The following is a 56,414-nucleotide window of genomic DNA, read 5'->3' on the forward strand; positions in this document are numbered from 1 at the left end:
CTGGACAAATTCGATATTATACGGACGGGAATCGCCATTGAAGTAAAGGCGGATAATTTCGGCTTTATAACCCAGGCATAAGATAAACCGGCTGAGCCCCTGACGGTGAAATTTTTCCATAATGACCTCGATAATGGGCTTATCCCGTAAGGGAATCATTGGTTTGGGTAGAATCCTGGTAAAAGGGTCCAACCTGGTACCCTGCCCGCCGGCCATAATGACCACTTTTTCCGGGTGGACCTCCTTCCTGGGCAGAAACAGTTCCTGCCACATTATCAGGTCGACGACACGCCCCAGGTTATCCACAAGCGGAACATGGCGAATGCCGTGGTCAATCATTAACTGGCGGGCGTCTTCCGGTGAAGAGCCTGCTGGAAGGACTCTCGGCCGGGGGTTCATTATTCGTTCAACCGGCTCGCGCAGATTGACGCCCTCCAGGAGTGCCCGGCGCACATCACCATCGGTGACCGTGCCCACCAGGCGACCATCCCCGTCCGTTACTAGCAATATTTGCTGGGCGGCACGGTCCATTTTTTCCAGCGCCTGGACGACAGGCAGTTCGGGCGGTACCTGAACCTTCTCCAAAATGTCGCTGCGTTCCACGGGTTGCGCCCCCCAAAAACTCAGATCATTTCCCAGGTAATCACCGTGTCTGCCGGGATATCCACCCTGGCCCGCCGGCCGACAACCACGTCCCACATCTTCGGGGGAATGCCCGTCCCCGGCCTTTTGACGGTCAGTTTGTCCGGGGTGATTATCTCCCCCGCGGCTATATCGACTGCGGCGACCAGGCTGCGCCTGGCCGCGCGCATAACATCCTGCTCGCCGGGGCTTGGGCGCTTGCGTCCGTCTCCTAAGGCCCTCTCCACGTTGCGGATCGAGCGCACCATAGCCGCCAGCTCGTCCGGTTCCAGAGACGCCTTATGATCCGGTCCCTCCATGTTCCGGCTGAGCGTAAAGTGTTTTTCGATCACCCTGGCCCCGAGGGCTACCGCGGCCACCGCCACCTCGGTGCCCGGGGTATGGTCGGAATAACCAACGGGCAATCCAAAAGCCTGACGCAGCGTAACCATAGCCCGCAGGTTGACCTCTTCATAGGAAGCCGGATAGGCCGAAGTGCAGTGCAGGAGTGTAATTTCACGTACACCTGCATCCTGTACCACTTCAACTGCCTCCTCAACTTCGCCCAGCATGGCCATTCCCGTGGAGATTATAAGCGGTTTCCCCCGTGCGGCCACATACCTCAAAAAACGATCGTTAACCAGCTCGCCCGAAGGAATTTTGAATAACGGAACGCCCAGCTCGTCCAGGAAATCCACACTGTAATAATCGTATGGCGTGGATAAAAACATTATCCCCGCCCGGTCGCAGTATGCCTTAAGGGTGCGAAAATCCTCCTTCGAAAGTGCAAGGCGCCGGATCATATCAAGCTGTGTCTCCTGGCCCCCGGGCATGTTGGCCTTCTGGTAGGATGCCTTTTCGGCACTGCCGGTCACTACCTCTTCCGGGACAAAAGTTTGAAACTTTACCGCGTCCGCGCCGGCAACCACTGCCGCGTCAACAAGCCTTTTGGCTGTTTCAAGGTCCCCGTTGTGGTTGACGCCCGCTTCGGCAATGATGAAGACGCCGTTTTTAAGAGCCATAGCAGGCCACCTCTTTCGGGCTTGGAAAGTCAAGTTTTTTCTCAAGCAGCCGCCTGTCCAGGGGTACGGACTCCAGTACGGATACCACCCTTCCGCTCACATTACCATCGCCGTGGGGATCGTAAGGATTTTTTACCTGCCGCACTTGCCGGCGAAATTGTTCGTCATATAGAGCCCTGCGCAGCGCGGCCAGGATATCCTCCTTGCGGCAGGGCACGTCAATTACACTTTCTGCCCTTATCCGCCCCTTTTGCCTGTCACCGATGTTAATGGTTGGGACTTTAAATGAAGGTGCCTCAATGATGCCGCTGGAGGAATTGCCCACCACCGCTGCCGCATGTTTCATTACCCCCAGGTAACCTCGCGACCCCAGGCTTTTGTAAAGCTTGACGTTGGGAAACTCTGCCGCATAAGCCTCCCAGGCTGAGATAATTTTTTGAAAGCCCACTTCTGTCCCCGGGTAAGTGATAATCTGCTGGAAATCCCTAAATTCTCTTAATGCCGAGATAAGGGCATTTACCTGTTCCGTAAGATTATGGTCGACAGTTAAGGTTTCGGGGTGGTAAGTAACCAATAATGTGGGCCCGGCGACATCAATTCCAAACCGCTCCACGATCTCTTCGGGAGTCATCAATTCCCCCAGGAGGATATTCTCCACGCCCGGCGCGCCGACCACATGGATGCGCCAGGCTTCTTCTCCCATCTGTCTTATGCGGCGCGCATATTCGAAGGTACTGGTAAAGTGAAGGTGGGCCATCTTTGTAAGTGCATGCCGCACTTGTTCATCGATTACCCCTTCTGTTGATTCGCCTCCGGCGATGTGGGCAATAGGAATTCGTGCGATCACTGCTGCTGTAGCCGCTGCTAGAAGTTCGTGCCGGTCTCCCAAAACCAGTAATATATCGGGAGCCAGGTAATCAATTGCGGAAGCAATTTCGGCACAAGCACTGGCAACATACTTTGCAATTGCAACCGGCAGGTCCGATTCGGGAAAGCATCTTCGGAGCACAACAGTGCGAAAACCCTCTGGAATTATTTCTTTGATTGTCTCCCCTTTACAAGGACTCACGTGGTCCCCTGCAACTACCAATACAAGATCTAGTGATGAAGAAACCTCAATCCGACGCAGAATCGGTTTAAGCAGGCCAAATTCAGCCCTTGTTGTTGTAAAAGCCATTACTCTTCTCATCGCTTTATCTCAATCACTTCAAACTCATTGCCGGATTACCTGCCACCACGGTCCAGGACTCCACATCGTGCAGCACCACCGCCCCGGCGCCTACCAGGGCACCTTCCCCTACGGTTACGCCCTGGATCACCACGGCACCGGCACCAATATGGGCCAGGCGGTCCACTCTAACCCCGCCACAGAGCACCGCCCCTGGCGCTACGTGCACGTGATCCCCAAGGACGCAGTCGTGCTCGACCACAGCGGCAGAATTGACGATGGTGTTGATACCGATCTTTGCCCCCGCATTAACCACCGCGCCCGGCGCGATTATACAGCCTTCACCGATCACCACATCGGGTGCCACGACTGCCGCCGGGTGTTTAAGCGGCGGGAACTCAAACCCCATGGCGCGGATCCGTTCATACAATTCACACCGCGGCCGGTTATCCCCCGTCCCTCCCAGGCCGAGCGCTGCCAGCCTGACCCCCTGCCTGAACAGGGCGGGTAGAACGCCGTCATCACCCAGGTACTTATAACGGCAAGAAATAGTAGCCGCACCCGCGGCGGGAGCCGTGTACCCTACTACGAAGAAAATGCCGAGCGCCTCGACGATACTGGCAACCACCGCCGCATGTCCGCCCGCCCCGATAATAACTATTGGTTGCTCTTCCACAAGGTTTCACCTTTCCAACAGGACCTGGCATACATACCGAACGTCTTCTTCCGTAAGAAAACTAGCACTCGGCAGATTCAGCCCCCGCCTGTGCAAGGATTCGGCCACGGGACATGTTTTAAGGCCATATCCCGCATACGCCGGCTGCCGGGAAAGAGGTAAAAACAAGGGCCGTACCTGGATGCCTGCCCCTTGCAATCTCCTGGCCAGGGCATACCGATCCTGGCCAAAGTCATTCGGGTTAACCAATATCGAAAACAGCCACCAGCTACTCCGCCCCTCGTGTAACTCCTGCTGCCACCCCAGTCCGGGGACTTTATTTAAAAGCTCCCGGTACAACGACGCATTCCTGCGCTTCGTAGCCAGGAATTGTTCCAGGCGCTCCATTTGTGCCAGGCCCAAAGCCGCCTGGGTGTTGGTTAGTCGAAAATTATATCCGATTTCAAGGTGCTCATACTCCATGACACCGAAGGCCCGCCCCTGGTTGACCAGCAGGCGCGCGCGTGCAGCCAGGTCGGGATCATTTGTTACCAGCATGCCGCCCCCGCCGGTGGTGATCACCTTGTTCCCGTTGAAGCTGAATATACCGATATCTCCAAACGTCCCCACATGTTGCCCGTTATAGGTAGCACCAAGCGCTTCGGCGGCGTCCTCAATCACGTATAAGCCGTGCCTGCGGGCTATGTCCATCAACCGCGACATGTCCGCGGGGTTGCCGTAGAGATGAACGGGTATAACGGCGCGTGTGCGGTCCGTGACCGCCCTTTCAACCTCGTCGGGATCGATATTCCAGGTCAGGGGATCCACGTCCACCACCACGGGAGTCGCGCCTACGTATACCACCGGATTTGCAGTGGCGATAAAGGTAAGTGCCGGTACAATAACTTCGTCTCCCGGGCCGATTCCCAGGAGCCTTAAGGCCAGGTGAATGGCCGCCGTGCCGTTGACCGTGGCCACGGCATACCGGGCACCTACATACCCGGCGAAACGTCCCTCAAATTCGCTGACCAGAGGTCCTATGGACGAAACGTAGCCGCTTTCCAGGGCGCGCAGCACGTACTCTTTTTCCAGTTCACCGATGTTTGGAGCATCCAAGGGGATGCGAATACTAGTCAACCGAGAATTCCCCCTGCCTGTCATACATTGTAAAGGTCCGGTTTGTATAAGTAAAGATTTTCCCTGAACCACTGGATAGTTTCCCGTAACCCCTCTTCAAGGGTGCACCGGGGAGTCCAGCCGGCAAGTTCGTAAGCCCGGCGGTTGTCGCACAGCAGGCGGTTAACCTCACTGGGGGCGGGCCTTAGCCGGGCATCTTCCTGTTCGATGCTTATTTTCCTTCCCATAATATTTTCTATCTGCTCAACCAGATCCTTTATAGATGTTTCTCTCCCGCTACCGATATTCACCACCTGCCCTACCGTTCTTTCGGATAAGCCGACGGCGAGTATTCCCGAAACTGTATCGCGCACATAATTGAAGTCACGGGTAGGGCTGAGGTTGCCCAAGCGGATGGTCCGGTTGCCGGCCAGAACCTGAGTGATTATGGTGGGAATAACGGCACGGGCCGATTGGCGGGGGCCAAAGGTGTTAAAAGGCCGCACGACTACTACCGGCAGGCCAAAGGAGCGGTAAAAACTCAAAGCCAGCTGGTCGGCGGCAATCTTGGTGGCTGCGTAAGGGGATTGGGCCTGCAGGGGGTGTTCTTCGTCAATGGGAACGTAACGAGCCGTACCGTACACCTCGGAAGTGGAGGTATGCACCACCCGTTGAACTCCTTCTTCCCGGGCAGCCTGGAGGATATTATAGGTGCCCTCGACATTTGTTTTGATGTAGGCCAGCGGAGAAATGTACGAATAAGGAATACCGATAAGGGCTGCCAGGTGGAAAATGACCTCAACACCGCGGACGGAATTTCTGACGCTGTCGTAATCGCGAACGTCCCCGGTATAAATTTCGATGTTCTTAAGACACCGCACCGTCTGCAGCCAGCCCCAGTCGTTGCGGGCATTGTAGCGGACAAATGCTCTTACATTATATCCTTGCCTTACTAGTTCTTCCACTAGATGAGAGCCTATGAAACCTGCTGATCCGGTGACTAAAACTGTACTTGTCATTTTTCATGCTCCTAAAGTGTTAGATTAAAAAGTTAAGATCTATAAAAAGCAATATTGTTTATCGCCTACTCCATAACTGGTTACAACCTGATCCAGGGAAACGTCAAAGTTGGGAACTTTGATAATTCCCTGAGCCTCCCAGGCTTCAAACTGCAGGCGGTTATCTCCCCCACCGCCAACGCCCATTGCAGCAAGTACAATCCCCTGCCTCAACACGTCGGATAGAACGTCGTCGTTACCAAGGTATTGGTAATAACAACAAATAATATTTTCACCTGGCGAAGGAGCCTTGTACCCTACGATGACAAAATCAATTATTTCGATAGTACTTGAAAGCATTAAAGCATGATCATACTTCCCTATATTGCGCTACCAAATCCGACAGATATCACCAGCTTAGGTGGGCTTACACCGGAATGCTTCTTCGATTTTTTCTTTGGTAAGATTTCGCTTTATTGCCACAATTACCGGATCGGCATATACGTTGCAGTAAGGCTTTTTTCGGATGTATAGTTCAACAAAGACAACGACGTCCTCTGTGAAAGTTGATTCATTCAGCCGTCTGTAGAGGTACAATTGGACTTGCGAATCATGATTTCCCCACAAAATTTTATTAACCAAAATAGTTGAATCTCCGGTCAGCCTTTGAATAAATTCTGTTAACTCGTTTTTTGCCTAGAATATTCGCCAATTCGCACCAAATTTCCCTCCTGCAAGCGTACGAGGAACACTTTACTACCGGTTGACGCATACGTGGAAGCGGTTGTCGGTGGGACCTACAAGCGTACTAGGAACACTTTACCCTCCGTAGAGGTAATCCGAAGCGTGTTCCAAGGTATCCGCCAGGATCGGCTTTAATTCGTGTTCCAGGATGTCAGCCAGGAGTATGCCGTTTCTCTCTTCCGTTGCCTTTAACAGGCGGGGCAGAAGAAAAGTTATGCTGTCACAGCACAAGCGGAGCACAGGGTTGGAACTTTTGGCGGAAACTATTCTTTCGAGCAAGTCGATTATGGTTGCCATTAAGCCCATGGCCTTTTTTTCCTCGCCAAGGATCAGATATTGCCATGCCGTGGTGCAAGCGTCCAATAAGTCACGTATATGCTGCTTCAGCTCACGCACATTTTTCAAGTGACATTCACCTTTGCTCACATTCAGCCTCTCTTTCCGTAAACCAGGCGGATTTCCTCGTCCCCGTATTCTAAAGCGTTCAGGACAATCAAACATAGTTCGTAAACTTTGGCGTAATACCTTTTCTTTGCCTCCAGAAGAGTGTCCAGATCCTTTTCTTCCCCTTGCACCCCGGAACCGAGGTTGCTGAAGAGAAAACTGTACATACCCGTTTCGGGACACAATACCTGGGCGTAAAAATCGAACCCTGCCAGCTTTTCTTCAGGCTTTTTTATCCGTTCGAGCAGTTTGCGTGCGTCTTTCCCGTCCGCGTCATCCAAAACGCGAATGATGTCACCGCAAAGCTCCTTGATCTGCCCCACCTGTTCCTGGATGTCCTTTTCAATGGCGGCCACCTTTTCCGGAGTAACAACTTCATCCTTGTATTTGCGGTGGATTTCTCTTATCCTTTGTTCAAGCTCACATTTTCCGGTGAGGAAGCGCTCCTTCACTTCTGCCAGCGTTGCGTCCGCTGCCCCCCTTATTGGCAGGCCCAGCCGGCTACAGTTGTAAAACGTAATTTCAGGGTAGCTTTCAATGATCCGCTCGACCGCCGCCCGCATGGCCAGCATGGCCCGCGTGGTATACACGTCCTGCCCGACCTTATTCTTCGTTTTGATGCCGCCACGGGCCTGCAGGGCCTCTTCATCTACCTCGCCAAAGTATATGGCCCCCCGGGCGTACTTCTTTTTGTCGGGATAACAGAAGTCCTGCCCGGTCATGACAATGGGGTTGCAGCCCAGTTTGGCCAGTATGTCGAGCAGCGATATGGAAACCGAAGCACCGGCGGCAATCTTGACAAATGGCTGCCCCAGGCGGCGGTAAATATATTCGTCAAAACTGTGCAGGGCAAAGAAAAACTTTGACTCCCCAAACAAAGGCAGCACTTTGTAGTTGACCATGAGGCTGTAAAAAAGGGCTATCTCCCTGTTATGTTTGTTCCTCTCGAATATTTTCGCCTCGGCGTAACTCCCGTCAATGGCCCCCACCGCGTGGCCCTTAATGCCGTGATGCTCCAGTATCGAAAAGGCGCTCCCCACGGGGACGATCAGGGCCCGGCCGCCCATTTCCCGCAAAACGTCAATATCATATTCCAGAGAAGGGCCGGCCCCCACCAGCACAGCGGGCGTCCCGGCAAGCTCCCCCGCGAACTTTTCCACCGGCACGCTACCCGCCACCTGCTTTAAGTTCAAGATATAGTTCTGAAACCACTGCCTGTCATGGGCGAGGGTGGTGACTACGGAAACAAGGACAAAGTTGATCTTCTCTTTGATAGCCTGCTTGAGCTTTTGAATCTGTTCTCTAAAAGGATAAACATATCCGGCCAGCGGGCAGAAGGAAAAGTTTATACTCTGCTCCTGTTTTATTACTTCCGATAGGAGCTTTTCAATTTCCTCCTGGCGGTCGTCCTGGATGAAATAGACGCTGCATTTTTCCACCTGCGAGAGGTCGAAGAAATGGAGAAGGTAATAAAAAACCTCTTCGTCCGGCTCCACGATCACCATGGCCGGTAATTGCTCATCCTGCAAAAGGGCATCCAGTTCGTACCCCAAACCCATGCCGAAAAGAACGATAAACTTTTTCCCGGCGATGGCGCGCCGCGTCTCTTTCACCCAGAAAGAGCACTGTTCAGCAACGTCATAATTGCTGTAAAGGGGATACTGCACGCCGCCGACGGCTTTGATCAGATTGTACTCCCCCCGGTTGTTGCGGACAAGAAAGGTGTTCCGCGGCTCGACTTTCTTCATCTTCCGGTAAAGAGCCTGGTTGTACCTCTTCAGCCAGGCGAGGTTCTTCCTGAAAAGACCTGCGCCCACCTTCGCACACCCCGCTTTTTAAAAAAGCCAGCCCCTTGGAGGAGCTGGCTTTCTGGGACTCCTTTAAAGGCGTACACTAAACGCTACCGCAGGAGCTGCAGTACCATCTGCGGCTGCTGGTTGGCCTGGGCCAGCATGGCCGTCGCCGCCTGCTGGAGGATGGAGAGCTTGGTGTACTCCATCATCTCCTTGGCCATATCCACATCCCGGATGCGGGACTCGGAAGCAGTGAGGTTTTCGGCTGCCGTGCCCAGGTTATTGATGGTGTGCTCGAGCCTGTTCTGGATGGCGCCCAGCTTGGAGCGCTCGGTGGAAACTTTTTCGATAGCGTTATTAATTGTAGAAACAACCGCGTTGGCCCCGTACTTGTCGGTAACTTTAACCGCGTTCCCGCTGCTGTCCTTTATCCCCAGCGCCTCGGCCCGCATGTCGTTGATGCCGATAAGCATGTTCTGGCCTGAATTGGCACCGATCTGGGTGATGATGGCCTTCGAGGTGTCGGTGCTGGCGGCTACATGTTTATTAAGAATGATCGTAAAGCTGTCGCCGGATTTGAACTTGGCGAAATCGTCGATCTTGAACGTAACAGCAGCCCCAGAGGCTATTTCACCAGCGGCAAAGGTAAACGTTTTGTTAGTAGTTGACACAGTAATATTGGCTGAAGCAATTTTCTCACCAAGAGAATTTCTGAACTCATAAGCCGCTTCACCATTCGTTGCCTCGCTGATGCGGGTAATGGTGATGGCTCCGTTCACGATACCCTTATTCGCAATGTTGGTGGCCCCGGAGGCGGTTACACTTAGAGACGCCGCGCTGTTGGCCTGGATGGAATAGGTCCCCTTCTTTTCCGCAACAACACCCACGACTTGGCCATTCAATAGCTTCTTGGTGTTAAATTCGGTGGTGTTGGCAATGCGGTCGATTTCGTTGGCGAGCTGATTGATCTCGTCCTGGATAGCCTGGCGGTCGGCATCTGTGTTGGTGTCGTTTGCGGCCTGTACGGCCAGCTCGCGCATGCGCTGCAGGATGGAGTGCGTCTCGTTCAGTGCTCCTTCAGCCGTCTGGATCAGGGAAATGGTGTCCTGGGCGTTCCTCGACGCCTGGTTCAGGCCCCGGATCTGGCCACGCATTTTCTCGCTTATGGCCAGGCCCGCGGCGTCATCTCCGGCGCGCACGATGCGCAGGCCCGAGGAGAGCTTCTCCAGCGACTTGTTGGCCAAAACGTTATTGGCCGAAAGTTGCCTGTACGTATTCAGCGCCGCAATGTTGTGGTTGATGATCATCCTTCTCATTCCTCCCTGAATTTTTACTCGCCGCCTTCCCTGGCGGCGGCTTTTGGGGCAGGGTACTTTTTGGCCGGCCGAAAAGTTCTGCCTCCTGCTTATTACTTCGTCAGTTCGGGGATGAGGTTTAGGGGGACCACTAAAGAAAAGAGGCCGTTTACGATCTTTTAACCTGGCCTTTGATTTCCTTCAATATTTTCGCTGAAGTCGTCGCCGCCCGGTTTTCCTCCTGGACGGTTCGGTAGATTTCCTCGCGGTAGACGGCCACCTCCGGCGGCGCCTCGATGCCCAGGCGCACGAAGTCGCCGGTGACCTCCACCACCACGACACGGATGTCCCGGCCGATGACCAGGGACTGGCCTTTTTTCCTGGTGAGTACCAGCATTTACTTCTCCTCCCCGGCGGGGTCTGCCCCTTCACCCGTCCCCCCGGAATCGCCCGGCGGGGATTCGGGCCCAGTTCCGGAAAGGCACCGGGGCAGGGGGTCTTGCTGGGACCCGGAGCGGTTGGGGGAGGCCGGCTGGGGCTGGGAACGGGAATGAGCCGGCGGGCAAGGTTCGCCGGCTGGCCTGGTTTCGGGCCCGGCCGGGTCCTGGTTTTCCGACCGGTGCCCGCTCAGCGGGTGCCTGATGGAGTATCGCTCGTCCACCAGCACCAACTGACGGGCCGTGCCAGTGGCCGCGTTCACCACCACCGGGGCCAGGAGGTTGACGGTGGCATGAGCCAGGCCACGGCTTGCGTTGACAATGCAAAATACGGCCACCTGATCCGGGGAGTTCACGCCCAGGGCCCTTGCCTCTTCGTCGGGCAGGTCAAACTCGTAGTCAGGGAAAAAGAAAAAGGGGTTCACCAGGATGAAGCCGGTGTTTTCATCCTGCAGGGACTGCAAAAAGAAAAAGGGCGAATCTTCCGCCGCGGCCACCAGTTCGAATTCGGTCAAATCCGCGGGCAGGCCCGGCAGCCCGGCGGGAAAAATGATGGTTTTGCCCCGATCATAAGACAATGCAATTCCTCCATTCACACAAAAACCTGCCTGTACGGCAGGGGTCAGGGTAACTCACTTACCTGCCACCCGGGCACAAAAGGGTTCACAAAAGTAACACCCTCTATTGTGGTGCCGGATGAGAAGTCTTCACTGAGCACCAGAGATAACTGGTTCAGCCTGGCCGCAGCCCAGATCTGGGCGTCCCAGTATGAAAACTTGTGTTCACGGACGCCGCGAACCGCCTCCAGTACAATCATTCCGGTAAGGTCAAAAACGATCCACGAGCGTAGGTAATGCTCGACGCTCTTCTGGACAGCGTCAAAATCGAGGGGTTCGGCAATCTTCCGGGTAACCGCCACGACAAACTCCGCCAGAACCTGAACTGTCAGTGCTCCGGTGCGGGAGAAAGCAAGCCGGTCAAGGATTTCGATGGATACTTGCTGCTTACGGGGATTTGCCGAATCGTAGGCGTAAACCAGGATGTTGGTATCCACAAGCACTTTAGCGCTCATAAAGCTCCTCCCGCCGCCATTGCCGGCCCTTTTCCTGGTCCCCTTTTTTTACCCGGCTTAAAATGAACTCTTTTTCTCGCTCCCAGGCCGAGATATCTTTCCGGATTAACGGACCAGTGGCGAGGTGGGCTTCGATGGCGCGCCGGATTAATTCCGCTTCTGTTACGCCCAGTTCGCAGGCCCTTTTTTTCAGCAAGGCGTTGTGGTGGGGCTTGATATATACCTGCTTCCGGATCAATTCGAAACACCTCAAAAAACTTATTATGTACATCATTATATACATTGCCCCTAAAAGATCAAGCCTTTCGGAGCCGAAATTTTATTTTGGAAGCCGGCGACGTCTCAAGTCTTATTAAGTTTTTGCCCCGGGTTCCGATAATATTGTGTAGAAACTTTATGTTAGAAGGTGATCGGAATGACTTCCATCCTATCCGCCACTTCCAGCCTGCGCATCGGCGGGCTGGCGTCGGGCATCGACACCGATTCCATCATCAAGGAACTGATGAAGGCGCAGAGGATACCCCTGGACCGGTTGAACCAGGACAAGCAGATCCTCCAGTGGCAGCAGGAGGACTACCGGGCAATCTACGACAGCCTGCGCGCCTTCCGGGACAAGGTTTTCAACATGAAGCTGCAGGCCACCTACATGGCCAAAACGGCCACCTCTTCCAACGAGGCCGCGGTGAGCGCAACGGCCGGCAGCAGCGCCGTGCCGGGGATGTATACCGTGACGGTGACGCAGCTAGCCCAGGGGGTGTCCAAGGGTAGCCAGGACACCCTGCCGGACGAGGCAAATGCCGACGGGTCCACCATGAGTTTAAAACAGCAGTTCGGGCTGGGCTACGATACCCTCGCTTTTACCCTGGAAGGAGCAAACGGTATTAAGAAATTTTCTTTTGATACCAACACGGCCAACATTTACACCGTCGTCTCGGAAATAAACGCCGCCAATTTAGGCATCACCGCCAGCTACGACGCCACTTTAAACCGCTTTTTCCTCACCACTACCTCCACAGGAGCGGCGGCAAAGATAATAGTAACTAATGATTCAAACAATTTCCTCTCAAATAACGCCGGGGATGGAAACAATACCCTAAAGCTTTTGCTTAAAGGAGACGGAACCGCCTACACCGGTCAGGACGCCGTGTTTAACTTCGGCGACGCTACGGGCTTAAAGAGCGCTACCAATACGGTTACCATAAACGGCATTACCCTCACCCTGAAACAGGGCGGGGGGGCTTCCACCACCATCACCGTCTCCAACGACACCGATGCCGTCTTCAACGCCATCAAGGACTTCGTCGACGCCTACAACGAAATCATAGACAAGATCAACGGCAAGCTCACGGAGCCCCGCTACCGGGACTACCTGCCGCTCACCGACGAGCAGCGGGAACAGCTTTCCGACGAGCAGGAAAAGCAGTGGGAGGAGAAGGCCAGGAGCGGTCTCCTGCGCGGCGACAGCCTCCTGGAGAGCGTGGTTTCCAGGATGCGCGCCACCATGTCCGCCGTGGTACCGGGGCTGACCGGTGGCCAGGGGTACAAAACGCTGGCCCAGATAGGCATCACCACCCTTTCCTACGAGGAAAGGGGGAAGCTCTACATTGACGAAGCCAAGCTGAAAGACGCCCTGCAGAAAGACCCGGACGGGGTGATGAATTTATTTACAAAGAGTGCGGAGAACTATGCGGAAAAAGGCATCGCCATGCGGCTTTACGACGACATTAACAGCGCCATGGCCCTGATTTCCGCCCGGGCCGGTACCAGCAGCTCCTACAGCACCGCGGACAACAGCGCCATCGGCAGGCAGATAGCCGCCATGAACGAACGCATCAGCACCCTGGAGGAGCGCCTGCAGCAAATGGAGGACCGCTACTGGCGGCAGTTCACCGCCATGGAGCAGGCCATCCAGCAGATGAACGCCCAGAGTGCCTGGCTGGCCCAGCAGCTCGGCATGGGCCAGGCCCGTTAAGGGCCGTTTCCCGCAGGACCGCAGGGGACAGGTATTCAAGCAAACCGTGATGACAGGAATGCGGTGCTGTAGAATCGGACTCGTGTTTTAGTGAGTGCTGGGCCGCATCCAACCGGGTTCGCTGAATACTTACGCAGGAAAAGCCGGGAAAAACGGGTAAAAACGCACCGCGGGTGCCGCCGGCAAAGAGCTTCCCCGGTGCGGTTATCAGGTGAAAACACCGGTGCGAAAGCCGGAACGGTTGAAATCCGGCAAAAGGAAACGCATATCCCGAAGAGGTGAGTTTTAATGATGCAGGCAGCCCCCAATCCCTACCGGCAGTACGTGGAGAACGCCGTGCTCACCGCCGACCCGGGGCGGCTGACGCTCATGCTTTACACCGGCGCGGTCAAATTCATCCGCCAGGCCAGGGACTGCCTGGCCGCCCGGGACATCCCCGGCGCGCACCGGGCATGCTTACGCGCCCAGGACATCATCGTCTACCTCCTGGAAACCGTCAACCGGGAGATGGAAATCGGCAAAAACCTTTCCGCCCTCTACGATTACATATACCGGCGCCTGGTGGAGGCAAACGTGAAAAAGGACGCGGCCGTCTTGGACGAAGTGGCCGGGCTGCTGGAAGACCTGGCCGGCACCTGGGAACGGGCCTTTAAACTGAAAGGGGAGCAGGCGGTGGGAGGCTGATTGTGTATAAACCTCTGAGTGTAATTGTTCAGTAAAACCGCTACCATCGGCACCATAGCGGGGTCACTGAACATTTACCACTGAGTTATCCCCAGTTTTGAGAGCATGATTTAACTCGAAAGTAAGCGACTTGAGCCAGGCGGACGACCAAAAGGATGATTCCACAATGCCCCCACAAAATCAAGACGAAAAAAAATTCAGGCTCCTGCAGGAAATGCGGGGTGAAGTGCTGGCCTTAAAGGCGGTGCTCGAGCGCCTGTGCACACTTCAGGATGGGCCGGCGACGGAGGAATCACTGGGTGCTGTTTCCCGGCACCTTGCCGCCATTGAAGAGATAAGGGCAGGAATTGATGAGCTGGACAGGGCGGGGGGCTCAGGCGCGGGCGGGCCGGAAATCTCCGCCCTGCTCCTTCAAATAGACGAGTTCCACCGGCAGAACCTCCGGCTTGCCGCAAAGGTTAAAGAACGCCTGGCCGCTGCCCTGGCCAACCTCCGCAGGGCCGGGCAGGCCAGGGCCTACATGAAGAAAAACGGCGCCGCCGGAAGTTATTTTGTAGACCGGCGGGGGTAAAAAAGGAAAAAAGGGTGTGATATACTATAGCCACAGAAACCACATGGGGGATGTGTTATTATGCCTTCTGCCACAAAAGCAAGCCGGAGGTATACCTACGCCGATTATTTAAAGTGGCCCGGGGATGAACGTTGGGAACTCATTGACGGGCAGCCTTACGACATGACCCCTTCCCCGTCAACTGTTCACCAAAAAGTCGTGGGGCGCTTTTACGCCCGTTTGGAGAGGCTTCTGTCCGGCACACCTTGCGAGCCGTTTGTCGCGCCTACCGACGTCGTGCTTTCGGAATACGACGTGGTGCAGCCTGATGTACTGGTGGTATGCGAACAGGCCAGGGTTACAGAGGCCAATATCCAGGGGCCGCCCGAGGTAATCGTCGAGGTGCTCTCCACCCACAGCGCCCTCAGGGATAAACGGGAAAAAAAGGCACTGTACGAGCGTTTTGGCGTCAAGGAATACCTCATTGTTGATCCCCTGGACGGGTATGTTGAGCGCTATTACCTGGGGGAAGACGGTACCTATGGGAAGCCTGAAATTTTCGGCCCCCAGGACACTTTACCCCTTAAAGCCATCCAGGGCATCGAAATTCCCCTCCGGGAAATATTTCAGGCAGCGAAACCGGTGGAAAAAAAAGACAATGAGTAATTTTTTAAAGGTACCGGTCCAGAAGAAGGCCGATAGTTTTGTAGGGTTCCCGGGCCGCCTCCAGCACGACATGCCCGGGTACTTCCCCTTTTACCTCCCCCGTTTGACGGTCGGCCACCTCCACCCTTATCCGGTCCTCCTCTTCCCGTACCAGAAACTCCAGGGGCTGGTTGTAGGCCTCTGCCGCCTGGTTCAGCCGGCCCACTGCGGCTACCAGTTCCTCCCGGCTGAAGCCCCCTTCTTCCGGTGTAGGCGCACCCTGGGGAAAGACATCCTCCCGCTTTACCGCCGCCGGGGGCTCAATCCGCCGCAGCGGCGCCACCTCTTGAGACGCCAAAGACTGCAAACCACCGGCACCTACTTTCATCATCAGCACCCCATTCCCAACATTTGGACTATCTAAGTTATCACCACTTTCCAGCTACCCTGTTCTGGCTCCCGCAGTCCCCTATTATATTTCACGGCCTACACCAGCCTGGCAATCTCCCCCGCCACTTCCCCCAGGGGTACCACCTTCTGGGCTGCCCCCATCTCGATGGCCGCTTTGGGCATGCCGAAGACCACGCACGTGGATTCGTCCTGGACGATGGTGGGGCCGCCTTTTTCCCTGATGGCGGCCATGCCCCTGGCACCGTCCCGGCCCATGCCCGTGAGGAGCACCCCCATGACCCGGGCTCCAAAAACCTCCGCCGCCGAGAGCATCACCCCGTCCACCGAGGGGCGGAACCCCCCGGGAGGCACGGGCCCGCTGCCGGCGTCCAGGTGGACGGTGACGTGGCCGGGCTGCCCGCGAAAGGTGAGGTCGAAACCGGCCGGGGCCACCAGCACCCGGCCCGGGACGACGGGATCACCCTCTTCTGCGTGTTTTACCGGCAGGCGGCTGCGCCGGTTCAGGTGTTCGGCCAGGGAACCGGAAAAGCCCACCGGCAGGTGCTGCACCAGCACCACGGCGGCGGGAAAATCTTCCGGCAGGGCGGGAATAATCACCTGCAGCGCGGCCGGGCCGCCGGTGGAAGAGCCTATTACGACCAGGTCGATACGGGCGGAGCGTTTTGGCACCAGCACCAGCCGGGGCACAGCACCACCTGCCGTGGTATCCCGGTCCGCCTTCGCGCTGCCGGCGTCAGCGGCCCTGCCGGCCGTGCCGGCGGGAGCCCCGGACGGTGAACGGCCTGCGGGATGCAAGGAAAGGATTTTATCCCGGGCAGGCGGCGTGCTGGAGCGGGGTGTACCGGCATACCGTTCCGGAACGGAGCCCGTGCCTGCCGGGATAACCGGAGGCACCTCTTTCCTGCCGGAAACGCCGGCCGGTTTGCCCGGCTGGCCGGGAGGCGTCCGGGCATCCTCCGGCCTTTTTCCCCGGGGGGACGGCAGTGAAGGCCCGGCCTTTCCGGCGGGAAACGGGTGAAATGCCATGCCCACCCCGGGGCGTAGCAGCTTGCTTGCGGCCACTGTGGCGGCGGCGCGCAGTTTTTCCACCAGCTCGTCGACCATGGCGTCCAGCCGGCCCGGGCCGGAGGGTTTGGCCACAAAATCCACCGCTCCCAGGGACAGTGCCCGCATGGTGGCCCGGGCGCCGGCGGTGGTGTGGGAACTGAGCATGACCACCGGGACGGGGCATTCCTTCATCACCCTTCGCAGCACCCCCAGGCCGTCCAGTACCGGCATATCCAGGTCCAGGGAAACCACGTCGGGTTTCAGGGCGCAGATCTTGGCCACCGCCTCTTCACCGTCCGCCGCGGTATCAATTACATTATACCCCCGGCTTTCCAGCAGGCGGGTAATTAAACGGCGCATTAAGGCCGAGTCGTCCACTACCAGCACGCGAATCGCCGCCACCTTGAAAACCCCTTTTCGTTCAATTAATGGTTATAAAATAATTCTACCCCGCCCTGTTCACCTCATAGATAATTTCTTCCACGCCGGCGTCCTTGACAATACCCCGGGCGTCCACAATCAGGGCCACCTTGCCGTCGCCCAGGATGGTGGCTCCCGAAAGGCCGGGAACCTGTCCCAGGTAACCGCCCAGGGATTTGATCACGATTTCCTGCTCGCCAATGAGCCGGTCCACCACTACGCCCACCTTTTTATCCCCGGAGCCCAGGATAACCACCGAAAGCTTGCCTTCCTCCTTGCTTTTCTCCCGGAAGAGGTGGGCCAGCCGTACCAGGGGCAGCACCTGGCCGCGCACCACAATGACTTCGGCGTGGCGCACGCGCCGGATTTCCCCGGGTTTCAGCGTCAGGGTTTCCAGCACATTGGTCAATGGGAAGGCGTAAACGTGATCCCCCAGGGTCACCATCAGCGCCCGGATGATGGCCAGGGTCAGGGGCAGCTTGATGGTGAAGGTGGTGCCCCTGCCAGGGACGGTGGTAAATTCCACCGAACCGTTGATCTGTTCGATCTGGTTGCGCACGATATCCATGCCCACTCCCCGGCCGGAGACGTCGCTTACGGTGCCGGCGGTGGAAAAGCCGGGGGTGAAGATCAGGTCCAGAATTTCCCTCTCGGAAGCCCGGGCGGCCTGTTCCGGGGTCATCAATCCCTTCTCTATTGCCTTCTGCCGCATTTTATCCGGGTCCATTCCCCGCCCGTCGTCAGATAAAGTAATCACGATGTGGCTCTCCACATAGGCCGCCTTCAAGAGCAGCCGGCCGGTGCGGGGTTTGCCCAGGCGTACCCTTTCTTCAGGGGGTTCAATACCGTGGTCCACGGCGTTGCGCAAAAGGTGGATCAGGGGGTCGCCGATGACCTCGATTACGTTGCGGTCAAGTTCCGTTTCCCGGCCCTCGATGATAAAGTCGATTTCCTTGCCCATCTTATGGGCCAGGTCCCGTACCATCCGGGGCAGGCGGTTGAACACATGGGCCACGGGCAGCATGCGCGCCTTCATGATTTCTTCCTGCAGGTCGCTGGTCACCTGTCCCAGGTGGTTGGAGATTTCCACTATATTTTCCACCAGGTCGTCGGATCCGTAGCGGCTTTCGAAAACCTCCACGAACCGGTCCAGGCGGGTGCGGTCGATTACCAGTTCCCCCACCAGGTTCATCAGGGTGTCCAGCTTCTGCACGTCCACCCGCACGGTTTTTACATTGCCCTTACCCGGTGGTGCTGGTTCCTTTTTGTCCGCCTGCCTGGCGGCATCCGGGGCCGGGGTTTTTTCTCCCGACCGCAGCTTGACCGGGCGGACCTCCACGCTGCTCACCTCGGCGATGGAAAAAACCAGGTCGTGTACCTGCCCGGCATCCTCCTTGGTCAGCAGCACCACGGTGAACCCGTGCTCGTAGTTACCTTCCTGCAGATCCTCCGCCGGGGGGACGCTTTTGATAATTTCGCCTATTTGCTGCAAAGTCTCAAAGATTAAAAATGCCCTTACCCCTTTCATCTGGCAGCCCCGGTCGATGCCGATGTCCACCTGGTAGGCCTGGAAGCCCCGCACTTCCGCTTCCCGCACCACCTCTTCCTCCGCATCTTCCAGTTCCAGGGTGAGGCGGTAGGTCTGGTACCCGTTAGAAGTACCGGTGGTGGAAAGTCCGGCGGCCTGGCCTGCCGGCAGCAACCGGCCGGACCCGGTGTCCCGGGCCGGGGTGGGCAGATCCACGGGCTCCCGCGAATCACTCATCCCCTCCGGGGCCGGCACAGTCACGCCACCTGCCGGGGCACCACCCGGTCCTCCCGCCCCGCAGGCCGGCTGGCAGGCGCGCAGTTTCTCAATTACCGCTGAAACGTCCACGTCACCGGCTGAGCCGGTGATTTCGTCTTTTAAAAGTTTCAGGGTGTCCAGGGCTTCAAAAAGGACATCCACCAGGGTCCCGGAAACCTCCATTTCCCCCTGGCGCAGGCGGTCGAAGAGATTTTCGATTTCGTGGGTCAGGGTGGACATTTTCTCGTAACCCATGACGGCCGAGGAGCCCTTGATGGTGTGGGCGGCCCGGAAGATTTCCTGGATTACCTCGGGGCTGCCCCCTTCCCGTTCAAGGATTAAAACGTTGTCGTTGATGACCTGGAGCTTTTCTTCCAGTTCTTCTAAAAAGACGGCCACTTCTTCTTCCGTAAACATTCACTCACCATCCTTTGCTTGAACCTGCTCTCGCAAGCCCGAACCTATGAGGCAGCCCTTTCTTCCGCCTGTTCTGCAAGCTCCTGTAAAGCCTCTTTTTCTTCCCGGCGGAAAATCCGGGTGGTATCCAGGAGAATAATCAGCCGATCATCAACCAGGGCAATGCCCTGTAAATAGGCGGCGGAAACCCCTGCCACCATGGCCGGTGGGGGCTGGATGCTCTCCCGGGGCAGGCGTAATACTTCCGAAACCCCGTCCACCATCATCCCGGCGGTGGTTCCTCCAACCTCCACGATCACTATGCGGGTGTTTCCCGTTACATTAATGGGGGCCAACCCCAAACGGCGGGCCAGGTCGATTACGGGTATTACCCGCCCCCGCAGGTTGATCACGCCTTCCACAAAGTCCGGAGCACCGGGGATGGCCGTAATGTCCGAAGCCCGGATAATTTCCAGAACGTGGCCGATATCCACACCGTAGGTTTGCTCTTTTAAATGAAAAACCACCAACTGCAATTCGCCCTGCTGCTCGCCAGCCATGGGAACCTCTCCTTTTACTGCGGTTTGATAGATCAAAGGTGCCGGGCGCGTTTTCAAACCGGCACCAGGTATGGCGGCATACCGGAACAAAGATTACTCTTCGTATCTTTCCTCCCGCTCCTGCCGGGCTTCCGGCTTGAGGAAGGCAGTCAGCCGCTCGCGAATAAGAATGGGGTTGTACCCGGCCTGGAGGGAAACGATACCTTCCAGCATCAACTGGCGCAGGAGCATTTCCTTCTTGCTCAGGTTTTGCAGCTTGGCTGCCAGGGGCAGCCAGAAAACGTTGGCGCTGGCCACGCCGTAAAGGGTGGCGATGAAAGCCATGCCGATGGCTGGCCCCAGGGTTTCCGGTGACTCTATGGAACTGAGCACGTGCACCAGGCCCATGACCGTACCGATGATGCCCATGGTGGGGGCGTAGCCACCCGCCGCCTCAAAGATCCCCGCCCCCACCTGGTGGCGCTCTTGAATAGCGTAAAGCTCCGCCTCCAGGATATTGCGTACCAGGTCAGGGTCGGTGCCGTCCACAACAAGCTGGATGCCCTTGCGCATGAAGGGGTCGTCTATTTCGCCCAGGCGGTTTTCCAGGTAGAGCAGCCCTTCCCGCCGGGCTTCGTCGGCCAGGCTGACAATGAGCTCGATGGTGTCGGTGGGTTCGGGAATGGTGCGAAAAAGCCCCACCCGGAGGAGCCGGGGAACCTGTTTTAAGTCGCTTAAAGGAAAACTGAAAACGGTGGCACCTATTGTACCTCCGAAAACTATCAACGCGGCCGTAGGCTGCAGCAGCGCGCCGGCATGTCCACCCTCCAGCACAAAACCGCCCACCAGGGCCACCACCGCGATTACAAAACCAAATACGGCAAGGTCCATCAGTCATCCCTTTCCTGTGATTTAATCCCGGGGTGCCGGCGGCAAGGATTCCGGCTCCGCCCCTTTGTACTTGCTGCGCAGGATAACCAGGTCAACCCGGCGGTTCATCTGCCGGTGGGCTTCCGAATCGTTCGGTACCCGGGGGCGGTATTCACCGTATCCCACCGCCGAAAGGCGCTGGGGCGGAAAGTTGGCCGTATGGATCAGTTCCTGCACCACCGCTGTAGCCCGCGCCGTTGACAGTTCCCAGTTGGAAGGGTATCGTTCCGTGTGAATGGGGAGATTGTCGGTGTGCCCTTCAACGCGTATGTAGTTGGGTGTTTTCAGCAGCACGGGGGCCACTGCGGCGATAATCTCCCTGGCCCGGGGAGTAAGCTCCGCCGAGCCCAGTTTAAAAAGAACCTCTTCCTGGAAGCTGAGCACAATGCCCCGCTCTTCGCTGATGGCCGAAACCCTGGCTGCCAGGCCCTGTTTTTGAATCTGCTGCAACAGCTCCTGGCGGATATTCTCCATTTCCGCCTTATCTGCCACATCCTGCGGTGTTTCCACCTGTGTACCGCTGATGCCCGGGACCACCGAAGGCCCCAGGTTTTCCAGGATAACCCCGCCGCCGCCCATGGCCTTACTTAATGATTCGGCCAGCATGCGGAATTTCTTGATATCAACCTGGCTCAACGAGTACATGACAATAAAGAAGATAAGCAGCAGGGTAATCATGTCGGCATAGGTGATCAACCAGCGTTCCATGCTCCCGTAACTGGACTTTTTGCTCTCTCTTTTCACAATAAACTGCACTCCTTTTCTAAAGGACGCCCATACCCATTATTCGCCTCCAATGGAAGACTTCCTTCCCCATGAGGGGTTAAATTTCGCCGGGTTCTCAGCGGCAGTGACAGGCTGCCCCGGACTTAATCCGCTCCCACCAGGAGCGGTTTTGCCTGTACCACTCTACTGTTGCCTCCAGCCCCTCCTCGAAGGTGTGCCGGGGCCGCCAGCCCAGCTCCCGGGTAATCTTCGAGGGGTCGATGGCGTAGCGGCGGTCGTGGCCGGGCCGGTCTTTGACAAATCGAATAAGGCTTTCCGGCTTCCCCAGGAGTTTTAAGATCATCCGTACCACTTCCAGGTTGGTGCGCTCCCCGTGGCCGCCGATGTTGTAGATCTCCCCGGGCCTCCCCCGGAAGAGAACCAGTTCCAGCGCCCGGCAGTGGTCATCCACGTGCAGCCAGTCACGCACGTTCAAGCCGTCGCCATACACGGGCAGAGGTTTATCCTCCAGGGCGCTGGTGATCATGAGGGGGATGAGCTTTTCCGGAAACTGGTAGGGACCGTAGTTGTTGGAGCAGCGGGTGATGACCACCGGCAGGCCGTGGGTGCGGTGATAGGCCAGGGCCAGAAGGTCGGCGGCGGCCTTGCTGGCGGAGTAGGGGCTGGAAGGCTTCAATGGGCTCTCCTCGGTAAAGCGCCCCTCCGGCCCCAGGGAGCCGTAAACCTCATCGGTGGAGACCTGGACGAAGATCACGGGCCTTTCTGCCCCGGCCGCCGCCCGCCCTTCGAACCTCTTCTTCCAGTATTCCGCGGACGCGTCCAGCAGCACCTGGGTGCCCCGCACGTTGGTCTCGACGAAGGGCGAGGCGTCCACGATGCTGCGGTCCACGTGGGACTCGGCGGCAAAGTTGATCACCGCGTCCACGCCGCGGGAAAAAATCTCCCCCACCAGGCGGCGATCACAGATGTCACCGTGGATGAACGCATGGCGGGGGTGATCCGCAAGATCGGCCAGGTTTTCCAGGTTGCCCGCATAGGTGAGCTTATCCAGGTTGATGACCGAAACTCCGGGGCGGGCCGCAAGGATATAGCGGATGAAGTTGGAGCCGATGAATCCGGCTCCGCCGGTAACCAGCAGTATCATTGATCACATTGCTCCTTTTAAGTTATTTTTTGTCTTTCCGATAGGTACCTTTCCAGGGCGTCTGCCCACGGCGGGAGCAGGTAACCGATGGTTTCCTTCAAGGGGAACGGGTCCAGCACCGAATAGAGCGGTCTCTGGGCCGGGCGGGGAAACTCCGCCGTGGAGCAGGGAGCCAGTTCCACCTCCAGGCCGGCCAGTTTGAATATTACCGCCGCAAATTCGTACCAGGTGGTGCTGCCGCTGTTGGTGACGTGGTAGGTACCGTACCGGTCGCTTTCCACCAGGTCCGCAATGGCCCGGGCCAGATCTACCGTATAGGTGGGGCAGCCCCGCTGGTCGTTGACCACCCGGGCAGCGCTCCTTTCCCGGCCGATCCGGAGCATGGTCTCCACGAAGTTCCTGCCCCCGGGGCCGAAGAGCCAACTGGTGCGCACGATGAAGTGGCGGCCGCCGGCCTCCGCCACCGCCCGCTCGCCCCAGAGCTTGCTTTTACCGTAAACGTTCAGGGGATTCGGGGGGTCGTATACACCGTAGGGTTCGCCCTTTTCGCCGTCAAAAATGTAGTCGGTGCTCACATGCACCAGCACGGCATCCACTTCCCGGCAGGCCAGGGCGAGATTTTTAGGCCCCAGGCCGTTGACCAGGTATGTCTGCTCGTGGTTGACTTCCGCGCCGTCCACGTCGGTGCAGGCGGCGCAGTTGACCACCACCCGGGGCCGCAGCCGCCACAGGGCGGACCGCACCGCCGCCGGATCGGTGATGTCCAGTTCCCGGCGGGAAAGGGACAGCACTTCTTCCCCGCGCCGCCCGAACTCCGCGGTCACCGCCCGGCCCAGCATGCCGGCGGCGCCGGTGACCAGCACCCGCCTAACCATGCCGCACCTCCCAGGAATAGGGAATGGAGGGGTCGTTGTAGGGCAGCCGGTATTCGTCGGGCTTTTCGTAGTTGTACAGTTCCGTGGGGAAGTTGACGATTAAGGCCGTCCGGTTGCCCTCGGCGGTAAAACCGTGATAAACCCCCGGCGGGATTTTCAAAAGGCAGGGGTTGAGGTAGCCCAGGTGGAACACGTTGACCATCCCTTTTGTGGGACTGTCCTCCCGCTGGTCGTAGAGTACCACTTTGGCCATGCCCCCCACACAGACAAAGTGGTCCCACTGGATTTTGTGGTAGTGCCAGGCCTTGATCACCCCCGGGTAGCAGGCGGTGATGTAGGCCTGGCCGAACTTCATGAACTCCGGCCAGTCGGAGCGCAGCATCTCCATCAAAAAGCCGCGCTCATCGGGGATCAGGCGCAGCTTCTTTACCTGCACGCCTTCGATTAACTCCATAAAAACCCTCCTAACATCAAATTACCACTTCCGCGTCGTCGCCCACGAAAAGACGCAGGGCCCGGCGGCGGCCACCGGCCCGGACCACGCGGGTATTGCTCCCGATAAGGCTGTCCTCGATGTGCTCCACGTCCACCAGGCGGCAGTTCTCCAGCACTACCGCATGTTCCAGGGAAACACGCTCCAGATGGCTGCCGCCGGCAATGGCGGTGTAGGGGCCTACAAAAGAGTCAATAATCGTAACTCCACTGCCGATGACCACCGGCCCCCGGATGACACTGTTCACCACCCGGCTGTCCTCCCCTATTTCCACCCGGCCCACCACCTGGCTTTTGCCGTCCACCTCTCCCCGGACGTCCCGCCGGGCGAACTCGTCCAGCACCACCCGGTTGGCCTCCAAAATGTCGTCCTTTTTACCGGTGTCCAGCCACCAGCCCTCCAGGATGCGGGCTTCCACCGGGCAGCCCATATGGATGAGTTCCTGGATGGCATCGGTGATCTCCAGCTCCCCCCGCCAGGAGGGTTTTATGCGCCCGACGGCTTCGTGAATGGCCGGCCGGAAGAGATAAACCCCCACCAGGGCCAGGTCGCTGGGCGGCTCCTTAGGCTTTTCAATTAACTGGACAACGTGGTTCCGGCCATTCAGCACGGCCACGCCAAAGGCCCGGGGATCTTTTACCTTTTTGAGCAGGATGAAGGCGCCGGCTTCGCCGGCGGCAAAGTCCCGCACGAAGGCCTCGACGCCGCCCTGGATGAGGTTATCTCCCAAAAACATCAAAAAGGGCGACTCTCCCAGGAATTCCCGGGCCGTCTTCACGGCATGGGCCAGCCCGGCGGGAGTCTCCTGCAGTATGTAGGTGATCTTTATTCCCCAGCGGGAGCCGTCCCCTACGGCGTCTTTCACGTTTTCGCCCGTTTCCGGTGAAATGATTACCCCCACATCATCTATCCCCGCCGCTGCGATTTGCTCCAGCACGTAAAAGATAATGGGCTTGTTGGCGACCGGGATCAATTGCTTGGCCGTGGTGTAGGTAAGAGGCCGCAGGCGCGTTCCCTTCCCGCCGGCCAGTACCAGAGCTTTCAAACTGCTCCTCCCCCTTCAGAACACCGTAAACAAAGTTATTAGCGGCATCCCCCGGGCACGGGTGCCGCGCGTCCCGCGGCAGCAACGCCGGGTCCGCCACCGGCCGGGCGATGCGCGGGCCGGGATTGTTCCAGATGGTTTCCATATGGATGCAGTGGTTCGTTTTTCCTTTCATAAGAACAATTATACCATGGTAGCAGGGGTATTTTCCATGCTTTCATTCGACCTCGATTTTTCGGGCAAATCATAGGCAGAGTAACCGCAAAAGAAAACGCCGGCAGCTCTACACCTGCCGGGTCTGTCAGCTTTCAGTGTTCGACTTATTGTTCTTCCGTGTCGCCTCGTTATGGCTCGCAAGTCGTCCACCAGGCTTTCGGGACAGCGGCCTGTGTTTTTTTACTTGACCGCCACCGCGCAAATGAACCCGCCGTCAGTGCGCCCGGCTTTGACGGCGGCGGCTTCCAGTACGAACTTCACCTGTTTCTTTTTAACGAGTGAACTTCCCCAGAAGCACCTGCAGGAACCCCTTCCTGCCGGTTCGCACCTTCCCGGCCGCCTCCATGGGAATGGCCTCCCCGTCCAGCACCCGCCGGGAGTTGTCCACCAGTTTTCGGGCTGCATCAATCCCCAGCCGGCGTTCCACTTCCGCAAGGGCCGGGGAAAGCACGGGGGCGCGCCCGGTGGAGGAATGGGCATCGGAAGCCACAAGGTGAGCCAGGCCGCGCTCCAGAAAATAAAAGGACATCCTGACCGCTTCCCGCCCGAACATCCCGGTCAGGCTGCCCGCGGTAACCTGGGCCGGCACACCCCGGGAAACCAGGGCCTGCAGCAGGTCCGGGCGACGGCAGAAAGATGCGTTCCTCTCCGGGTGGGCAATGATGGGCGTAACCCCCTGGAGCTGCAGTTCGTAGAGCACCCGCTCCGTATAAGGAGGCACAAAAGCGGCCGGCAGTTCCACCAGCAAATAGCGACCCCCGTTGTTTAAGGTCAGCAGTTCCCCCCGGGCCAGGCGTTCCGGCAGGTCCGGTTCCAGGCGGTACTCGGCGCCCGGCAGTATTTTCAGGGGAATCTGGTATTTATCCAAGTGGTTGTTCAGCTGCTCTACGGCACTGAGAATCGTCTTCCGGCCCGTGCGGTATTCACCTTCGGTGACGTGGGGCGTGGCCACCAGGGAAACAATCCCGTCCTCCACCGCCAGCCAGGCCATGGACAAAGCCTCGCCCAGATCCGGTGCACCGTCGTCAAGGCCGGGAAGAATATGCGCGTGCATGTCAATCATGAAAACCTACCTCCAGCAATGGACAAACAACAGGTCCCGTCTCCATAGCCCCCCGGGTGCCGCCGGTGCCACTCCCAGGCCGTGCGGATGATGGTTTCCAGGTCGCCGCAGCGGGGCCACCAGCCCAGCTCTTCCCTGATACGCCGGGAGGAAGCCACCAGCACTGCCGGGTCCCCCGGCCGCCGGTCCCCTTCCACCACCGGGAAATCGCGGCCGGTAACGCGGCGGGCGACCTCCACCACCTCGCGAACCGAGTAGCCCCGCTCGATACCCAAATTGTACACACCCGGAGGAAGCCCGCCCTCCAGAGCCCGCAGCGCCAGCACATGGGCCGCCGCCAGGTCAGTGACGTGGATGTAGTCCCGCACGCAGGTCCCGTCCGGCGTGGGATAACCGGTGCCGAAAATGGTTACTTTCGGGCGCAGCCCCAGGGCCGCCTGCAGCACCAGGGGAATGAGGTGGGTTTCGGGCTGGTGGTCCTCGCCCAGTTCGCCCTCCGGGTCGGCTCCGGCGGCGTTAAAGTACCGCAGGATGATGTACTTTAAACCGTAGGCAACGCCGTACCAGCGCAGCGCTTCCTCAAAGGCCAGCTTGGTGGCCCCGTAGGGGTTGGTGGGCACCGGGCTGACCCCCTAAGATTGGACAATTAGACTTTCGATCTTACGATTTTAAAGAATTTCATTCCCAGGCGGCGGCCTTGACGGCCACCCCGCACGTGGTCCGTTGAAACCACCGACGGGGCGGCTCCGGGGAACATGCTATGGACAAGAAGCCACGCCCCGTCGGCTATCCATTGTACCACGTGCGGGGTCCCCGGCCGTCAAGGCTACCCTGCGGCGCCGCCCGGAAAACCCTCAAGGGCTCACCAGGGAACATGCATTATTATAGCTTAACCGGCTTTAGTTGCAGTTGATTTTTCTTCAAAAGCTGGTAACATTCCGCCGGCGCCAAATAGTGCGTAGCTGAGTTAATACGAACGGTGTTATAAAACCGGATGAACTTGGCCACCGTCTCGTACGCTTCTGCGTAACTGGAGAATTCGTGGCGGGACAGACATTCTTCCTCTAAAATCGAATGAAAGGCCTCAATGTGTGCATTTAGATTCGGCGTTTTAAAGGGTATTCTTTCATGTTCAAGATTCAGCTCCAGGCATGTCTCCTCAAAGAGATTGCTAATGAACTGTGGTCCATTATCAGACCGGATTACCGGCTTCCCTTCCACCGCAAGTAACTGCCGCTTGAAAAGTGCCCTTCTGAGGGTAATAACGGCATCCTTAGCTTCACAGGAGAGTCCAATATGGTAATCCACAATACAGCGGTCGTAAACATCAATTATGGGCATGATGAAGAAAAAACGGTCTTCTCCGGCAATATAACCGTATTTTACGTCTACCTCCCACAGTTGGTTGGAAGCAGTAACCAACCGGTTTCGGGCTAATTTTCTCGCATGTTTCCTTTTGATTTTTCTTTGGGGCCGTAAAACCTCCAATTCTTTACAGAGGCGGTAAACCTTTTTCTTATTGATTATCAGGTTGAACTTTTTCCGCAAGCAGTAGGTTAGTTTTAAATACCCGTAGGTGAAACCTTCGCCGGCAACAAGCTCGCAAATCCATTCCTTTACCTGTTCGTTGCTAATAATTGTGTTATCCTTCGTCAGAGTATAACGGGATCCGGGGCGTCCACCAGTACAGGCCCGGTTTTTCGGTTGGGAATACCGGTGCAAACTGTAGTAATAGGTGGAACGGCTAATCCCAATAATTCTCAATACAATAGATGCTTTATAGCCCAGAGAAATCCACTTTCTGGCAACCTCTATTTTATCGGCAAGTGTGGGTTGGTTTTTTTTAGTAGGTCACGGAGAATGGCAATTTCCAGGTCTTTTTCACCCAACAATTTCTTAAGCTTTTCATTTTCTTGCACCACTGTTTTATATTCTCTGGAAGAATAGGAGGTTTCCCGTATGTCTTTTTGTTCTTTTACCGGATGAAATGTCCCATACTTTTTATAGTTTCTTACCCAGCGACCGACGAGGGTGGGACAAATTTCATGCCTGCGGGCTACAATAGAGGCGTTTCCCGTTTCTAAGGCTTCTTTGACAACCTGCATTTTCAGCTCTGGCGAGTATTTGTTTCTAGGCATCTGAGATTAACCCCCTTACCAATAATGTTACGGATTTAGGTCGAACTGTCCAATATGGTTAGGGGGCTAAAAAGAGTTAGGTCAGTAAACGAGATATCCGGCTTATCCTTATATTTAGACCGTGCTTGTCCTGGTATTTCAAGCATCCTTTGTCCTGTTCGAGCTGTAACTCTTCTATGGCGTTAACATTCGGTACTGGAACGAAGATGTTCCGGCGAATGTAGCGACCAGCCCTTCGACCAGGCCCTTTTCATGGGCTGCTCCGGGGTTGCAAAACCGCACCTTTTCCACATAAATAAAAACACCGGCAGCTCTACACCTGCCGGGTCTGACCGCTTTCTGTGTTCGACTAATTGTTCTTCCGCACCGCCTCGTTAAGAGCCTGCATGAATTCATCAATCGTTTTCGCTTTCACCGCCCTGCGGTGCAGCATTTTCAACGTATCAATGTCCCGTATGGCCCGCAGGCTGTTCACCAGGCCCTCAGGGCAGCGGCCTATATTTTCCTCCAGGGCATCCAGTATGGTATCTTGTATTCCTTGCTGTATTCCTTGCTGTATTCCTTGCTGTATCCCCTGATCAATCCACTTTTCCCGAATACCGTCAAACAGCGGGGAGGTCTCCATCTTGCTCACCTCGATCATTTTTAAAATCACTTCCCTGGTAAACCGGAGTGACGAAAATACTGCCAGCCCAAGATATAAATCCGCCTGCCATTCAACGGGGGCTTCTGCAATCCGTTCTACGCACCGGGCCAGTATTTCTTCGGCAGGATATTCATACCGCATTAACGGTACCAGCGGTATAATCCCCACCGGAGCATGATGCAGCAAGTGCTCCCCGGGCAAATCTGCCAGGTTGATAGTCCGGAAATTAAACGTCACCACAGTGAGGCCCAGGCAGTCAAAAGAGTACCTCTCCTCCTGAAGCCGGCCCGTAAGGTTAAGCACCACCGGGTAGACCGGTTTTTTGAACTCCCGGTGCTGCATCGCCGTATATTCCAGCAACCGCCGGGGCATTTCCCGCTCGGCTTTAGTCTGTACTTCAAGGAGCATCAGATATTCATAGCCATTTTCCATAACTTTAAGCAGTATATCCGATTCCCGCTCCACGGCCACTGCTTCTTTTTCCATGCGTTCAACCTTTTCCACGGGCATACCGCGCACCAGTTGTACTAAGTGGGCCGGATAACGTTCCGCCAGTGCTTTGATAACCAGATCAAACTCCCGGGCCATACCAAACCTCAACTTTCTGCCGGTTCTGGCTTTAGTTTACACTATCTCCGAATCTTTTTCAATATGAGTTCAGTTCCTCCCATATGATGTTCCGGGCTTCTTCCAGGGTGTTGGCGGCAAATAGCCGCTCCAATACACGGTCCAAAACCACAAACCCAAAAGCTTTCCTACCTGGACCGGTACAAAGGTCTTGCGCGGATAAAGTTCATCCCACGCAAAAAGGCCCGCCGGAGGAGATCTTTTATGTACAAATACTCATCCAGCTTGAGCATCTCGCAGACCCCGGCGAATACCAGCAGCCCGGCCAGGGAATCCATAACCAGCCTCAGGGCCAGAACCGCAGTACCTCCCGCCAGCACACCGGCCAGGTACCCGTCCACGAACGCCGCCGAACCTCCTGCCAGAAGAGAAGCTACGGCCGCGCCGGCCGCAAAGAAAAGGGCATTTTTTACACCGAAGCCGGGAACTTTACGCGCCAGCAGATAAAACAGCACCACCATGTTAAAAGTAGCCGCCAGGGAATTGGCCAGGGCCAGCCCGCCGTGGGCCAGGGGCCGGATGAGCAGCAGGCTGAAAACCAGGTTCAACCCTACAGTACATACCCCCACCTTCACCGGCGTGGCCGTGTCCTGCAGGGCGTAAAAGCCACGTGTGAGCACCGGCCCCAAACACTGCCCCGCCAGGCCAAAGGAAAAGCACAAAAGGGCGAAAACGGTCATGGCCAGGTCATTCTCGTCAAAGGCACCGCGCATAAAAAGCAGCCTCACCACCGGCTCCCGCAGGGCGGCCAGGCCCACACCCGCGGGCAGGGCGACAAGCAAACAGTTTTCACCGCCCGCAGCAGGGTGTGGCTAAAACCGCTATCATCCCCGGAAGCGGCCTTATTCGACAGCGCAGGAAAAATGGCCGTGCCCAGGGCCATCACAATCACCCCCTGGGGCAGCCAATCCCCGTGCCCACCATCACCGGCAGCATCAGCCCGCAGGCCCGCCTCAGGCCGGGGTGATGGAACTCCAGCGCGGGGCGAAAGGTAAATCCTGCCCGCCGCAGGTAGGGCAGCTGCAGTACCATGGCGGCAATATTACCCAGCAGGGTCCCTACGGCCACGGCGGTAATGCCGAACCTCAACCCGGCCAGGATGGAAGCGATAATAAAGATATTGGTGACCACCGGACCCAGGGCCGGGGGCCCGAAGATGTTATTGGCGTTTAAAAGGCCGTAGAAAAGGTTGCCCAGGGAAAGAAACAGCACGCCCGGCAGCATGACCGCAAGCAAAGCCGCCGCCAGCCGGGCCGTGCCTTCCGGCAGGCCCGGGGCCACCAGCCACACGATCTGCCGCGCCAGGGGTACGCCTGCCAGCACCACCGCCAGCAAGATCGCGCTCAACAAAGTAGAGAAGACGTTAATCGTCCCTTTTGCCCGCCGAAGCGTAGGAGGCAAACAGCGGCACCGCCGTCACGGTCAGCGCCCCGCCCAGCACGGCAAAGACCACATTGGGCACGGTGTACGCCACCAGGTAGGCGTCGGTGGCCGCGCTGGCCCCGAAAACGCAGGCCAGAGCCATTTCGCGCATAAACCCAAGTACTTTAGAAAGCAAAGTAAAAACGGCGATCACTGCCGTGGCTCTGGCAATGGTATTAGAACGGCTCATTTTCCTGCACCAGCTCACCAATTAATTCATTCAGCCAGGCTTGTCCCTGCCCACAAACCCGCCATTTTTTTGATTTACCACTCCAGTACAAAACCTTCAAAGGGGTGCTCTTCATTAAGGTATATACGGTCTCACCCTTACTAATAACCCGCCAGACAAATGGATTTGAGGGTATCCACAAACTTCTTCCTATTATCCGTGGAAGCTTTCAAACCCGGAATGACTTCCCTTTGCTCAATCACCGGTCCGTTATTTGGAGTCCAATTTACAAAGTTCAAAATTCGCATCTTCCTACCCTCAGGGGGAATAAGGAAGTCAAGGAGGCGGTTGGTGAGATCTTCGTGGTGGCTGACGATAAAGACCTGCCGACCAAACTCCTCATCGCTCGCATACGCAATCTGCCTGATGAGCGCGGCAGTCCGCGGCAACTGCGCCATGTCAAAAGCAGTGGTTACGTCATCCAGGGCTATAATGTTATGACCAATATACCTGTTGAGGGAATAATTGAGGCCAAGGATCATCGCCAGGCCCAATTGAGCCTTCTGGCCCGTAGACAAGGCGCTCAGCGGACGGTCGTCCGCCGCGTAAACCTGTAAGGATGACCCTGCCTTCCCCCTCTTGTCCCGCCTGGCTTCAAAGCGAACGGGATAAATACCGTCCACGAGGCGAAAACGATTCAGAACCCCGTTTACCATGTGCTGCAGGTCCCTGATTACGTCATCCGGTGGGAGAATTGCCGAGTTCAACACCGAATTTTTTCCGGCTTCCCGCTCCAGGGCTCCGGTAATTGAATCTATCATCTCCCTGACCTGCATGTAACCGGCCCTTCGCTGTAGAGCGACTTTCCTTTTTTCGTCGAGTTCCTCTACCTGTATCCACTGCGATACTGCTGCCCGTACGCGCTCAATGGCCATGAAAAGATGGTCTTTCGCTCCTGTACTCCCCAGGAGTTTTTTCAACTCCGGGAGATAAATCGATGAACCGGCATCTGTTAAAACTTTAAAATGAGGATTGAACTGCAAAACCTGCTGCATCAATCCGTAAATCTGCTTGCACTTTTCCAGAAACACCTTTCTGTTGTGGATCGTTTTTTGCGTACCAAGCAGTTGCTCCAGAAGCTCAATACGTCTTTCTTTAACATGCGCCTGCCATTTCTCGAGTTGATCCGCCAACCCGGCCAGATCATGCGATACGGCCTCACGCAGCCATGCGATGACGGGGGGAGGAGGGCCGAAATCAGGGGCGGCATCCGGCACTTTAAGCAAATCTCCACCCCTGTCCCGCAGCGCGACCAAAATTGCCAGCAGATCGGGGCCACCGGGGTTGCCAAAGTGACGCTCCAAATTTTCAAGAAGCGAAACCTGAGCTTCCAACTCAGTGGCCTTTTCCAACGCCGCAGCTATATCCTTTTCTTCTGCCGGCCAGGCGTGAGGCGGCAGAAGCACGGTATCATCGGTAAGGTCCTCTAGTAATGAGCGAAGCTTCTCTTCGGCTCCGCTTATTCGGTCTATTACTTTGCGCCGCAGCTCAAAAAGTGATTCTTCAATGAGACGCAAGGAACCAGGCGGTTTCTCGTCCGGGGCGGGCTGCTTCCGATCAGGCAAAAGCAGGGTTAAACAGTCCGCCGCCAGGTTTCTGAGTTCGCCTGCCCATCCGGAGCGCAGGTTGTCCGAATTAATCAGAAACAGCCAGTCCCCGGACCTTCCAGGTAGTTTGATATCCCCTTCCGCACCCGCTATATCTACCAGCTCATTCCAGGCGTCCCTGAAAGCAGCCGCAGCCCGCTTTCTCTTCTCGTTGATCGTACTTTCGTCCGGCAAGCCCTCTTCACTGGCCAGGTTGCCCAGTACACTTGATACCATATCTTTCCACTGCCCCCGTGCTCTTTTTACAGCATCAAGAACCACTGTTTCCGGTTCCGGCAGGGGCCTGAGAAATTCCAGCAGGCGAACCTGCGCATCTTCCTCTTCAAACAGCTTGCTCAAGAGGTCCTGGTAATAAAAGCTGCAGCGGGCAGCCAGTTCTCGAGAAATAGTGCCGGGACAAAAGATGTCTGGAAGAGAAACATCGGGATGACCCTTCTGGTTGTCGCGAACAGTAACCAACCTCCTCCTATCGTTTTCAGAACCGTTGCATTCTACTATAGCCTCTATTTGAGCATAATTAAGGCCGTTGCCGCCGGCAGCCGTGCAGGAAACCAGCGGACGTCTTTCTTCGTAATAATGGCCGTTCAACAACAGGCAGAGCGCATCAATGAGGCTGGTCTTGCCGAATCCATTAGGGCCTGCGAGCAGTACAACATCGGCATCGGTATCAAGTGTGACCGGATCGCTGTTCACAAACCCCCTGAACCGGCAAATTTTCGGCGATTTTACGCGAAATACATGTCTATGATCCATTAATATCACTCCCCGCCATAATCCGCCGCACATCACTTATCCGCTCATCCAGCCACTTGCTAATGGGGGCACCGCTTTCCTCACGCAAAGCCACTGCCATGGCGGCCAAAAGACTCGCGTAATTATCCGACACCTGCCGTGACCGCCGTTCACTTTCAAAACTGTTGATAATAGCATCAAGGTCGTGGGGCTCCAGTTCAATTGATGGCCACGCCGTCGCCACACCGCCCAGCATTTTCCGGATAATATCTTCCGGAACCTGATTTTGATCGCTTTTTATAACGATAATAGAAAAGTCGCCGCGATGCCAGTCCTGGTCGGCAGCCCATTGTTCAAATACCGTTTTTTCATTGGCCGTTTTTCCATCGCGAGCATCGATCACACATAGTACAGGAACCACGAAGCCCACTTCCCCGGCACACCCGGACAAAAAGCGCAGGAGCCGTCCCAGGTGCTCCTTTATGTTGCCGCTCCCAGAAAAACCGTTCCTGCAGGAAACATGTACTGCCAGCGCAACATCTGAGAGGTAGATGTTATGAATGCCCAGGCCGGAATCCTTACATTCTGTATAATTCATTAGCGATTCCAGGTCGACATCGAGAACCCATGCATTCAGATCGAAACTCTTATCTTCCATCATCATCACCCCCGGAACGCAATGGATTTGAACGGTGGCGCACCCTGGCCCGTCCGGGATCGATTAAAAGAAAAGTTGTACGGAGCCTCTCGTAGAACCTCTTAATGGCCTCCGGAACACTTGTCGCATGCCCGAAGAGATCAAGAATCGAAATCTGGCGAACCGTAACCACCCTGACTTTATTGCCCTTCCCGTCAACTAAATTTACCCTGCTCGTTCTAGCACGCCAGGAACCGACCACTATCTGGATGACCACAGTTACTTCCTCGTTTCCGCTGAACGAAACCTTTTGCGGCAACTGCTCTGCAACATTGCGGTGGGCTATGTACAACCTGACCCCAGTATCACCAAGCACGAAGCGCCCGTCTATGGAAAGCCCCAGAGGACTATCGTCGGCATTTATCTTCGCCCTCAATTTCTCCCAAGATATATCAGATTTTCCATGATTATTACCAATTAATAAATAGACTAACAGGAGGACAGCCGGGATAAGCACAGGGCGGTCCACCAGGGGGTGATACAAGCCGCGAGCAATTTCAGGCCGGATTGTGCGCACACGCTCTACCCACCGGGCCAGGGGAATCACCCCTCCCCTGTCTTCCGCCAGATCGAGCATTTCTGAAAGGCGACCGAAAATACACTCCTCTCCGTTCCGGTAAATAAACCAATCAAGGGCTTCGTTTAATAATGCAAAAGCACAGGGCAACACCGGCAGGAAAAAGGACACAACGGCACTCTCGCGCCCGCAGGCCCTGCGCAAGAGCCGCCAGAAGGCGGCCTGGAAAAGGCGCTTCCAGAATAGGTTGGCCGGCAGCTGCTGCTCACCTGACGAGCCTCCGGCATCAAAAAAATGCACGTCGGAACCGAGAAACACATTTGAGTTTGTTTCCTCAGGGCTTAACGAAACACCTTCATAAGAGGCATAGGCCCGCATTATTTGGGTCTGGCTGAAAGAAAGGGTATTCTCATATGCAACAATAAAAGGCGCATTGGGATTTTCCCATATTTCTTTTTCATCAAAGTCACGCGAACGGTTTGTTGCGGTGTTGCGTTCTTCCGAAGCAAATTCCTCACACACCTGCAGGGCCGTATGGCGCACCTGCGGCTCATCACTGCCGAAACCGGAAAACAGCAGGGCACGCGAACGCAGACGGTCGCGGAAAAGATCCCGGGCCCAGCTCCTTTTGCCCCAGTCCTGCAAATCTTTTTCCGTCAGGAGAATATTGTTGCAGTATTCTTGACATTCATTATTTTTTCCACAATTTTTTCCACACTTCGTGCGCAGCATGTTTGCGCACCCGTTAATCTTATATACTTTGAGGCACCGACGCTTGTCCTTCCCCTCTGTAAACCTCTTGCCGCCGCTGGACCGGTATTCGGACAGGTCTCTTATGACCACCACGGGGGAATCGTCTCCTCCCGGAACTTTATTGAACCCAAAAGTATTGCAGTAAGCTTCTTCGATACAGGTGTCGTAATTCGTGGTGATCACTTCATCGATAAGCCCTTCACGTGCAAGAAAGGCCAGGTAGTAATGAGCATCTGCTGGCTCCACGTTTGCAAATTCAGGGATTTTCAGAATCTCACGGACAAGCTCGCATCTCCGCCTGGTCCCACCATCACGGAAGCCAGGTAGACGGCCAGGGCGTTCTTGTACTGCAGGGTGGACATGATCACGCCGTACTCGTAGGCGCCGGGGAAGTTGAACACCCGGGCGGCGGCCAGCAGGCCGACGGCGGCCACACTAATTCCTGCGGCATAAAGCACATTCAGCAGGCGGTCCAGGTCCTTTTCCCCCCGCACCGCCCGCAGGGCCATCCAGTAGACCATGAAGTACGTCGCGGCTTTCAAAAGCTCCCCTATGGCGGAGCGCATGTGCACGGCGGTGATCAGGGAAAGGGCGCAGGCGGCCACCAGGGCCAGGATGGACAGATCCAGCGGCGTGCGGGGGTAATGCACTTCCTGCCGCAGTACCTGGTCGTAGACGCAGAAGGCGAAGGCAGCCGCGGTGATAATGTGGTACGTGAGCAACTCGGGAGCAAAAAACAGCCCCCGCATGAAGGGAGAGGTAAAGAGAATGAACCACAGGCCCGCCAGGAAAAAAGGGCGCAGGTTCAGGTTAAGAACGGGTTGTGATTTAAGAGATGGATCTGCAGGCGGTTTTACTGGTACGCGCATTTTCGACATTTTCCTTGCCCTTCCAGTTAATCTAGGACTTTATTCGCCACCAGGAGCAATTCTCCTGCTTATTTCTGAATTAACTTCCTGATTAAAAAATTATAGAAATACTACCTTGCTTTTTCATCCGGCGATGGTTATAATGTGACTGATATTATTAAATATTTGCATGATGAGGTGGGACGTATGAATGACAATAACGCGCAGCTGACAGCCACTGTGCGGCTGGGACGAAGGGGGCAGATGGTTTTGCCCGCTGAAGTCAGGCGGGCCTTAGCGGTTAAAGAGGGAGACGAACTGCTGATCGCAGTCTGGCCGGGCGGCAAAGTGACCATGATCCGCAAGCCCCGGAGTTTTGCGGAAGCCCTGGCCGGCCTGTACGGACATTTATGGAAAGGAATAGACCCGCTTATTTACCAGAAAACGGAGCGAGAAACATGGGAGAGCTAGCAAAAACGCTCGTCAATTTTGGACTGGTTGCTATAGACACAAATATTTTCATCTATTACCTTCAGAAAGAGGAGTTCCCCGCCTGCCATACGGTTCTTGCGGCTATCTTTCATGCCCTGGAAAAAGGCGATTTTCAAGGTGTTTCCAGTGTGCTGATGCTTACCGAACTGCTAACCCTCCCCCAAAAGCTGGGCGAAGAACACGTTGCGCAGCATTATTATCTGCTATTGAAAAATTTTCCTAATTTAAAACTTTTGCCGGTAACAGAAGAGGTCGCCCTCCGGGCCGCCGGGATCCGCGGTAAATGGGGTTTAAAAACACCGGACGCCCTGCACATAGCGACGGCCATCGAAGCAGGCGCAAAGGCCTTTCTTACTAACGACCGCTCTATTGGCAAAGGGTTCCCGGGTTTACAAGTAATCTACCTTTCAGATTTTTTACCACCACAAAACTAATGAACACCGGGCGTTGCTTGAAGAGCCGTCTGGTGCTGCCTCGCCTGTAATGGACTTTCGCCACCAGACGCACGTTAAAAAACCCCCGCTGCCGTATAGGCAACGGGGGTCTTTCCTGCTGTCTGCTTTTTACAGCCTGCCGGTGGCGGTCAGGAAGCGCTTGACCATGACCACCGCCTCGGCCCGGGTGGCATTGGCTTTCGGCACGCACTGGTCGGCCAGGCGGCCGTTGACAATGCCCTCCTTGATGGCCACGGCCATGGCCTGTCTGGCCCACGGACCGATCTTGCCGGCGTCGGCGAAACGTCCGAGCTGGGCCTGCACACCGGCCTCGCTCAAAGCGGTATCCTTACCGCTCTTAGCCAGGGCGCGCGTGATCATGGCCGCCAGCTCTTCACGGGTAATCGGCGCGTTGGGCTTGAAGGTGCCGTCGGGATAGCCGCCCACCAGGCCCTGCGCCGCGGCGGTTTCCACCGCCCCCGCATACCAGGCGCCGGCCGCCACATCCTTGAACCTGCTGCCGGCGGCCTTCTGCTCAGGTACGCTCATGGCCCGCAGCAGGAAGGCGGCAAACTCGGCCCGGGTGACGCTGGCGTTGGGCGCAAAGGTAGTTTCGGTTACGCCGCCTGCAATGTGCCTGGCCGCCATCAGCTTCACGTCGTTGACCGCCCAGTGGCCGGCCATGTCGCTGAAGTTCTTGTCGTAGGCCATCACGGCGTAGGTGGACAGGGACGTACGGGTGACGGACACAGCATGCGCCGCCCGGTCAACCTTACCGCCCACGTACTCCCAGGTGCCGCCGGTCAGACGGTAGATACCCAGGTAGTCCTCCGGCACGCCGGCCAGCCTGGCCGGATCGTAAGGCAGGGTCAGGGTGACGGGCTTCGCCAGGATGCTGATGCCGCCCTTGTCGGCGCCGCCGGCCTCGGCCCGGATGGCGATCTCGTAGGCGTTACCGGCCACCTTATACGCGGCATCTCCCGGTGCCGCGGCCTGGGCCTTGCCGATGCTGACATTCAGGGTCACGCCCTGGCCCTTGAAGACCGACAGGTCGATGGCTCCCGGGGGCAGGGTGAGCTGGACGCCGGCCACTTTAACCACCGCCGGCTTGCCGGCCTCAAAGACCTTCGCCAGGGTGTCCGCCGTCACGGCCACCGTACCCTGCTGGACGGCCTTATCCGCGGGGATGGCAAACACAACCTCGGTAACCTTGGGATCGGCCGCCAGGGACTCCACCTTCTTGTCGTCCACGGTCAGGGTGGCCTTCCCGTCGGCAGTGGCCGTCACCGTGCCGGTGTCGGTAGATTCACCCGTTGAAGGAGCAGGCGCTCCACCGCCGCCGCCACTGCTGCTACTACTGCTGCTCGGCTCAGGTGGTGGCGCCTCCAGGTCCAGGGTGATGGAAGCAAGCGGGGTACCGTTGCTGCAGATATGCAGGGTATAATCATTATTTACATCCAGTTGACCTGACTGGTAAACCCAGTGGTAGACGAACTGGTAGACGTAGTAGACGGTGTTGTAGACTTGGTTATAGATTTTCTGATAAACTACTTTGTTTATCCCGCTCTTATCCAGTTCTCCGACACCCAGGATCTCTAACATCACTTTATCACCGGTTAAATAAAAAAGGCAAGAAAAATTTTGGAAAGTTTGGCCATCTCCAGAAAGCTGGAAGCAATTTTACTGAACTTTAAAATCAAGGTTTTTTCAAGTAAAGCAAAAGCCCCTCATAGTTTTTTGATAACGATTTTTCCCCTTTGTTAAGAATGCCAGGAATGTTCCGAAAAGTTTTATAAAGAATATTCCTGTACGAACAGGTGGGGGGATGACAGTGAGTAAATTGCGCTGCCAACTAACATTACTGACCTCCGTTCTGGCCCTGCTGGCTGTGGCCGTTACTCTTCTGGTCGGGTGGTTGACCCACGGCAACGGACCCGCCACCCTGGCCGGGGCGGCAACCGGTGTATTGCTGGCCGGAGTCCTGGCGGTTCTCTCCTATTCTTCCTTGCAGGCCACAGTGAACATGGTCATCGCCAAAACGGATAAGGCCATTGCCGGGGATCTCACCGACCGCATTGAGGAACGCAACTTCGGCTGGGGGGAAATTAACCGGTTGGTGACAAATATCCGCAAAATATTGAAAGGTGTACATAAGTGGTTCGGGCTGGTACGGGATTATTCCGAGCAGTTGACCACTTCCACCGCCCAGATCATCTCCGGTACGGAACAAATCAGCACCGGCAGCCAGGAACAGGCCGGGCAGGTGCAAAAACTCCTCCAGGGAATTGAAGATCTGGCCCGCTCGGCCAGGCAGTCGGCGGAAAAGGCGCGGGAAACGGCGGCCATCGCTCGGGAAACCGACCTGACCGCCCGGCAGGGGGGTGAAGCGGTGGACAGAGTAATCAGTGGGATGAGCCTGATCCATGAAAAAATCCAAACGTTGGATGAGAGTTCCGCCCGCATCGGTCAGTTCGTCCAGTTGATCGAGGATATCGCCGCGCAGACCAACCTGCTGGCCCTGAACGCAGCTATTGAAGCGGCCCGGGCCGGAGAACACGGGCGGGGGTTTGCGGTAGTGGCCCAGGAAGTACGGGAGCTGGCGGAAAATTCCGCCCGGTCCACCCGGGAGATTACCCAGCTGGTAGCCAGCATCCAGGGAGCTACCGGAGAAAGTGTAGCGGCAGTGCAACAGGGATTGCAGCTCACCGGGGAAGTGCAGGAGGCATTCCGGAATATTATTTCTCAGATCGGGCGCACCTTGGAAAGCATCGAAGAACTGGCCTCCGCCGCCCAGGAACAGGCGGCCAGCACGGAGCAGATGGTGGGCGGGGTGGAGGCCATTGCGGCCGTCGCCGAACAGGCTGCCGCCAGCTGCCAGGAAACGGCCGCTATTACCAACGAACTGAACACTCTGGCTGATAAGTTAAAGGCCGTGGCGGAAATCTGGAAGTTTAGCTAGCGGCTCACATCCGGAATATAGCGAACCTCCTCCAGGACAAGCCCGGAGGCTTCTCCAGCGGAAGCTCTGCTTCCAACGGGTTTTCCCACCCTCCCCGGTGAGATTTCATACTTTCAGCCATAGATTATGCGCCGGTCGCCGGCCGGGTGTAATCTTTGAACCTGGATTTATGCAACCGGTTTCAGAAATAATAAAGTTACCGGAAAGTCAGATACCAGTTGTTAACTTATTTATCCGAGTGTACTGGTATTACAGGAAGGGATTGTATCATTTTTTACGAATACTATTCTGGGAGGTGAGGTAATGTGGACAGTGAATCCCTGACTGCTGCCGTGCGCAGTCTGGTCTGGCCCGTATGTCTGGTGGGGGCAAAGGAAAATGGTAAACATAACGTAATGACCGTGGCCTGGATCTCCCAGGTTTCCCATGATCCCCTGCTGGTGATGGTTTCCATTGCCCCGGGACGGTTTACCCATGACATGATTATCCGGACGGGCGAGTTTATGGTCAGCGTTCTGAACGCCGAACAACAGGAGATATCCACCTTCTGCGGCTCCCGTTCGGGTAGGGACGTTGATAAGATTGCCCATCTCAATTTAAAAACGGAGCCAGCAAAAATAATCAAGGTTCCCCGCCTAGCCGGCTGTGTGGCCAACCTGGAATGCCGGGTGGTGTCCCAGCATACTGCTGGCGACCATACCCTCTTCATCGGTGAAGTGGTGGCGGCCGACGTAGCGGCGGAAGAAATCCAGCCCCTGATCATGTACCGGGGAAAACCCATGAGATTCCGTTGATCCGGTGCTGGGAATATTTCTCATTGCCGTTCTTACCTTCTTCTTTTTCTACATATTACCGCATGTCTTCCTTTTTTGAGGGGGCTTCTGAAAGGTCCAGTTAAACCGGGATTTTCTCTGGAAGGGATAGAGGTCTGCCGAAGACGTCCACGCCGATAACCAGGGGGAGTTCGCCTTCCCGGAGGGGAGCATGAGGGCTGCGAAGCCGTGCCGGGAGAAGAGCCTGACCACCAGGGCCAGCGTTCCTACGGCCACCGCGAACTTCAGCCCGGCGTCCGCGGAAGCGCCGGTGAGGATCAGAATAATCCCCAGGACGGCGAAACCTACGCCGAGCCAGAAGAGACGGACAGACGTGTCGGAGCCGTCTGGCTGCCCGGCTTTACCCGGTAGTCCGGCGGGTTGCTTGATGTTTGCCTTCTGTAGTCCAGCCAAAGCAAAAGGCCCGGCAATTACCGGACCACAACTTCTTTACCTTACCCGGCCACCTAACGCGGCGGCAATTCGATATACTCTGCCACCGAAGATGGCAGCGGCAACGGCAGGCCATCCTCTTTAAGCCCCTTCAAATGCAGTTCTAATGCTTCGGCCAGCAGGCGCAAAGTTTCCTCCACGGTTTTCCCAGTGGCGACGCAGCCCGGCACGTCAGGCAGGTAGGCCGAATAATTTTCCGGACCCTGTTCAACCACGGCAAGGTATTTCACGTTACTTATCCCCCTTCCTGGTTTTTAGTTTTGCTTGCTTTAATATACTGCCCTAAGTACCAACCATCTTCCTGGAGCAGCCGGAGAATATCCCTCACCTTCATCCCATTGCTTTCAACAACCTTCCTGGATTCAATTTTGGATTCTTATCCCTGGCTGGTACCGACATTATTTTCCGCTTTGTTATCCGGGATGCACTCAAACAGATCCCCTGGCTGGCAGTTGAGCGCGGCACAGATCTTTTCCATAACCTCAAAGGTTACTCCTTTGGCCCTTTCGTGGTTCGGTAAGGGATGCGCGAAGCTGGGTTACCTGGCCGCCGGTCATGCGGCGGTGGTAGCTCCAGTGCTGGACAGGCTGGGCGGCAAGCTCCGGGGCAACCTGGAGGCCATCACGGGCGGCAATGGCCGGCGGTACGGCGTAAACATCAGCTTACCCTGGCAACTGATACCGGCCGGGCGGCTTAACGGCCGCCCCCTTACATAACCCCAACGGTGGCCAGGGTAAGAAACGAGAACGGCCCGACAAAGACAAAACTGGTATACGAGGAACCAAAGACGGAGAAAAGCAAGGCCAGTGTTCCAATCTCGGAGAATGTTTTGCGTGAGCTGCGGGAGCACAAGAAGAGGCAAAACAAGGAACGGCTTTTCTTTGGCCCGAAATACCACAACAACGACCTGGTTTTCTGTACGCCAGGACGGCAGGCAGCTTGACCCGAAAAACTTTTACCGGCGGTACAAGCGGCTTTTGAAAAAAGCGGGTGTCCCGGACGTGAGTTTCCACACCCTCCGCCACACCTTTGCGACCCTGCTTCTTGAGGCTGGCGAAGAAATGAAAACGGTGCAGGAAATCCTCCGGCATACCCGCTTGAGCACAACCGCCGATATTTACACCAAAGTCACCGAAAAGCTGAAAAAGAAAGCTGCAAACAAGATTAACGATATCCTCTCCCAAAGAAAAAAACAATCCGGTTAAGCCGGGTTAATTTTCATTGCAGTAAGATTGCAGTAAATTTGGCCTCCGGGAACTTTTTCCAAACCCCGGAGGCCTTGATTTTCCTGGTGGGCACGGCTGGTTTCGAACCAGCGACCTCTTGAATGTGAGTCAAGCGCTCTCCCACTGAGCTACGCGCCCGTCTTGTAGTTTTACCGCGGGGCCAACCCGCTTGCATGTGTTATTTTAGCATATTTGCCGGCCAAACGCAAGAGGGGGTCACCTGTTTTTTCGTTACACCCTCCAAAGCTTAAAAACTGCAGCGTTTATTTTCCCGGCCTTGTTGCTCCGGAAGCAACCGTATATGGCTATTTTTTAACACTTTTCGATAATCAGGCAGCCACTTTCCTTTTTTACCACCGGCACCACCCGGTATATGTTCAGGGAAGCGCACCAGTCCAGATCAGCCGCCAGCCCCATGTTTAAAAGCCTGCGCCCGTGGCGGGAGTGGTCAAAAGCCCGGCGGGGGTTGTCCCGGTAGGTTCGGGCCAGGTGCAGGGCGGCTACGGCGAAGTCAGTGAGGTCCAGGGAGGAAGGAGGCCGGTGGTTTGAAGAAAGCCAGCCCGGGGCCAGCATCTCCACAATCTCCAGCACCACCATTCCCGCCGCCAGGGTATCCTCCAGGGAAAACTTGCCCTGCGTGCCCGCGCAAACCATGGTTATATCCCTGCCCAGGCGGCAGGCCTTTTGGGCCACGGTTCGGGCATTGAGCAGGCTTCCCACCAGCACGGTGTGGGCCCCTTTTGCCGCGCCGTTCAGGGCCCGGGTGCCGTTGCTGGTGGTAAGGACCAGCACTTTACCGCCCACCACTTCCGGCGGGTATTCCAGGGGAGAGTTGCCGTGAGGAAAGCCGGGGATTATTTGACCGCCCCGCTCACCTGCCAGCAGTACCGGTATGTTTTCCCCGGCCAGCCTGCCCGCCAGCTCTATAGCTCCGGCCGCGTCTACCACCGGAACCACCCTCCGGCAGCCGTGGGCCAGGGCAGTGACAATGGTGCTTGTGGCCCGCAACACATCAAAAACCACCGCGGTACGCCCGGCCAGTTCGGCCGGGACTATACTTTCAGCGGTGGGAAGAAGGTCGATGCGCATGACTGAAAACCCTCCATTAGTTTATCAGGAAATGGCTTCCCGGGGCGGGGGAATTGGTGTACCTTCCTTCTACGCGGAATTTCCCGGTGGGTATGCTACATTCCAAAAGGATTTTAAAAGACGGTTGTGGAAAAAATAAGTAATAACCAGCGGCGCCTGCCGGCGGCCCGGGGAGGATGGTTCATGCAACTTCACCTGCGCAAGAGATACAAGCATTTTGCCCGCTACCGGGAAATTGCCAACGTCCTGGTGCGCCACGGTTTCGGGTACCTGGCACACCAGTTGGGTCTTGGCGAGTTCCTGGGCCCTGGCCGCCGGCACAAACCGGCACGCCAGGCCCCCGTGGTGGAACGGCCTTCCCCGCCCGAAAGGCTGCGCCTGGCCCTGGAGGAACTGGGCCCAACTTTTATCAAGATGGGACAGGTGCTTTCCACCCGCTCCGATCTGCTGGCCCCGGAATATATTGCCGAGCTGGAAAAGCTCCAGGACCGGGTGCCCCCTTTCCCCTTTGCCCAGGTGCGGGAACGCATTCAAATGGAGCTGGGGCTGCCCCTGGAGGAAATCTTCGCCCATTTCGAAGCTACCCCCCTGGCCGCCGCTTCCATCGGCCAGGTCCACCGGGCAAACCTGCGGGACGGCAGGCCGGTGGTGGTCAAGGTCCAGCGACCGGGCACGGAAAAAATTCTCTCCACAGATATAGAAATCCTCCATGATGTGGCCCGGCTGGTGGACAGGCACGGACCCTGGCGGGAGCTTTACCGCTTCGAGGAAATGGTGGAGGAGTTTGAAAAGATCCTGCGGGAAGAGATGGATTTCACTGTGGAAGGGCGCCATGCCGATACCTTTCGCCAGCATTTTGCCGGCGACAACACGGTGTATTTCCCGGGGGTGTACTGGGAATACACCACCAGCAAGGTGCTGACCATGGAATACGTAGAGGGAGTGAAACTGACCAACCCGGAAGAGCTGGCCCGCCGGGGCATTGACCGGCGGGTGGTGGCCCGGCACCTCGCCGGCGCCCTGCTGCGACAGATCCTGCTGCACGGTTTTTTCCACGGCGACCCCCACCCGGGCAACCTGGCCGCCCTGCCCGGCGGGAGGGTGGCCTTTATGGACTTTGGCATTGTGGGGCGCCTGCATGAAGAGATGCGGGAAAAAATCGGCGCTCTGGTTTTGGGATTGGTCCGGCGCAGCACTTCCCAGGTGGTACGGGCGGTGGAAGACCTGGGCGTGGTGCCGCCCCATGTGGACCGGGCCGCCCTGCACCGGGATATTGACGCCCTGAGGGAAAAATATTATGAAATCCCCTTGAGCCGGATTAGCCTGGCCGAATCTTTAGGGGATGTAATGGCGGTGGCCTTCAAATACCGTATCCGCGTTCCCACCCAGTTCACCCTGCTGGTGAAGTCCCTGGTTACCGCTGAAGGATTAGTTGCGCAGCTGGATCCGGCATTAAGCATCGTGGAGATTGCCCGGCCCATGGGCAAACGCCTGCTGGCGCGCCGTTTCAGCCTGCCGGGGATAAAAAGGCTGGTGCTGGAGCACCTGGAAGACTACCACCAGCTTTTGACCCACCTGCCCCACCGCCTGGACAGGGTGCTGGATCTGGCCGCAGGGGGTGAATTAAAAATAAAAGCGGTAAACCCGGACCTGGACCGCATGTTTGGCCAGCTCAACGCCATGGTTAACCGCCTGGTCCTGGGTATCCTTCTGGGTTCTTTGATCGTGGGTTCTTCTCTACTGCTGGGGCGGGGTTATACCATTCTCTGGGGTCTGCCTGTAGTAGAGGCCGCTTTTGTTGTCGGGGGAGTGCTGGGCATGACCCTGATCTTTTCCATTTTGCGTTCCCGGAGATTTTAGTTTTGATGGGTTTAAATCCCCGGCGGACGCAGGCCCGGGATCATGATGACCATCAAGGCCAGAAGCAGTACAAAAAGGATAAATCTATGCATAAAAACACCTCCACATCACAGGTTTGTCATATTGATCATTTTACCCCACAAATGTGTAAAACTTACTGCATTTGTGTTAAAAATTTATTAACTTTTGCTTAAAGAAATAAGCCCTGCTCCGGGCAGGGCCTGTTTCTGTATAGAAAATGGAAGTTACAAAATCTGTCATTTAGCTAAGTATTCAACTAGTAAGTAAATGTAAAACTATCCAGGATCCGGCTAACAGGACGTGATTGCAGCCAGCTGTTCGGCACCCAGGATTCAAAGAAGTAAAGGGCGCCGTTGGTGGGGTCAACCCCGTTGAGGGCATCCAGCGCGGCCCGTCTGGCTTCCTCGCTGGCCGGACGGTTGATCCAGCCGTTTAATACGGGCTCAAACTGGTAAGATCCAGTTTCGTCCACCTGGTAAATGACCCCGGGAATGGTATTCGGGAAAATGCCGCTTTTTACGCGGTTCAATACCACTGCTCCTACTGCAACCTTGGTGATGTAGGATTCGGAATCGGCTTCAGCGGTAATCAACCGTGCCAGAAGGTCAAAGTCGGAACGGCTATAATTAACGGGACCGGAGCTGATGGCACCCCGGCTTACCGGCGCCGGGCTTGTCCCCCAGCTATTCGCAGCGGGGATAATCAGTTTCTGTCCCGGGTAGATCATGTCACTTCCAAGACCGTTGGCTGCTTTTATTGACTGAAAGCTCACGCCATAACGCAGGCCAATCAGATAAAGGGTATCCCCGGGCTGCACGGTATATGTAACCGGACTTCTCTTTTCATTCCCTTCCGGAATGTAAAGTTGCTGCCCCGGGTAAATCAGGTCGGTGTAAAGACCGTTGGCCCGGCGCAGGGCATCCACGGTGGTTCCGTAGGCGCGGCTGATCAGGAACAGGGATTCACCGGGGCTGACGGTATGGGTGGCCGCCGCAGCAGCACCCACGGGTAGCAACACGAGTGCCGCCAGAACTGCCAGAAAGTAACGGGCGTAAAGCAATAGCCTGTTCATTTTTCCCTCCTCCGGCCTCCGGGGTTAGTTGATGGGTTCGGGTAGAGGGTACCCTACCGCGCGTCTTGTTTTCACCTCCTCAATAACGCACGGATTCACCCCGTTCCGGGTAAAAATTCCCCCGTACCCCGGGCTTTCCGGGGATTCGGCCACTGGTAATTCTATTACAAGTGTAATTATACAGGCTTGTCGCTAGAAATGCCAAGTGACAAATAATACCAGGTTGGCAGTGCCCCGGCATGAACAGGATACGGTGGTAATTATCCCTTGCGGCTGTTTTACCTGCTTTTCTTCAGCCTTGCCCTGATCCTGGCGTTAATCTGCTCCATCAGAAAGATGGTGTTAAAAACATGGTGCAACTGTACGGCAATACTTTCTACGGGCCGGTCCAGGGAAACCAGATGGGGCTCTACCACCAGTTCCACGCCATAGGTGGACTCCATCCGGCTTTTAAAGGCGTGCAAAATGGCCTCCCTGGTACTCTCGTCGCCTACATGCAACCAGGGAGAAAAAGGGTCGATCTCCTCCTGTTTTACGTGTTCTTTGATCAATGCTATCAACGCATCGCGGAATTGTTCGAAGCCGGGCCGTTTAGATGCGGACAAGGAAATTCCCCCCTTCGAACAGGGACGTTACGAAGGTTTTGTCTTAATTTCCAGGGCCCGGGCACCCACCGGGCTGGGCTCCAAAACCAGGGCCCGGGCCATAATACCGTTTTCCCGGAAGGTATCCTTCATCACCCGGGCAATAAACTCCAGATTGCTGTCGGCCAGGGCAATTAAACTCGGTCCGGCACCGCTTAAGCAAACTCCCCGGGCTCCGGCCAGGCGGGCGGCCGCCAGCACTTTTTTCATTCCGGGTACCAGGGAGGCACGGTATGGCTGGTGGATCCTGTCCTCCATGGCCGTGGCCAGCAGGTCCAGTTTGCCCTGCTGCAGGGCGGTCACCAGCAGGGCCACCCGTCCCAGGTTAAAAACGGCATCCGCCAGGCTGACGTGCTGGGGCAACACCTCCCGGGCGGCCCTGGTACTCAGGTGGAAATCGGGTATGGCCACCGCCACCTTCAAACCCGCAGGGGGATCAATTTTCACATAGCGGATCTCTCCTTCCACCGTAGTGGAAATAACAATGCCGCCCAGAAGGGCCGGGGCCACATTATCGGGATGACCCTCGAGCTCCGAGGCCATGTTGAGCAACTCCCGGCAGGAAAGCTTGTTTCCGGAAAGAATGTTGGCCGCCACCAGCCCGCCCACAATGGCCGAGGCACTGCTGCCCAGTCCCCGGGCTACCGGAATGTGATTGATCAAACGGATGCGCAGGCCCCCGGGATCAAAGCCCACCTGTTTGAAGAGATACATGGCTGCCCGGTAAACCACGTTGCTTTCGTCCCGGGCAATGTCCTGGACACCCTCCCCGTGCACCTCAATAGCCAGGCCGCCGGGCAGGCGTACCATTTCTACTATGTTGTAAAACTTCAAGGCCATCCCCAGGCAGTCAAACCCGGGGCCCAGGTTGGCCGTGGTGGCAGGTACCTGCACGCGGACCATTCTCCTACCCTGCCCCCTTCTACTCACCTTCTACCCGGATACAACTGGCGATCCGGTCAACCGAACTCAGGCATTCCACCAGGCGTAGTGCGTCCTGGAGGTTTTGTTCCCGCACCCGGTGGGTAACCATCACGATTTCCGCCCTGTCGCCATCGGTGTGCTTTTGGATTACCGAAGCCAGGCTGACTTCCTTATCCCCAAAGGCATAGGCTATTGCAGCCAGCACTCCCGGTCTGTCGGCCACCGTCAGGCGAATGTAAAACTTGCTTTCGGTCATGGCCATGGGCTTGATTGGTTTTTCTTCGTAACAGGTGCAGCCGATGAAGCCCGGCATCTTATGCAAAATGTGGCGGGCCGCGTCCATGATGTCTGCCGCGACGGCACTTCCAGTGGGCAATTCCCCCGCACCCCGGCCGTAAAACATGGTGTCACCCACGGCATCGCCCCGGACGAAAATGGCGTTAAACACGTCGTTAACTGAAGCCAGGGGGTGATTTTGAGGAATCATGGTGGGATGCACCCGCACCTCGATGCCCTCGGGAGTTTCCTTGGCAATGGCCAGCAACTTGATCACATAATTCAGCTCCCGGGCGTAGGCAATATCCCTGGCGGTGATTTTGCTGATGCCTTCCACGTAGACATCGTTTAAGGTGATGCGGGAGTTAAAAGCAATGGAGGCAAGGATGGCCAGCTTGCGCGCCGCGTCCAGCCCCTCCACGTCGGCGGTGGGATCGGCTTCGGCGTAACCTTTGGCCTGCGCTTCCTGCAGTGCCCGGTCGAAATCCACTCCTTCCCGGGTCATTTTGCTCAACATGTAGTTGGTTGTACCGTTGATAATGCCCATAATCTCCTGAATGCGGTTGGCCGCCAGGCATTGTTTTAAAGGACGGATAATGGGGATGCCACCGGCCACGCTGCCCTCAAAGAGGAGGCCGGCACCGCTGGCCGCGGCGGCGGCAAAGAGTTCCTTACCGTGCAGGGCAATCATGTCCTTGTTGGCCGTAACCACACTTTTGCCCCGCTTAAGGGCGGCCATGACATAATCCAGCGCCGGGTGGATACCTCCCATTACCTCCACCACAATGGCTATTTCCGGGTCGTCCAGGATGTCCTGGTAATTATCAGTAAGCAGGGCCGGGTCCAGCGGGATGCCCCGGTCCCTGGTCAGATCGCGGACAAGGATGCGGGAAATTTCAACGGGCGTCCCGACCTTATGGGCAATGTTTTCCGCATTGCCGGTAAGAATGCGGTAGACCCCGCGGCCTACCGTTCCCAGGCCTAAAAGCGCTATTTTTACCGGTTGTTGCAAAACCCTCTCTCCTTCCTTCAAACACTTGTCCTTCGTCCAGCCATGAATATTTTATCATCGTCAACTGGTTGAGGGCAAATAAAAAACCGGCCTGGGACCGGTTAGATAATTATACAGATAAGCCCACCGCTTCCCTCGTTGACGATGCGCTGGATGGTTTCCTGCAGTTTTGCCCGGGCATTTTCCGGCATGCGATAGAGTTTGTTTTGAATTCCTTCCCTGACCAGATCATGTACGGACTTGCCAAATATCTCGGATTGCCAGATCTTTTGCGGGTTGGATTCAAATTCGGTGAGCATGTAACGAACCAGTTCTTCGCATTGCCGTTCAGTACCGATAATGGGAGTAATTTCGGTGGCAATATCCGCCCTGATCATGTGAATGGAAGGAGCCGTTGCCTTAAGCTTGACACCAAAGCGGCTGCCCTGGCGTATTAACTGGGGCTCCTCCAAAACCATCTCGTCCAGGCTGGGAGTTACCACCCCGTAGCCGGCTTCCCGCACTTCCGCCAGAGCCTGGGCCACCTTGTCGTACTCCCGCTTGGCCACGGCCAGTTCCTTGACCAGCCTGAACAGTTCATGGTCTCCGCTGATCTTAAAGCCGGATTCTTCGCTCAAGACCTGGAAGAAAAGCTCCTGGGGGGAGGTTATTTCAATGGCGGCCACCCCGGTACCCATGTCCATTTTGGTGATCCTGACCGACTCGACAAAATCGCAGTCTCCCAGCCTTTCCACCGCGCCGTTAATATCCCGTAAACGGCGCACGTTCTGGATGGTCTCGCGAACCGAATCCTCCACTTTTTGCCTTAACCAGTGGTTGCTGTCCAGTTCCTCCACCCATTGCGGGAGCAGTACGTTAACCTCATTGACGGGAAATTCCATCAGTACCGTTTCCAGAATAAAAAGGGCGTCCTGCTGGGTCATCTGCAGGCAGTCCACCGGCAAAACGGGAACATCGTATTTTTCGGCCAGTTCTTCGGCCAGGGCTATCGTTTGAGGGTCCCGGGGACGGGTGCTGTTCAAAAGCACCAGAAAGGGACGGTTGATGTCCTTGAACTCGACAATAACCCTCTCTTCCGCTTCAACATAATTTTCCCGTGGGATGTCGGTAATGCTACCGTCGGTGGTAACCACCACACCCATGGTGGAGTGGTCCGCAATCACCTTGCGGGTGCCGATCTCCGCCGCCTCCTGGAAAGGAATGGGCTCGTCAAACCAGGGGGTTGATACCATCCGCGGGCCGCTTTCATCCTCGTAGCCCAGGGCGCCATCCACCCGGTAACCCACGCAGTCAACCAGGCGCATTTTTACCTTGAGGTTGGGCGAAATGGTTATTTCCACAGCTTCATTGGGCACGAATTTGGGTTCGGTAGTCATTACCGTCCTGCCGGCACCACTCTGGGGCAGCTCATCCTTGGCCCGTTCCCGGTCGTAGGGATTTTCGATGTTCGGAATCATCAACAGCTCGGCAAAACGCTTGATAAAAGTGGACTTGCCCGTGCGGACGCCGCCACTTACGCCCAGGTAGATATCGCCGCCGGTACGTTCCGCGATATCCCGGAAGATATCCACTTTTTCCATGGACGTATTCCCTCCTTAAAAGGTTTTACAGCCGGGAGCTTTCGAACCTGGTTTTTCCAATGGCATACATTAACAATATATATATATTAAACCCCCGCTGGAATATGACCGGGGGTAACTTTTTTTTGGCGGGATTTCCACGCGGTTGGTTTTAGTTTCAGGAAAAAAATTGGTTGCCCCGGCAGGAATTCTGTTATTGGTGTCGAACAATCTTTAAAAGAAGAAGAAGTTGTCAGGAAAGGGGAGTGATGCATGAAAAGGATGCCTTGCCCGCCGGTAAAGGCAGGGCTCCTGTGGCGGGCCTTTCTGTTGGGCTTTTTACTGGTGTGCCTGGTTCCGTCGGTTTCGTGGGCTGACCTCAAGCACACGGTGGCGGCCGGTGAGACACTTTACGAACTCAGCCGGCGGTATGGGACTACCGTTGAGGCTCTGCAGGCAGCCAATGGATTAAACGGGCACCTGATCTACCCTGGTCAGACACTGATTATCCCCGGTCCGGAAAAGGCAAAGCCGACCCGGAACACCGTGGCGGCCGGCAAATATACCCGTGCCGGGGTTAACAGATACACCGTCCGTCCGGGGGATTCACTGTATGTGATTGCACAGCGTTACGGCGTGCGTGAACAGGCAATCAGGGAGGCCAATAATTTAACCTCCGACCTTATTTTTCCGGGACAGGTTCTGGTTATCCCCGGTGGCACCGCCCGGGTGTCCCCCGACCGCCAGGTTTCCCGCGGCGAAACGGCCGACGTAAGGGCAGTACTGGCCATGGCTGTTTCCCTGCTGGGCAAGCCCTATGTCTACGGGGGCAGTGGCCCGGAAGCTTTTGACTGCTCCGGTTTTACTTCCTATGTGTTCCGGGAAACAGCAGGAATAAATTTACCCCATAACGCGGCTGCTCAAGCCCGGCTCGGCACCCGGGTTGGTCGCGATGATTTGTCCCCCGGGGACCTGGTTTTCTTCAGCTACTACGGCAGCGGTGATATTGACCATGTAGGTATTTATGTGGGCCAGGACCGGTTTATTCATGCTTCTTCCAGACAAGGGGTAAAATATTCCTCCCTCAACGAGTCTTACTATGCCGCCAATTACCGGGGAGCAACCAGGATACTGCGTTAATCCAAAAAAACGCCCGCTTTGGACAGGCGGGCGTCTGCTATTTCCGGGTTTTTTCACGCCACAGTGCGGCGGCCAGGGCCACCTCCTCCATTTCGCGCCGGCGGCCCCTGCTCATCAGGTTGACCACCGCTTCCCGGGGGGACAATCCCTCAAAAAGCACCCGGTACATCTGTTCGGTAATGGGCATTTCCACCCGGTACCGGGCCGCCAGGCGGTAGGCCGCCCGGGTGGTACGCACCCCTTCCACCACCATCTGTACACTGGCCACCGCTTCGGAAAGGCTCTTCCCCCGGCCGATTTCGATCCCGGCCCGGCGGTTGCGGCTGTGCATGCTGGTGCAGGTGACAATTAAATCCCCCACCCCGGCCAGACCGGCAAAAGTGAGGGGGTTGGCTCCCATGGCCAGCCCCAGGCGGGTGATTTCGGCCAGGCCCCGGGTCATTAAAGCTGCTTTGGTGTTGTCCCCAAAACCCAGCCCGTCGGCAATACCTGTGCCCAGGGCAATAATGTTTTTCAGGGCACCCCCCAGCTCTACCCCGGCCACGTCGGGGTTGGTATAAACCCGGAAGTTGCCGGTCATGAACAGGTCCTGGGCGGCCTCTGCCGCCGCCATATCCCGGCCGGCCACCACGACGGCGGTAGGAATTCCCCGCCCTACTTCTTCGGCGTGACTGGGTCCGGAAAGGACCACGTAACGGTTGGTTTCCTCTTCCCCGGCTTCCGCAACAAATACCCGGGAAAGGGTGAGGAGGCTGTCTTCTTCAATGCCCTTGGCCGCATTGATCAACAGTGCCCGGGCCGGCAGGTGCGGGAGTGACGCGCGCAGGACTTCGCGAAAAGCATGGGAAGGTACGCTGAAAATAACCGCCCGGGCGTTTTTTACCACCGCGGGAAGATCCGTGGTCACACGCACGTTTTGGGGGAGAGAAACTCCCGGCAGGTAGCGGCTGTTCTGACCTTCGGTATTAATTTGGGCGGCCAGATCCGCCCGGCGCGACCACATGTCCACCGGTATTCCTTTGCCGGCCAGCAGCACGGCCAGGGCCGTGGCCCAACTGCCGGCTCCCAGGATGGCTACCTTTTGTTTCACAACCGCCAACCCTTCCTTTTAACGGATTTTGGATTCGGTGCCGGCCAGCAGCCGGCGGATATTGGGCATGTGCTTGTATACGGCTATAACCGCCACCACCAGGGCAAAAGCCAGGTATTCACGGGGCCGGCGTAAAAGGAGCATCCACAGGGGCATTGAAACGGCAGCCACTATGGAACCCAGGGAGACGTAACGAAAAGCCGCCACCACTACCAGCCACAGCCCAAGGGCCAGAAGGGCGGCCGCCGGAGTAAGGCCGAGGAAAACTCCCAGGCCGGTGGCAATAATTTTTCCTCCCCTGAAGCCCAGGAATACCGGCCAGCCGTGCCCGGCGATTACGGCCAGGCCACAGGCCAGCTCGAGACCGTGTCCCCCCAGGTGACGCCCCAGGAGTACGGCCGCGAAACCCTTGCCGGTATCACCGATGAGGGCGATTGCGCCCGCCGCAGGGCCCAGGTTCCGCCAGACATTGGTGGTTCCGATATTGCCGCTGCCGTGTTGCCGGATATCTACCCCCCGGGCGCGTCCCAGCAGGTAGCCCGCGGGAATTGAGCCAATCAGATAGCTGACCACCACAGCCAGAACAGCCATTTTTCTCCCCCCTTTCAATCCCGCTGCCGCAGTACAAAGCGGATGGGCGTTCCCTCAAAGCCAAAGGCCGCCCGGAGCTGGTTTTCCAGGTAGCGCAGGTAAGAAAAGTGCATCAACTCCGGGTAGTTGACAAACAGGATGAAAGTGGGTGGTTTTACCCCGCCCTGGGTGGCGTAGAGTATTTTCAAGCGCCGGTTTTTATCGGCCGGCGGCGGGTTATGCAAAACGGCGTCCCTGATCAGCCTGTTCAGCTCTGACGTGCTGATGCGCAAGCACTGCTGCTGTGCCACCAGGTCGACCATTTCCAAAAGCCTGTGCACCCGCTTTCCGGTAAGGGCGGAGATGAAAACTACCGGGGCATAGGTCATGAAGGCCAGTTCCCGGCGAATCAGTTCGGTGAAGCGCTGGGAGGTACGGGTATCCTTTTCCACCAGGTCCCATTTGTTCACTGCCAGCACGCTGGCCTTGCCCTCTTCGTGGGCATAGCCGGCAATACGCTTGTCCTGATCGGTTACGCCTTCCAGGGCGTCCAGCACCACCAGGGCCACCTCGCAGCGGTCTACCGCCCTCAAGGAACGAATTACGCTGTATTTTTCTATGGCCTCCTCTATGCGGCTCTTTCGCCGGATGCCGGCCGTATCAACCAGCATGTAGCGGCGCCCTTCCCGCTCAAAATAGGTGTCAATGGCGTCCCGGGTGGTACCGGGGATGCCGCTCACGATCACCCGCTCTTCACCCAGAATGGCATTGACCAGGGAAGACTTGCCCACATTGGGCCGCCCGATGACGGCAATGCGGATGGTATCGGGTTCCCCTTCCTCCGCGGTTACGGGAGGCAAAACCGACACCAGGCGGTCCAGCAAGTCCCCGGTGTTCATCCCCTGGGCGGCCGAAATGGGGATGGGCTCGCCCAGGCCCAGGCGGAAAAAGTCCACAAGCTGACCGGTGCGCTGGAAATTTTCCACCTTGTTGGCCACCAGCAATACGGGCTTGCTGGTTCGCCGCAGCAGGGCGGCCACGTCCTCATCCGTACTCGTTAATCCCGCCCGGGCGTCCACCAGGAAAAGCACCACGTCGGCTTCTTCTATGGCCAGCTCTACCTGCCGCCGCACCTGCCGGGGAATATCCCCCGATTCCACAAAGTCCAGCCCGCCGGTATCTACGAGGGTAAAAACGCGCCCGGCCCACTCGGCATCCTGATAGAGCCGGTCCCGGGTTATTCCGGGCTTATCTTCCACTATGGCTATGCGGCTCCCCACCAGGCGGTTAAAAAGGGTGGATTTTCCCACATTGGGGCGCCCCACAATGGCTACTATCGGCTTTGACAAGGGCAGGATCCCTCCCTTTCCAAACAGGCCTCTACCAGTTCCGCCGGTCCATCAACCACTATCACGGGGCGGTCCAGGCGGCTGGAAAGTTCCGGCACAGTCATACCATCCAGAAAAACCTGCTCCGGCCGGCGCAGCATGACTGCGGGCAGGATTAAGGTTTGTCCCGGATTGCGGCATTGAAGGGCGGCTACAATGTCTTTTCCGGAAACAAGGCCGGCCACGGTCACCTGCGGTCCAAACAAACGGTTGGGGATGACGGCCAGTTCCACCGCCAGATTGTTGATTTCATTTAACCTGGCCGCCACCGGCGCCAGGACTCCTTCGGCCAGCACCCCCGTGGCCACGGTCACCCTCCGGGGGGAGGGCAGTGCCCGGGGCAGGGACCGGGAGATCTTCTCCCATTCATCCAGAAAGAGACGCACCAGTCCCACACCGTTTTCCGTCTGGGGAAAGTCGTCGTAACGCAGGGCAGGGGGAACTTTTCTTTCCGCCAGCAGGTAAAATTCATCGCCGGCAAAAACCACCGCGTGGGCGCAGCGTTCCAGGCAATGGTCCTGCCAGGTTTGTACCTGTTCCACTACCCGGGCCGCCTCTTCCCGGGTGAAGGGCCGCAGGGGGAAAAGCCCCTCCCGGTAACGGGTGAGACCCACCGGTACTATGGCCACGGAACGTACCGCCGGCCAGAGGTTCACCAGGTCCCTCACGGTGCGTTCCAGTTCCACCCCATCGTTTATCCCCGGGCACAGGACCACCTGGGTATGCATTTCAATTCCCCCCCGGGCCAGCCGGTGCAGTTGCTCCATGATCTTGCCGGCCCGGGGGTGGCCGAGCATTTTTTCCCTTAAAGCGGGGCTGGTGGTGTGCACCGATATGTAAAGGGGGGACAACCGCAGCCGGATGATCCGT

General features: G+C 56.7%; 62 protein-coding genes, 1 tRNA gene, 1 pseudogene and 1 riboswitch (2 of these 65 cut by a window edge). Of the genes and pseudogenes, 13 read left to right on the plus strand and 51 right to left on the minus strand.

The features are described from left to right. The 14 genes from J2Z49_RS03540 to J2Z49_RS03605 form a co-directional block, all read right to left on the minus strand. On the minus strand, nt 1–603 hold the 5' portion of the coding sequence (locus tag J2Z49_RS03540) for a nucleotidyltransferase family protein (RefSeq protein WP_307399892.1). The gene continues 462 nt to the left of window position 1, outside the view; only the first 603 of its 1,065 coding nucleotides appear in the window; it begins with the start codon at nt 601–603; its stop codon lies beyond the left edge, outside the window. Between the two features lie 20 nt (nt 604–623). Beyond that, nucleotides 624–1,643, minus strand: a complete 1,020-nt coding sequence (neuB, locus tag J2Z49_RS03545; RefSeq protein ID WP_307399893.1) for an N-acetylneuraminate synthase — start codon at nt 1,641–1,643, stop codon at nt 624–626. Continuing rightward, complete coding sequence (gene neuC, locus J2Z49_RS03550; protein WP_307399895.1) at nt 1,633–2,832, minus strand: UDP-N-acetylglucosamine 2-epimerase; 1,200 nt, start codon at nt 2,830–2,832, stop codon at nt 1,633–1,635. The genes neuB and neuC overlap by 11 nt, the downstream gene beginning before the upstream one ends. Nucleotides 2,833–2,845: 13 nt before the next feature. Next, complete coding sequence (locus J2Z49_RS03555; protein ID WP_307399897.1) at nt 2,846–3,487, minus strand: acetyltransferase; 642 nt, start codon at nt 3,485–3,487, stop codon at nt 2,846–2,848. A 6-nt stretch (nt 3,488–3,493) separates the two neighbouring features. Then, entirely contained in the window at nt 3,494–4,603 is a 1,110-nt protein-coding gene (locus J2Z49_RS03560; RefSeq protein WP_307399899.1) for a LegC family aminotransferase, read from the minus strand. A gap of 20 nt (nt 4,604–4,623) precedes the next feature. After that, nucleotides 4,624–5,601 (minus strand): NAD-dependent 4,6-dehydratase LegB, encoded by a 978-nt coding sequence (locus J2Z49_RS03565; protein ID WP_307399901.1) that lies wholly within the window; start codon nt 5,599–5,601, stop codon nt 4,624–4,626. A 39-nt stretch (nt 5,602–5,640) separates the two neighbouring features. Next, nucleotides 5,641–5,940: a hypothetical protein gene (locus tag J2Z49_RS03570; protein ID WP_307399902.1), complete on the minus strand. Its 300-nt coding sequence runs from the start codon at nt 5,938–5,940 to the stop codon at nt 5,641–5,643. A gap of 459 nt (nt 5,941–6,399) precedes the next feature. Next, complete coding sequence (locus J2Z49_RS03575) at nt 6,400–6,750, minus strand: hypothetical protein (protein ID WP_307399904.1); 351 nt, start codon at nt 6,748–6,750, stop codon at nt 6,400–6,402. Nucleotides 6,751–6,752: 2 nt separating this feature from the next. Further along, nucleotides 6,753–8,585 (minus strand): motility associated factor glycosyltransferase family protein, encoded by a 1,833-nt coding sequence (locus tag J2Z49_RS03580; protein WP_307399906.1) that lies wholly within the window; start codon nt 8,583–8,585, stop codon nt 6,753–6,755. An 83-nt stretch (nt 8,586–8,668) separates the two neighbouring features. After that, nucleotides 8,669–9,868: a flagellin N-terminal helical domain-containing protein gene (locus tag J2Z49_RS03585; RefSeq protein ID WP_307399908.1), complete on the minus strand. Its 1,200-nt coding sequence runs from the start codon at nt 9,866–9,868 to the stop codon at nt 8,669–8,671. Nucleotides 9,869–10,025: 157 nt separating this feature from the next. Then, nucleotides 10,026–10,253 (minus strand): carbon storage regulator CsrA, encoded by a 228-nt coding sequence (gene csrA, locus J2Z49_RS03590; RefSeq protein ID WP_307399910.1) that lies wholly within the window; start codon nt 10,251–10,253, stop codon nt 10,026–10,028. After that, nucleotides 10,254–10,871 (minus strand): flagellar assembly protein FliW, encoded by a 618-nt coding sequence (locus tag J2Z49_RS03595; protein WP_307399912.1) that lies wholly within the window; start codon nt 10,869–10,871, stop codon nt 10,254–10,256. It lies immediately after the preceding gene. 44 nt (nt 10,872–10,915) lie between these two features. Beyond that, nucleotides 10,916–11,365, minus strand: a complete 450-nt coding sequence (locus J2Z49_RS03600) for a PIN domain-containing protein (RefSeq protein ID WP_307399913.1) — start codon at nt 11,363–11,365, stop codon at nt 10,916–10,918. Beyond that, nucleotides 11,355–11,618, minus strand: a complete 264-nt coding sequence (locus tag J2Z49_RS03605) for a hypothetical protein (RefSeq protein WP_307399915.1) — start codon at nt 11,616–11,618, stop codon at nt 11,355–11,357. Before J2Z49_RS03605 ends, J2Z49_RS03600 begins: the two co-directional genes overlap by 11 nt. Nucleotides 11,619–11,780: 162 nt before the next feature. Between J2Z49_RS03605 and J2Z49_RS03610 the strand changes: the two genes are divergently transcribed. The 4 genes from J2Z49_RS03610 to J2Z49_RS03625 all read left to right on the plus strand — a co-directional run bounded on the left by J2Z49_RS03610 (nt 11,781) and on the right by J2Z49_RS03625 (nt 15,237). Further along, on the plus strand, nt 11,781–13,337 hold the full coding sequence (locus J2Z49_RS03610; protein ID WP_307399917.1) for a flagellar hook-associated protein 2: 1,557 nt from the start codon (nt 11,781–11,783) through the stop codon (nt 13,335–13,337). A 288-nt stretch (nt 13,338–13,625) separates the two neighbouring features. Next, nucleotides 13,626–14,021 (plus strand): flagellar export chaperone FliS, encoded by a 396-nt coding sequence (gene fliS / locus J2Z49_RS03615; RefSeq protein ID WP_307399918.1) that lies wholly within the window; start codon nt 13,626–13,628, stop codon nt 14,019–14,021. 166 nt (nt 14,022–14,187) lie between these two features. Beyond that, nucleotides 14,188–14,592 carry a hypothetical protein gene (locus J2Z49_RS03620; RefSeq protein WP_307399920.1) on the plus strand — a complete coding sequence of 135 codons (405 nt, stop codon included), beginning with the start codon at nt 14,188–14,190 and terminating at the stop codon, nt 14,590–14,592. A gap of 60 nt (nt 14,593–14,652) precedes the next feature. Then, entirely contained in the window at nt 14,653–15,237 is a 585-nt protein-coding gene (locus tag J2Z49_RS03625; RefSeq protein WP_307399922.1) for a Uma2 family endonuclease, read from the plus strand. A 4-nt stretch (nt 15,238–15,241) separates the two neighbouring features. Here J2Z49_RS03625 and J2Z49_RS03630 read toward each other — a convergent pair whose 3' ends face one another. The 22 genes and pseudogenes from J2Z49_RS03630 to J2Z49_RS03735 all read right to left on the minus strand — a co-directional run bounded on the left by J2Z49_RS03630 (nt 15,242) and on the right by J2Z49_RS03735 (nt 36,544). Next, on the minus strand, nt 15,242–15,607 hold the full coding sequence (locus J2Z49_RS03630; protein WP_307399923.1) for a flagellar protein FlaG: 366 nt from the start codon (nt 15,605–15,607) through the stop codon (nt 15,242–15,244). Between the two features lie 95 nt (nt 15,608–15,702). Further along, a complete protein-coding gene (gene cheB, locus J2Z49_RS03635) occupies nt 15,703–17,076 on the minus strand; it encodes a chemotaxis-specific protein-glutamate methyltransferase CheB (RefSeq protein WP_307399925.1) in 1,374 nt (457 codons plus the stop codon). Between the two features lie 43 nt (nt 17,077–17,119). Further along, nucleotides 17,120–19,297 (minus strand): chemotaxis protein CheA, encoded by a 2,178-nt coding sequence (locus J2Z49_RS03640; protein WP_307399926.1) that lies wholly within the window; start codon nt 19,295–19,297, stop codon nt 17,120–17,122. A gap of 44 nt (nt 19,298–19,341) precedes the next feature. Continuing rightward, nucleotides 19,342–19,836 (minus strand): chemotaxis protein CheW, encoded by a 495-nt coding sequence (locus J2Z49_RS03645; RefSeq protein WP_307400070.1) that lies wholly within the window; start codon nt 19,834–19,836, stop codon nt 19,342–19,344. Nucleotides 19,837–19,929: 93 nt separating this feature from the next. Next, the gene (locus tag J2Z49_RS03650) at nt 19,930–20,706 is read right to left on the minus strand and encodes a flagellar motor protein (protein ID WP_307399928.1); all 777 of its coding nucleotides are present in this window, start codon (nt 20,704–20,706) and stop codon (nt 19,930–19,932) included. A gap of 21 nt (nt 20,707–20,727) precedes the next feature. Then, entirely contained in the window at nt 20,728–21,489 is a 762-nt protein-coding gene (locus tag J2Z49_RS03655; protein WP_307399929.1) for a flagellar motor protein MotB, read from the minus strand. A 97-nt stretch (nt 21,490–21,586) separates the two neighbouring features. After that, entirely contained in the window at nt 21,587–22,615 is a 1,029-nt protein-coding gene (gene rfbB, locus J2Z49_RS03660) for a dTDP-glucose 4,6-dehydratase (protein ID WP_307399931.1), read from the minus strand. Nucleotides 22,616–22,632: 17 nt separating this feature from the next. Next, complete coding sequence (rfbD, locus tag J2Z49_RS03665) at nt 22,633–23,490, minus strand: dTDP-4-dehydrorhamnose reductase (protein WP_307399932.1); 858 nt, start codon at nt 23,488–23,490, stop codon at nt 22,633–22,635. Then, on the minus strand, nt 23,483–23,944 hold the full coding sequence (locus J2Z49_RS03670; protein WP_307399934.1) for a dTDP-4-dehydrorhamnose 3,5-epimerase family protein: 462 nt from the start codon (nt 23,942–23,944) through the stop codon (nt 23,483–23,485). Before J2Z49_RS03670 ends, rfbD begins: the two co-directional genes overlap by 8 nt. 16 nt (nt 23,945–23,960) lie before the next feature. Then, entirely contained in the window at nt 23,961–25,028 is a 1,068-nt protein-coding gene (locus J2Z49_RS03675) for a glucose-1-phosphate thymidylyltransferase (RefSeq protein ID WP_307399936.1), read from the minus strand. Between the two features lie 487 nt (nt 25,029–25,515). After that, on the minus strand, nt 25,516–26,307 hold the full coding sequence (locus J2Z49_RS03680; RefSeq protein ID WP_307399938.1) for a tyrosine-protein phosphatase: 792 nt from the start codon (nt 26,305–26,307) through the stop codon (nt 25,516–25,518). After that, nucleotides 26,304–26,924 (minus strand): annotated as a pseudogene (locus tag J2Z49_RS03685) (NAD-dependent epimerase/dehydratase family protein); the annotation flags it as partial. The gene J2Z49_RS03680 and the pseudogene J2Z49_RS03685, both read right to left, overlap by 4 nt. Nucleotides 26,925–27,189: 265 nt before the next feature. Next, nucleotides 27,190–28,122 (minus strand): IS3 family transposase, encoded by a 933-nt coding sequence (locus J2Z49_RS03690; RefSeq protein WP_307400072.1) that lies wholly within the window; start codon nt 28,120–28,122, stop codon nt 27,190–27,192. Beyond that, complete coding sequence (locus J2Z49_RS03695; RefSeq protein ID WP_307399940.1) at nt 28,119–28,445, minus strand: transposase; 327 nt, start codon at nt 28,443–28,445, stop codon at nt 28,119–28,121. The genes J2Z49_RS03690 and J2Z49_RS03695 overlap by 4 nt, the downstream gene beginning before the upstream one ends. A 349-nt stretch (nt 28,446–28,794) precedes the next feature. Continuing rightward, nucleotides 28,795–29,691: an RpnC/YadD family protein gene (locus J2Z49_RS03700; protein ID WP_307399942.1), complete on the minus strand. Its 897-nt coding sequence runs from the start codon at nt 29,689–29,691 to the stop codon at nt 28,795–28,797. Between the two features lie 155 nt (nt 29,692–29,846). Next, nucleotides 29,847–30,500 carry a murein biosynthesis integral membrane protein MurJ gene (gene murJ / locus J2Z49_RS03705; RefSeq protein WP_307399944.1) on the minus strand — a complete coding sequence of 218 codons (654 nt, stop codon included), beginning with the start codon at nt 30,498–30,500 and terminating at the stop codon, nt 29,847–29,849. Nucleotides 30,501–30,606: 106 nt separating this feature from the next. After that, entirely contained in the window at nt 30,607–31,065 is a 459-nt protein-coding gene (locus J2Z49_RS03710; protein ID WP_307399946.1) for a lipid II flippase MurJ, read from the minus strand. A 16-nt stretch (nt 31,066–31,081) separates the two neighbouring features. Continuing rightward, the gene (locus J2Z49_RS03715; RefSeq protein WP_307399948.1) at nt 31,082–31,330 is read right to left on the minus strand and encodes a lipid II flippase MurJ; all 249 of its coding nucleotides are present in this window, start codon (nt 31,328–31,330) and stop codon (nt 31,082–31,084) included. A 140-nt stretch (nt 31,331–31,470) separates the two neighbouring features. Beyond that, nucleotides 31,471–33,762, minus strand: coding sequence for an AAA family ATPase (locus tag J2Z49_RS03720; protein WP_307400073.1), 2,292 nt, complete (start codon nt 33,760–33,762; stop codon nt 31,471–31,473). Further along, complete coding sequence (locus tag J2Z49_RS03725) at nt 33,719–34,372, minus strand: hypothetical protein (protein WP_307399950.1); 654 nt, start codon at nt 34,370–34,372, stop codon at nt 33,719–33,721. Before J2Z49_RS03725 ends, J2Z49_RS03720 begins: the two co-directional genes overlap by 44 nt. Next, entirely contained in the window at nt 34,356–35,921 is a 1,566-nt protein-coding gene (locus J2Z49_RS03730; RefSeq protein WP_307399952.1) for an SIR2 family protein, read from the minus strand. Before J2Z49_RS03730 ends, J2Z49_RS03725 begins: the two co-directional genes overlap by 17 nt. Before the next feature lie 20 nt (nt 35,922–35,941). Then, the gene (locus tag J2Z49_RS03735) at nt 35,942–36,544 is read right to left on the minus strand and encodes a hypothetical protein (protein WP_307399954.1); all 603 of its coding nucleotides are present in this window, start codon (nt 36,542–36,544) and stop codon (nt 35,942–35,944) included. A 186-nt stretch (nt 36,545–36,730) separates the two neighbouring features. Between J2Z49_RS03735 and J2Z49_RS03740 the strand changes: the two genes are divergently transcribed. Continuing rightward, complete coding sequence (locus J2Z49_RS03740; protein WP_307399956.1) at nt 36,731–36,994, plus strand: AbrB/MazE/SpoVT family DNA-binding domain-containing protein; 264 nt, start codon at nt 36,731–36,733, stop codon at nt 36,992–36,994. After that, nucleotides 36,934–37,449 (plus strand): type II toxin-antitoxin system VapC family toxin, encoded by a 516-nt coding sequence (locus J2Z49_RS03745; protein ID WP_307399958.1) that lies wholly within the window; start codon nt 36,934–36,936, stop codon nt 37,447–37,449. The genes J2Z49_RS03740 and J2Z49_RS03745 overlap by 61 nt, the downstream gene beginning before the upstream one ends. A gap of 129 nt (nt 37,450–37,578) precedes the next feature. On the opposite strand, the gene J2Z49_RS03750 is transcribed toward J2Z49_RS03745, so the two are convergent. Next, nucleotides 37,579–39,051 carry an S-layer homology domain-containing protein gene (locus tag J2Z49_RS03750; RefSeq protein ID WP_307400075.1) on the minus strand — a complete coding sequence of 491 codons (1,473 nt, stop codon included), beginning with the start codon at nt 39,049–39,051 and terminating at the stop codon, nt 37,579–37,581. A 229-nt stretch (nt 39,052–39,280) separates the two neighbouring features. Between J2Z49_RS03750 and J2Z49_RS03755 the strand changes: the two genes are divergently transcribed. After that, complete coding sequence (locus J2Z49_RS03755; protein WP_307399960.1) at nt 39,281–40,408, plus strand: methyl-accepting chemotaxis protein; 1,128 nt, start codon at nt 39,281–39,283, stop codon at nt 40,406–40,408. Between the two features lie 305 nt (nt 40,409–40,713). Continuing rightward, nucleotides 40,714–41,202, plus strand: coding sequence for a flavin reductase family protein (locus J2Z49_RS03760; RefSeq protein WP_307399961.1), 489 nt, complete (start codon nt 40,714–40,716; stop codon nt 41,200–41,202). A gap of 48 nt (nt 41,203–41,250) precedes the next feature. On the opposite strand, the gene J2Z49_RS03765 is transcribed toward J2Z49_RS03760, so the two are convergent. From J2Z49_RS03765 to J2Z49_RS03775, 3 genes are all read right to left on the minus strand, one after another. Further along, complete coding sequence (locus J2Z49_RS03765; protein ID WP_307399963.1) at nt 41,251–41,634, minus strand: hypothetical protein; 384 nt, start codon at nt 41,632–41,634, stop codon at nt 41,251–41,253. A 53-nt stretch (nt 41,635–41,687) separates the two neighbouring features. Next, nucleotides 41,688–41,903, minus strand: a complete 216-nt coding sequence (locus J2Z49_RS03770) for a type II toxin-antitoxin system HicB family antitoxin (RefSeq protein WP_307399964.1) — start codon at nt 41,901–41,903, stop codon at nt 41,688–41,690. A gap of 146 nt (nt 41,904–42,049) precedes the next feature. Beyond that, entirely contained in the window at nt 42,050–42,151 is a 102-nt protein-coding gene (locus J2Z49_RS03775; protein WP_307399966.1) for a helix-turn-helix domain-containing protein, read from the minus strand. Between the two features lie 19 nt (nt 42,152–42,170). On the opposite strand from J2Z49_RS03775, the gene J2Z49_RS03780 reads away from it, so the two are divergent. Genes J2Z49_RS03780 through J2Z49_RS03790 form a run of 3 tightly spaced genes read left to right on the plus strand, consistent with a single transcriptional unit; the run spans nt 42,171 to nt 42,878 of the window. Then, entirely contained in the window at nt 42,171–42,389 is a 219-nt protein-coding gene (locus J2Z49_RS03780) for a hypothetical protein (RefSeq protein WP_307399967.1), read from the plus strand. A gap of 8 nt (nt 42,390–42,397) precedes the next feature. Beyond that, nucleotides 42,398–42,616 (plus strand): site-specific integrase, encoded by a 219-nt coding sequence (locus tag J2Z49_RS03785; RefSeq protein ID WP_307399969.1) that lies wholly within the window; start codon nt 42,398–42,400, stop codon nt 42,614–42,616. Next, nucleotides 42,555–42,878 carry a tyrosine-type recombinase/integrase gene (locus J2Z49_RS03790; RefSeq protein WP_307399971.1) on the plus strand — a complete coding sequence of 108 codons (324 nt, stop codon included), beginning with the start codon at nt 42,555–42,557 and terminating at the stop codon, nt 42,876–42,878. Before J2Z49_RS03785 ends, J2Z49_RS03790 begins: the two co-directional genes overlap by 62 nt. 84 nt (nt 42,879–42,962) lie before the next feature. On the opposite strand, the gene J2Z49_RS03795 is transcribed toward J2Z49_RS03790, so the two are convergent. Continuing rightward, a tRNA-Val gene (locus J2Z49_RS03795) sits at nt 42,963–43,037 on the minus strand. Nucleotides 43,038–43,211: 174 nt separating this feature from the next. Further along, nucleotides 43,212–43,988 (minus strand): 2-phosphosulfolactate phosphatase, encoded by a 777-nt coding sequence (locus J2Z49_RS03800; protein ID WP_307399973.1) that lies wholly within the window; start codon nt 43,986–43,988, stop codon nt 43,212–43,214. A gap of 126 nt (nt 43,989–44,114) precedes the next feature. Here J2Z49_RS03800 and J2Z49_RS03805 point away from each other — a divergent pair, with 126 nt between their 5' ends. Further along, the gene (locus J2Z49_RS03805) at nt 44,115–45,848 is read left to right on the plus strand and encodes an ABC1 kinase family protein (protein ID WP_307399975.1); all 1,734 of its coding nucleotides are present in this window, start codon (nt 44,115–44,117) and stop codon (nt 45,846–45,848) included. A gap of 277 nt (nt 45,849–46,125) precedes the next feature. Here J2Z49_RS03805 and J2Z49_RS03810 read toward each other — a convergent pair whose 3' ends face one another. The 5 genes from J2Z49_RS03810 to spoIVA form a co-directional block, all read right to left on the minus strand. Then, nucleotides 46,126–46,941 carry a LysM peptidoglycan-binding domain-containing protein gene (locus J2Z49_RS03810; protein ID WP_307399977.1) on the minus strand — a complete coding sequence of 272 codons (816 nt, stop codon included), beginning with the start codon at nt 46,939–46,941 and terminating at the stop codon, nt 46,126–46,128. Next, a riboswitch (cyclic di-AMP (ydaO/yuaA leader) is annotated at nt 46,941–47,102 on the minus strand. It overlaps the preceding gene by 1 nt. A 117-nt stretch (nt 47,103–47,219) precedes the next feature. Continuing rightward, nucleotides 47,220–47,546: a hypothetical protein gene (locus tag J2Z49_RS03815; RefSeq protein ID WP_307399979.1), complete on the minus strand. Its 327-nt coding sequence runs from the start codon at nt 47,544–47,546 to the stop codon at nt 47,220–47,222. Nucleotides 47,547–47,573: 27 nt separating this feature from the next. After that, nucleotides 47,574–48,488 carry a homoserine kinase gene (gene thrB, locus J2Z49_RS03820; protein WP_307399980.1) on the minus strand — a complete coding sequence of 305 codons (915 nt, stop codon included), beginning with the start codon at nt 48,486–48,488 and terminating at the stop codon, nt 47,574–47,576. 19 nt (nt 48,489–48,507) lie between these two features. Continuing rightward, nucleotides 48,508–49,797 carry a homoserine dehydrogenase gene (locus J2Z49_RS03825; protein ID WP_307399982.1) on the minus strand — a complete coding sequence of 430 codons (1,290 nt, stop codon included), beginning with the start codon at nt 49,795–49,797 and terminating at the stop codon, nt 48,508–48,510. A gap of 101 nt (nt 49,798–49,898) precedes the next feature. Beyond that, nucleotides 49,899–51,377, minus strand: a complete 1,479-nt coding sequence (spoIVA, locus tag J2Z49_RS03830; protein ID WP_307399983.1) for a stage IV sporulation protein A — start codon at nt 51,375–51,377, stop codon at nt 49,899–49,901. A gap of 252 nt (nt 51,378–51,629) precedes the next feature. On the opposite strand from spoIVA, the gene J2Z49_RS03835 reads away from it, so the two are divergent. Beyond that, nucleotides 51,630–52,496, plus strand: coding sequence for a C40 family peptidase (locus J2Z49_RS03835; RefSeq protein ID WP_307399984.1), 867 nt, complete (start codon nt 51,630–51,632; stop codon nt 52,494–52,496). 37 nt (nt 52,497–52,533) lie between these two features. Here the strand turns inward: J2Z49_RS03835 and J2Z49_RS03840 are convergent, their stop codons facing one another. The 4 genes in view from J2Z49_RS03840 to J2Z49_RS03855 are tightly spaced (at most 14 nt apart) and all read right to left on the minus strand, a layout consistent with a single transcriptional unit that may run on beyond the window. Then, nucleotides 52,534–53,595: an NAD(P)H-dependent glycerol-3-phosphate dehydrogenase gene (locus J2Z49_RS03840; RefSeq protein WP_307399986.1), complete on the minus strand. Its 1,062-nt coding sequence runs from the start codon at nt 53,593–53,595 to the stop codon at nt 52,534–52,536. 9 nt (nt 53,596–53,604) lie between these two features. After that, a complete protein-coding gene (plsY, locus tag J2Z49_RS03845; protein ID WP_307399987.1) occupies nt 53,605–54,177 on the minus strand; it encodes a glycerol-3-phosphate 1-O-acyltransferase PlsY in 573 nt (190 codons plus the stop codon). Nucleotides 54,178–54,191: 14 nt separating this feature from the next. Next, complete coding sequence (der, locus tag J2Z49_RS03850; RefSeq protein ID WP_307399989.1) at nt 54,192–55,505, minus strand: ribosome biogenesis GTPase Der; 1,314 nt, start codon at nt 55,503–55,505, stop codon at nt 54,192–54,194. After that, a protein-coding gene (locus J2Z49_RS03855) for a DUF512 domain-containing protein (protein WP_407650040.1) crosses the window boundary here: on the minus strand, nt 55,490–56,414 show its 3' portion. 413 nt of this gene lie beyond the right edge of the window; 925 of the gene's 1,338 nt are visible here — the last part of the coding sequence; its start codon lies off the right edge, out of view — the gene reads right to left on this strand; it ends in the stop codon at nt 55,490–55,492. The genes der and J2Z49_RS03855 overlap by 16 nt, the downstream gene beginning before the upstream one ends.

The sequence above is a fragment of the Desulfofundulus luciae genome (assembly GCF_030813795.1).
GTDB classification, from domain to species: Bacteria; Bacillota; Desulfotomaculia; order Desulfotomaculales; family Desulfovirgulaceae; genus Desulfofundulus; species Desulfofundulus luciae.

Bases quoted from the DNA above. Each gene is read 5' to 3' on its own strand.
- J2Z49_RS03810 (WP_307399977.1), bottom strand. From the start codon at position 46,941: ATGAACAGGCTATTGCTTTACGCCCGTTACTTTCTGGCAGTTCTGGCG.
- J2Z49_RS03570 (WP_307399902.1), bottom strand. From the start codon at position 5,940: ATGCTTTCAAGTACTATCGAAATAATTGATTTTGTCATCGTAGGGTAC.
- rfbD (WP_307399932.1), bottom strand. From the start codon at position 23,490: ATGGTTAGGCGGGTGCTGGTCACCGGCGCCGCCGGCATGCTGGGCCGG.
- neuC (WP_307399895.1), bottom strand. From the start codon at position 2,832: ATGAGAAGAGTAATGGCTTTTACAACAACAAGGGCTGAATTTGGCCTG.
- J2Z49_RS03610 (WP_307399917.1), top strand. From the start codon at position 11,781: ATGACTTCCATCCTATCCGCCACTTCCAGCCTGCGCATCGGCGGGCTG.
- J2Z49_RS03745 (WP_307399958.1), top strand. From the start codon at position 36,934: ATGGAAAGGAATAGACCCGCTTATTTACCAGAAAACGGAGCGAGAAAC.
- J2Z49_RS03800 (WP_307399973.1), bottom strand. From the start codon at position 43,988: ATGCGCATCGACCTTCTTCCCACCGCTGAAAGTATAGTCCCGGCCGAA.
- J2Z49_RS03640 (WP_307399926.1), bottom strand. From the start codon at position 19,297: ATGTTTACGGAAGAAGAAGTGGCCGTCTTTTTAGAAGAACTGGAAGAA.
- J2Z49_RS03740 (WP_307399956.1), top strand. From the start codon at position 36,731: ATGAATGACAATAACGCGCAGCTGACAGCCACTGTGCGGCTGGGACGA.
- J2Z49_RS03725 (WP_307399950.1), bottom strand. From the start codon at position 34,372: ATGATGATGGAAGATAAGAGTTTCGATCTGAATGCATGGGTTCTCGAT.
- neuB (WP_307399893.1), bottom strand. From the start codon at position 1,643: ATGGCTCTTAAAAACGGCGTCTTCATCATTGCCGAAGCGGGCGTCAAC.
- J2Z49_RS03670 (WP_307399934.1), bottom strand. From the start codon at position 23,944: ATGGAGTTAATCGAAGGCGTGCAGGTAAAGAAGCTGCGCCTGATCCCC.
- J2Z49_RS03565 (WP_307399901.1), bottom strand. From the start codon at position 5,601: ATGACAAGTACAGTTTTAGTCACCGGATCAGCAGGTTTCATAGGCTCT.
- spoIVA (WP_307399983.1), bottom strand. From the start codon at position 51,377: ATGGAAAAAGTGGATATCTTCCGGGATATCGCGGAACGTACCGGCGGC.
- rfbB (WP_307399931.1), bottom strand. From the start codon at position 22,615: ATGATACTGCTGGTTACCGGCGGAGCCGGATTCATCGGCTCCAACTTC.
- fliS (WP_307399918.1), top strand. From the start codon at position 13,626: ATGATGCAGGCAGCCCCCAATCCCTACCGGCAGTACGTGGAGAACGCC.
- J2Z49_RS03645 (WP_307400070.1), bottom strand. From the start codon at position 19,836: ATGGCTGGCGAGCAGCAGGGCGAATTGCAGTTGGTGGTTTTTCATTTA.
- J2Z49_RS03600 (WP_307399913.1), bottom strand. From the start codon at position 11,365: ATGAGCGCTAAAGTGCTTGTGGATACCAACATCCTGGTTTACGCCTAC.
- J2Z49_RS03650 (WP_307399928.1), bottom strand. From the start codon at position 20,706: ATGGACCTTGCCGTATTTGGTTTTGTAATCGCGGTGGTGGCCCTGGTG.
- J2Z49_RS03835 (WP_307399984.1), top strand. From the start codon at position 51,630: ATGAAAAGGATGCCTTGCCCGCCGGTAAAGGCAGGGCTCCTGTGGCGG.
- J2Z49_RS03630 (WP_307399923.1), bottom strand. From the start codon at position 15,607: ATGATGAAAGTAGGTGCCGGTGGTTTGCAGTCTTTGGCGTCTCAAGAG.
- thrB (WP_307399980.1), bottom strand. From the start codon at position 48,488: ATGGTCCGCGTGCAGGTACCTGCCACCACGGCCAACCTGGGCCCCGGG.
- J2Z49_RS03680 (WP_307399938.1), bottom strand. From the start codon at position 26,307: ATGATTGACATGCACGCGCATATTCTTCCCGGCCTTGACGACGGTGCA.
- J2Z49_RS03715 (WP_307399948.1), bottom strand. From the start codon at position 31,330: ATGAGCCGTTCTAATACCATTGCCAGAGCCACGGCAGTGATCGCCGTT.
- J2Z49_RS03625 (WP_307399922.1), top strand. From the start codon at position 14,653: ATGCCTTCTGCCACAAAAGCAAGCCGGAGGTATACCTACGCCGATTAT.
- J2Z49_RS03720 (WP_307400073.1), bottom strand. From the start codon at position 33,762: ATGTGCGGCGGATTATGGCGGGGAGTGATATTAATGGATCATAGACAT.
- J2Z49_RS03620 (WP_307399920.1), top strand. From the start codon at position 14,188: ATGCCCCCACAAAATCAAGACGAAAAAAAATTCAGGCTCCTGCAGGAA.
- J2Z49_RS03775 (WP_307399966.1), bottom strand. From the start codon at position 42,151: ATGGAAAAGATCTGTGCCGCGCTCAACTGCCAGCCAGGGGATCTGTTT.
- J2Z49_RS03585 (WP_307399908.1), bottom strand. From the start codon at position 9,868: ATGATCATCAACCACAACATTGCGGCGCTGAATACGTACAGGCAACTT.
- J2Z49_RS03735 (WP_307399954.1), bottom strand. From the start codon at position 36,544: ATGCGCGTACCAGTAAAACCGCCTGCAGATCCATCTCTTAAATCACAA.
- J2Z49_RS03695 (WP_307399940.1), bottom strand. From the start codon at position 28,445: ATGCCTAGAAACAAATACTCGCCAGAGCTGAAAATGCAGGTTGTCAAA.
- csrA (WP_307399910.1), bottom strand. From the start codon at position 10,253: ATGCTGGTACTCACCAGGAAAAAAGGCCAGTCCCTGGTCATCGGCCGG.
- J2Z49_RS03750 (WP_307400075.1), bottom strand. From the start codon at position 39,051: ATGTTAGAGATCCTGGGTGTCGGAGAACTGGATAAGAGCGGGATAAAC.
- plsY (WP_307399987.1), bottom strand. From the start codon at position 54,177: ATGGCTGTTCTGGCTGTGGTGGTCAGCTATCTGATTGGCTCAATTCCC.